Consider the following 55516-nt stretch of genomic DNA (forward strand, 5'->3'; position numbering starts at 1 on the left):
GGCGGGCCCGCGGGGTTCGGCGACTGCGGCCGCGCCGGTGGCGGCGACTGCCGGAACCTGATCTCCGGCACCAGGTGCACCACCGGCCCGGTGACCCCGTCACCGAGCCGGACCAGCATCGGCCGATCGACCGGCACCGGTTTCGTGAGCCGCTGCGCGTCCACGAAAACCCCGTTGGTACTGCCGTTGTCGGAGAGCACCCAGGCGCTCCCCTGCCAGACAAGTGTCGCGTGCACACGAGAGACCAGCGGATCATCGACGAAAACCGTCACCTCGGGTGCTCGCCCCAGAGTCACCTGCTGTGTGGTTTCGAAGATCCGATCGGTTCCCTCATGGCGCACGGTGATCTTCTGCGCCCCCGGTAATGACATGTGCCGGATACTATGCGATGGCCGCGACATCGGTGGGGGGCGAGCGCCCGGGCCGCCGACCGCACCGGCAACCGACCGAAAACCTGCCCGGGGAGGAATGGGGACATGGCGAAACGCCCGGTGGCGGCGCTTGCCGCGCTGGTGCTGGCAATCGGTCTGCTCGCCGGATGCGCGATGACCACGAGTGGTCATGCCGTATCCATCTACGACAATCCGTTCCAGGTCGCCGGGCTGCCCAGCACCAGTGGCCCGAGCGGTCCCCGTCCGGGCGCTACCGATGCACAGCTCGCCGCCACCGGTGGTGACAAGGGGCTCGTGGACACCATGGCGCTCAACGCCATTGCCGATATCCAGAGCTTTTGGCGCGAGGAGTACCACACCGAATTCGACGGCGAGTTCAAGCCGGTCACCAAGTTCTACTCCTGGGACGCGAAGGCGCCCCGCTCGCGCGGCACCCGGTTCTGCGACGACACCACCTATCAGCTGGTCAATGCCGCCTACTGCCGGCTGGACAACTCCGTCGGCTGGGATCGCGGCGTGCTGTTGCCCTCCATGCAGGACAGCTTCGGCAAGATGGCGGTGGTCATGGTGCTGGCCCACGAATACGGCCACGCCGTGCAGACCATGTCACACCTCGTATCCGGCGAGGACCCGGTCATCGTCAAGGAGCAACAGGCCGACTGCTTCGCCGGTGCGTTCATGCGCCACGTCGCCGAGGACAAGGCCGAGCATTTCACCATCAACACTTCCGACGGCCTCAACAATGTACTGGCCGCGACCGTCGCGATCCGGGATGCCGACCCCGAGGACCCCGAATCGGTGCACGGCTCGGCATTCGAGCGCGTCACCGCCGTCCAGATCGGCTTCACCGACGGCCCCAAAGGGTGCAAGGCCATCGATATGAAGGACATCGAGTCCCGCCGCAAGAACCTTCCCCAGTCCTTCGGCGACGACGTCAACCGCGGGGAGCTGGCGATCACCAAGGACAGTCTGAAAGAACTGAGCAAGGCGATGGCGGCGATCATGCCGATTCCCTCCGAGCCGAGCTACGACTATCACGGCGCCCTGCTGCACTGCCGCAACGGCGCCGACACCGTTCCGGTCACCTACTGTCCGGCGACCAACACCATCGGGACCGACATCCCCGCGCTGATTCAGCGTGGTGCCGCGAATACCGATGATCAGGAGGGCTTTCCGACCCGGGTCGGTGGGGACTACAACGCGTATGTCGTGTTCGTCTCCCGCTATACGCTCGCGGTCCAACGCGGCGCTCGCCAGCAGCTGACCGGTGCGAAGACCGGGTTGCGGGCCGCCTGTCTGTCCGGAGTCATCACCGCGAAACTCGCGGACCCGAATCGCGGTGCCCAGGACGGCGATATCGCGCTCTCGCCCGGTGATCTCGACAAGGCGGTATCCGGGCTGCTCAGCGACGGATTGGCCGCCAGCGATGTGGAAGGCAAAACGGTGCCCAGCGGATTCTCCCGCGTCGACGCATTCCGCGCCGGGGTCCTCGGTACTCAGCAGACCTGCGAGTCGCGTTACTCCTGACCTGCGGGGCCGAGCGCTCAGCCGAACGGTGGCGGTGCCGCCGGGTCCAACCGCAACACCCGGTTGCCGAGCATGATCTCCGAACCTTGCACCAGCACCATCGGCTGGTTGGGCTGCAGCCGAATCCACTCGCGATATCCCGGAGGCCGGGCCCGGGTGCCATTGGTCGAACCGCGGTCGACCACCGTGATATCCCAGTTCAGCAGCCGAATCTCGGCGTGTGCCCGCGACATTCCGCCCGAGGAATCCTCGATCTTGACCGGGAGCAGACCACGCTGGGCGGCATCGGAATTCTCCGGGTCCCGGCCGATCACGGCATCGGAGGCCAGCAGATAGGTCATACCGTCGTCGAGAACCAGCATGCCCAGTGGCGGCCTGGCGACCTCCGTCGGCGGCTGGGTCTGATCGACCGGCATCCCGCACACCGTGCAGAACGCCGAACGCGGATCGCTGGGATGGGCGCGCGCGCATTTGAATCCCATCACCCGCACCGTCAGCGAGGTCGCGCGAGCAGTCGCCTCCATCCGGCGTTCCAGCTCCGGGTCGGGACCGGGCGCAGGATTGGTTCCGCGCCGCTGGGGCTGCGCGCCGCGCGGATCCGGCGCGGCTTCGGCGGCCGCCGCTTCGGGCGAGGTGGGCGTCCCGCGCAGCTGCGTCTGCGCCCGCCGCGGGTCGGCCATGGCCTCGCTCGGGCGGGCATCGGTGGCCGGGGGCAGCTCCTGGTCGGGCCGAGGCTGCTGCGCCGGCCCGCCGGAACCGGGGGTCGCAGCGCGCAGCTGGGTCTGGGCGAGACGGGGATCGTCCGCTTGTTCGGCCGGGCGTGCGGCATCGGGCGGCTGCTCCCGGTTGCGGCGCGGATCGTCCGCAGGACCCCCGGCGGCCTCGGCGCGACGACCAGCACCGGTATCCGGCGACGGTAGTTGCGGTTCCGGGCGCTGGGCGTCCAACTGCGAGGTCGGCGGTAGCTCCGCGCGCCGATGCGCACCGGCGGGCCCGGTACGCACGGCCCGATTGCGGGCCCGGCTGCGCTCGCCTTCGAACCAGACCACCGCTCCGGCGGCGGCCGCTACCCCCTCCACCAGCGATCCGATACCACGCTCGGGCAGTTCCGGAATTCGCCCACGCTCGTCGTCGATGAAGACGGCCACCGCCCGGGCCGGTGGTTCGGTGAAACGGTCGACGGTGAATGCGGCGTCGACCCCGCGGTAATACTCCACACCGCGGGCGCCCGCCAGCACCGCGGTGACTGCGCCGTGCAGGAAGATCGCGATCCCACCGGTATCCGAGCGCGAGAGAATGCCCAGGTCGATCGGGCTACCGTCGATCTGCTCGGCCTCCTGCATCAGCCATCGTGTGGCCTCGCGGGCGATCATCCGGCCCGGCCCGGTCGGCGTGGTGTCGGCGGCTTCGGACACCAGTTGCGCGACGGCTTCGGCCGCCCGCATCGCCGGTGCGTCCGGACCTACCCGCCCGCGTTCGCGGTGCGCGACCACGACCAATGCCCCCGCTACCCGTACGACGACATGGTTACCCGCGACAACCTCGACCTGCCGATCCATCAACAGAACCGGCCTCCGAGCAGAATCAGCGCCGCGGTAACCACACGGTCAAGGTTAAGGCAATCGTGCCGCATGGGCCCCGGGCGTCGGTGCGGTCCGGTAATTTCGGTATCCGAGGACCGGACGAATCACCGGATCGAAGGGGGTCGGCGATGCGCCGCACATCTCGTATATCTCTGGTTTGTACCTGTGCCGCGCTGATCGGTCTGCTGTCCGGCTGCGGTGTGGAGGGGACTCCGACCGCCGCCGAGATCGATGTACGCACGCTCGACGTCGGCCCCTACCCGGTGGACCGGCACAGCTACGACACCACTGCCGGCGACAAAGGCGCGCTGGTAGAGGGCATGCGAATGTCGGCGGCGGTGGTGCCGAGTGTGGATATCGATCCGTCGCTGACCGTCGGGGCGGGCGGACGCGTCGTCGAGGACAGCGCCGAGGCGACCCGGCGCCTGCTGGCCGGTGTGTCCAAACCCGCGCTCGACGACAACGAGATGATCGTCGGCTACGTCGCGGCCGGCTCGGACCGGCCCACCGACGGCGAGGGTGCCGCGCAGGCCACCACGGTGACCGATCTGGTGATGCGCTTCCCGGACGAGACGAAGGCCGCACGGGCGGCACAGCAACTCGAGGATGTCGACTTCGCGGTGGCGCCGGACCTCAACCGGAAGCTCACCCTGCCCGAACACCCGGAAGCACTCGTCCACTACCGGCCGGGCGTCCCCACCGTCGGCGCCTTCATGCCCTACAAGCAGTTCGTGATCTCACTGTTCATCCAGCGCCCGAAATCCGAGCCGGACGACCTGCTGACCTGGGTACGCAAAACGCTGGATGCCCAGGTTGCCGCGCTGGACACGTTCCAGCCGACCCCACAGCGCGATCTCGGCCGGCTGCCGGTGGATCCCGACGGGCTGCTAGCCCGCGCCGTCGTCCGCGATCGCACGAACCGCGTGCCCGATCAGACCGACTTCGCGACCTACGCCCCGCCGGCATTCGTGCACATCGCGGCCGACGAAGCACAACGCCGCCAACTGGTGGACGAGACCGGCCTGAACTCGCTCGCGATCGCCGACGACAGTTCGGTACTGCGGGTACGCGACAGCGAGGCCGGTGCCCGGCTGATCGACGGCCTGATCACCACCTCCGGTCCGCAGTACGACCCGACCGAGGCGTCGGCACCGGTCCCCGGCGCGAAATGCCTGGCCCGCAATAGTTCCGGAGATACGAACAGCGACAGCAGGTTTCGGTGCTATGTCCCGTATCGCGAGTACGTGCAGGTCGTGAACGCCGATGACCGCGGCGATATGAATCACCGTGTCGCCGCGGCGTATGCGTTGCTGGCCAACATCTTCTGACGCGCGGGCCGGCGCTCCACGCGGCTGGAGTAACATGCCGCGAGATCCAGCCTGGAAGGGGAGGCCGTGCCGTTCACCGTGAAAATCCGGATCCGCGACTGATGTCCACGGTCGATCTGGTCCTGACCGACAGCCGATTGTGGGCCCGAAGCGAATCCACACACTGGGACGGTGCGCCGTCGGTGGTACCCGCCAGCGACGGTTCGAGCCTGATCGCCGGCGAACCACTGCAACCGCCGTATCCCGCGGTCTCGGCGGTGCGACTCGCCGACGCCGACCGTATCGCCTTCGCTCCCGTACTTCCGACCGTCGCCGACGCGTTCGCCGCGATCTTCGGCACTGCCCTGACCTACCTGCGGTTACCCGGCCCGTGCGAGCGGCTCACCGTGGTCGGCCCGTCCGAATGGGGTACGCGCCGCCGGGCCGCACTCGAAGCCGGTGCACGCCGATTGGTCGGCGACATCGTCGTCGAACCGTTGGCGCTACGGGTGGCGAATCTTTCCGCCAGCACATCGCAGCAGCAACGCATCGCCGTGGTCGAACTGAATCCGCTCACCACCACCGTGACCCTCGCCGGCCGCTCGGGCAACCGGACCTGGATCGATTCCTGCGAATACGAGCCCACCCTCGGCACCGCGGATCTGGCCGAGGGGCGTGGGGTCGGCGCCGTCGTCGACGTCATCGATCGACTACTCGGTGGTCGGAAAGCCAGCTATGTGGTGGTTGTCGGCGCACCCGAACCCGCACTCGTCGACGAGATCCGCGCCGAACTGACCCGTCGTCGCACCTTCGGGGTAGACGTGCGGGCGATGTCGGGTGTGGAACTCGTCCAGGGCGGCGCGAACCAGCCGGTCACCGGGCATGCGCTCGATGCTCCCCAGCACCGGTGGACGGGATCACTGCACGAGCACGCGGCCACCGTCCAGCCCCCTCCGCAGCGGCGGACCGCGCGGTATCTCGCGTCCGCCGCACTGATCGCGGTGATCGTCGCGGCGGTGGCGGTGACGGTCGTGCTCACCCGATCCGGCGACCACACCACGACGGCCGAACCCACCGCGGCGCCGTCCTCCCCTACCGCGAGCCCACTCCTCACCGAGACCTTCGGCCGGGTACGAGCCCAGCTCCCCGCCGGCTGGCACGTCACCGACCGGTCCGACTCCCGGGTCGACATCTCCCCGGACAACGGTGCGCGCGAACGCATCTCCCTGGTGCAGAAACCACTGTCCGAAGGCTCCGGCCTCGAGGAAGTCGCCGGCGCGCTGGAGGCACAGATCGCCGCGCACCCGGGCGGCACGGTCGGTGCACTACAGCGCGACGTCGTTTTCGGTGGGCGGCCGGGTCTGTCCTACCAGGAGGTTCCGGGCGACGGCACCGTGGTGCGGTGGCAGGTTCTGGTGGATCCCGGCCTGCAGGTCAGTGTCGGCTGCCAGTACCCGGCCGATAGCTGGGATTCGATGGCGTCCGAATGTGAGCAGTTCGTCGCGGACCTGCGGACCGGAGCATGACACGCCCGCGGCGGTGACGGGTGGTGTTATCTTTCTTCGCAGCGTCGATGGAGTAGGCAAGTGTGCCCACCGGCGCCGAGCCTTCGGGAGGGGAAACATGCGAGGATCCGTGCGTTTGCTGACGGCTGCCATCGCAGCGGTCGCGCTGACCGTGACGGGGTGCGGCGGTTCGGAACCAGCGCCCGCACCGGTGGATGAGCCGACGATCGATCCGGGGGCGTTGGACTTCGGTCCGTACGATCCGACCCCGCGAGATATGGGCAAACCCAAGAATCCGGAACAGGCGGCGATTTTCGAGGCCGAGCGGCTGGGCAACTACATGCCGCTGCCGATGGACATCGACCCGGCCTTCGTCTACAACGGCATGCTCCAAACGCTGACCTTCATCGATCCGAAGGAATCGCTGCTGCGGGACTTCGCCGACCTCGGCCACTTCGCCGAGGATGCCCCGGACCTGATCAGCGGTTTCGTCAACTACGGCAAGAACGACCCGGACAACTACGGGATCGAACTGGTCAATGCCGCGATGATCTTCCCCAGCGAGCAGCGTGCCACCGAGGTCGCCGCGGCGCTGGAGCGACGCGATTTCACCACCGACCCGCAGATGCAGGCCGTAGCCATCCCCAACTATCCCCAGGCCCACGCTCACTGGGTTCCGACCCAGCAGGTGATCGACGTCTGGTACCCGGTGGGCCGGCTGGTGCTCTACACATCGATATACGACCAGGCAAAGAGCTATTTCAACAAGGTCGATCTGCCCGATCTGGTCGCCCGTGCCACCCGCAGCCTGGACAAGGTCGTCCCCGCGGTCACGAAGTTCACCCCCACCCCTCCGGACAAGCTGATGGATCAGCCGGTGGATATCGACGGAATGCTGGGCCGCACCATGGTCCGGCCGCAGGCGGCGCAGGGGGAATGGCTCAACCCGCCGGGGGTGTACACGGGGTTGCAGGGCCTCGCCTTCGATTCGGATCCGGCGGATACCCGCAAATGGTGGGAGGCCGTCGGGGTGGACAGGTTCGCCGACTACGGCAACCTGGTCATCCGCACCAGAGATGCCGCGGCAGCGAAGGATGCGGTCGAGGAACTGGCCGGTTCCGCCAAGAAGTTCAAACCCGCTGCGGCGCCGAAAAACCTGCCGATCGCGCAGTGCCGGGAATACACCGGACCGGTACAGCAGGCCATCCGCTTCTATTGCGCCGTGAACCAGGGCAGATATGTCGGACAATCCGCTGCTGAACAGCTACTCGATGCGCAACAACGCATTTCGGCTCAGTACGCCATCTTCGTGAAGGCGGACAAGGAATGAGGACTCGACTGTTTCGCACCGGGTCGGCTGCCGCCTGCCTGACCGCCCTGTTCGCGCTCACCGGCTGCGCGTCGACGCTCGGTGGCTGGGCCGGACCCGCCGAAGTCGATGTACGCACCCTCGATGTGGGGCCGTACGAGGTCCGACCGCTCGATATCCATGTCGATCAGAGGCCGGGATTCACCTATGCCCCCTACGCGGCGGGCATGCGGATGGCGGATTACGTGATCACCCCGGACCAGGTAGACCCGCACCTGACCAAGTATGCGAAATCAGGGTCGTTCACCCCCGGCAGCCCGCCGGACGCCCTCGGCGGCGCCACGGCGATGGGTGAGACCCTCAAACGCAACCACACGGTGTACGGATTCACGACGGCGGGAAGTACTGCCGACGCCGGCTGGAAGAACAGCGGCTGGCCCGAACCCTCGACAACCTCGAAATCCGATGCCACCACCCTCGCGATCACCGTGCTCGCATACAACGACGCCGACAGCGCGACCCGCGCGGCAGGCGACATCTACACCACCGACTTCGACACCTTCAAGGACAAGAACAAGGCCGTCGAACTCACGAAACACACTTCGGCACAAGCCCATTGGCAGCCCGGCGGTCACGCGTTGCGTTCCTTTCTCGCGCACGGTTCCTATGTCGTGTCGATACTGGCCATCACCCCCGGCACCGACCTGGATGCGCTGACCACCCTGACCGAGCAGGCCTTCGACAAGGAACTCCCGGTCCTCGACGGGCTCGAGACCGTCACCGACGAGCAAACCGTCCAGTTGCCCTGGGACCCCGATTATCTGCTGAGCCGCGCGCTGAACACGATGCAAACCGGTCGTCCACAGTACGAAGACGACAACGGCATCTTCGGTGCCCGCGGCTTCCTCCACTATCTGCCCGACCGCAAGATCGGCGCGAAGAATGTGGCAGATCTGCAGGGCGAAGGATTCGCCAAAACCTCCGATGCGCTGGTCGTGCGCACCGCCGACGCCGCTGCGGCGAAGCGGGCGGTAACCGGCCGCATCCTGCTGCGCGGCGCCGCGGGCGCACCCGCAGACAGCGTCCCGAAGGTGCCGGACTCGGCGTGCGTCGAGAACACGGCCAAGGATCCCATCTATTACCACGAGGCTCCGAAGCGGTACGTCTGTCTCGTCTCCTACCGCAACTACGTCGGCTATGTGACGTCGAATCAGCTGGTCGACGTGCATCAACGGGCGGCAGCGCAGTACGCACTTTTCGCCAACAGCCAGTGGTTGCCGTGAGTCGACCCACTACCGAACCGTCCAGTAAGCTCCGCGGCAGTACGCGGCCCCCCGAACAATCAGGAGTTAGTTACTGATGGTGATGAGTCCCGGCACCATCGTCGGTGGGTACCGCATCGTCCGCGTGCTCGGCGCCGGCGGCATGGGCACCGTTTACCTCGGTAAACACCCGAGCCTGCCGCGTATGGATGCCATCAAGGTGCTCAGCAGCGAGCTGTCCTCCAACGCGGAATTCCGCGGGCGCTTCGAGCGCGAGGCGAATCTGGTAGCAGGCCTGGACCATCCGAACATCGTGTCGGTCTATAACCGCGGCGAAGAGAACGGCCAGCTGTGGATCGCCATGCAGTACGTCGACGGCACCGACGCCTCGGCGGAACTGGCCCGCGACCGCCACGCGATGACACCGCTGCGCGCCCTGCGCATCATCACCGAGGTCGGTAAGGGCCTGGACTACGCGCACCGCCGCGGCCTGTTGCACCGCGACATCAAACCGGCGAACTTCCTGATGTCGACCCAGGACAAGGGCGACGACGAAGAACGCGTCCTGCTCGCCGACTTCGGCGTGGCCAAATCCGACGACGACGCCACCGAACTCACCCAGACCGGCAGTTTCGTCGCCACCATCGCCTACGCACCCCCCGAACAGCTCCAAGGCCTGTCGGTCGACAATCGCGGCGATATCTACAGCCTGGGCTGTGCCCTCTACAAACTGATCACCGGCCAAAACCCCTACCCCGCAACCCAACCGGCCATGGTGATGATGGGCCACCTCTACGAGCCCCCACCCCGCGCCACCGCCGCGAACCCCGGCCTCCCCCCGGCGATCGATCATGTCTTCGCCCGAGTTCTGGCCAAGAACCCCGCCGAACGCTTCGCCAGCTGCCGCGAGTTCACCGACGCCGCAGCAAACGCCCTCACCCCGGGCCACAACCCCATCCGTACCAACACCTCCCCGACCTACCCGGTTCAGGTATTCAACCCCAGCCCCCAGTCCGACCCCCGCGCAACAGGCGAATACCGCCCCACCACCGACCCCCGCAACCAGATCCCCCGCCCCACCTCCTCCGACGCCGACATCTCCCGGCTTCTCGAGTCGAAACCCAAGAGCCGCAAGCCATTCGTCCTGGGTGGGGTCGGAGTGGTGGTTGCCGTTGCACTCGCGGTCGGTGTGGGCGTCTGGGCCACCAGCGGGGGAGGTACCCCACAGGCACCCCCGTCGACCACTGCGGCAGCAGCCGGAACGTCCGCTGCTCCCGCGGCTTACACGTCCGCGGCGCAGGCGCGGGAGGCGAATCCGCAGTTCGCGGGCAAGACCATCACGATGCTCAATGTCACCGACGAGCGAACCTACGGAATCTTCCTGAGCGGTACACCTCAGACGAAGTTCTTGGAAGATCTCGGATTCGTCTACAACCTCAGCTATCCCAGGAACGGTGACGAGCCCTCGCCTCGGCCTGTCACCGATCGATTCCAAGATCTGAACGTGTCTTCTGACGGCTACATTCTCGCAATGCGAAGCGACCCGGAAGCAGGTGGCGGGGGTCTTCTCGGGCTGCCATACGGCATCACCGGTTCACGAGCCACCGTCATTCCGGTCGACGACCCGAGCACGGTTTCCGCGATGCGGAACTGGTCGGGAGGGTCGGAGAAGACGCTACTGGAAAAAATTGTGCCAATTCTCCGTAATCAGGTGAAGTAACCTTGAGACTTCGACGGAGAGTCTCCCGGCACAGAAACTGAAGCGAGAATAACGAGGGGGGACATTGAGCCCGATAATAACGGCAACCAAGATCGTCGCTGCAGTGGGCCTGATCGCCGTAACTGCTGCTTGCGGGGCCGATCCCGCAGGTTCCGCCGTGGCGGCCGAACCTGTTGTCGAGCTGTCTGAACTCGATGTCGGCGCCTACCGCACCGAACCGGTCGATATGGGCCTGCCCAAGAACATGCCTGCCGCACGCTTCATGGAAGCCAACCGCTTGGCGAGCGCAATGCCGTTGCCATACGAGGTGGATCCAATGCTCACCGTCGGCGAAGCCGGCACCACCCATTCTTTCCTCGAAGTGGGTCAATTCCACCTCAGTCCAATCTTTCACTGGCTACACGAGGAAACTTTCAATGATGCAGCCAAAGACTTTATCGCAGGGTTCTCGACGATCGGCCGGTCTGACGAGGAGAGAATATTTTCGTATGAACTCGTCAATTCGACACTGATATTTCCCGACAATGAATCGGCCGAGCATGCTGCGGCAGCGCTGTCGAAGGCAGAACTGTACGGCGCCGGACCGACCGAGGGTTCGTCCTTACCGGAATACCCTGACGCTTATGCGAAATGGCAGCCGGAGACTCAGTCATTGATCAGCTGGAAGGCCAGCGGTCAGTACGTGTTGATCACAATAGTGGAGCACAACGAAAACGCAGAACTCGGGATTTCAGACCTACCTTTTCTCACGACACTGTCTCAAAAATCTATAGCCGCGACGGTCGAATCATTGCAGGAATTCACACCTACACCTGTCGACCGACTGATGGCGACTCCGGTAGACCCGGACAACATCAGAGGGTTATCCCTCGAACGCCCACTCGGGGACTCGTTCGAAAATATACCAGGAGGCTTCGACCTCCACGGTGCACTTCATCTTGCCGACAATCCGAAGGAAATTGCCCAACTGTACAGAGCCAACGGAGTAGATCGGGTCGTACTCGGCGCCGGAAAACTTGTCCGAGCCACAGACTCCGGAGCTGCGCAGCGTATCTTCCAGGCCGAGAGACGCTCCGACAAGTTCTGGCACAGTGTCGATCCTCCGACGAATCTTCCGAACGCCAAGTGTTTACAGTACAAGGGTCCACGCGACCGGATCAGATTCTACTGTCACGTACAGTTCGAACGATACGTGGCAAGCGAATGGTCCGGGCAGATTCGAGACGCACATCAACGCATCTCAGCGCAGTACTCGATATTGGCAAACAGCAAGTAGGGGGCGGCAATGCAGACTGTCAGAATGATCGGATGTGCTTCGATCGCGCTCGTTGCAACGTTTACATTATCGTCCTGTGGTTCCTCGATTACTGGATCGCCGACAGCAGCAGAAATCGATGTACGTAAGCTCGACACTGGAGGATACTCGTCGGATCCGGCGTACATGCACTTTGATCCGACACCGAGTCTTGAAATAACGAAACAATTGGCGGCAATGCGGCTTCTGAACCACGTTGCCAACGGCACCGAGATCGACCCGAGCTTGACCTACAACACCGCATCAGAAATTACGGATCCGTACGACAAATTCGAGTCCGAAGGTCTACCGACAAATTTCAGAGATATCCTGAAGAACAACGAAATGCTATACGGCGTCGAAGCCGGCAAGAAGCAAAACGAGTCGTCAGACCCTCAGGACGGCGACAAATTTGTTGGATTAACCATATACCAGTTTCCGACGCCCGACGCTGCACAAACAGCCAATTCCGCGCTGGAAGCGGCCGACTTCTCGATCGCCGGAGACCAGAACGAAAAGGTGCAACTCGAGAAGTACCCGGAGGCATTGACGCATTGGCGCCCCGGAATCAGAACCATCGGTTCCAGATTGACGGTAGGCAGCTACGTTTTACGAGTTTTCACCCGAGCGCCGAAAGCGAACCTGCCGGATTTGAAGGCACAGTTGCAGCGCATATTCGACGTCCAGGTACCGATGTTGGAGAAACTGCCAGCTTTGTCGAAGCGAGAAATCCTTCACCTACCACACGATCCCGAGGGCGTGCATCGCATCGCCTTTGCGCCGGATTACCTCCTCGATGGGCCTTCCCTCTCGGTTGACGCCTCACTGACCGGGCACGGTGCAATCAATATGACTGGACCGTTCGGGGAGAAATTGATCGAAGAAGGCCATGTCGATGCCGTCGGCACACGGGTGGTCGATGGGACGACCCTATGGAGGTCGAGCGATAACGCAGGCGCCGACGCAGTCGTCGAAAAATTTCGACAGCAGGTCAAGCAACCGATAGCGCCTCCGAAGGGTGTTCCTGATTCGTTCTGCGACGAAGCAGACATGAGCAAAGAAATATTCACTGACCACCGCTACCGTTGCGTAGTACGCTACCGTCAGTATGTAGCGCGCGTATCAGGCCCTCAAATTGCAGATGCACAACAAAGGGCCGCCGCGCAGTACGCAATACTGGCCAACAGCTGGTAATTTGCAGAGCTGTCTCACGCAAAATATCCGGGCCGTGTATCCGAATTTCGGATACACGGCCCAGATCTCGCTTGCCGAAAAACGGGTGGATCAGCCGCCCGCGATCAGCTTGGCAGCGAGGACATCGGCGCCCTTCATTTCATCGCCGGCGCCAACAGTATGGGCACCGAGCTGCGCCAGCGAAGCGCTGAGCTCATCCGACTGCTGTCGCCAGTTCTGCTGAACGCTGTTGAAGGCATCGGCCGCGTCACTGCCCGTCCAGTGCGTCGTAATGAAGTTCTGGAAATTCCTCTCCATATCCTCGAGCGCGGAAGTGATCTGCATGGCCTCGGACTTGATACCGGTGCCTGCATCGTTGATCGCACCGAAGTCGTAGGAAATTTCACCGAAATCGCTCATTGCGTGTCTCCTCTGAGTCTTTCGAAGGCAAGATGCTGGAATTGAGCTGTCAGGCCCAGTTCAAAGTGTCGGCGGTCTTCTGCAGGGTGGACAGGTTGCCCTCTTCCATCTGCGCATACTGATCGCCGGCACTCTTGAGATTCTCGGAGTTCTTCATAAGCGCCTCGTTCATCTTGTTCGCCGAGGTCAGGAACTGTTCGAATGTGCTCTGGAACGCTTTGCCTGCGCCACCCTGAAAGGTCGGCCCCTGAAGGCTCTGCGCATGCATATGCGCCTTCTGGATCCGGTCACCGATAATGTCGTGCTGGGTTTTCATATCGTTGACGAACTTCACGAGCTCCGCATGTTCGGCGTGAAAGGGCATCTGGGCTCCTTCTCTCGGTCGCCGCGGCCTGCGGCGAGGAATGTTCCTGCTATCTGTTTGGACGCACGAAATGCGTCCACGGTTCCATAGTCATTTCCCGCGCATCGGCGCAGATCGACAGCGATCGCATGGCGCACTCGCCTGCGGTGTGAATGTCTTGCACCTCCCCCTCTCATCGCGCACATACCGCGTGCACCGGCGGCCGCTTCCGCTCAACGGTGAGCTTCGTGCCCCCAAGCACCGCGTTCCGGCCGGCCGGTGACGACCCCAGGAAGCATCCTTACGAATGGTACGCGGCAGGTCGGCATGTTGTCCGGTTTCCGAGCCTGCCATCTTCTGCCCGGAATTGCCAGCGCCTTTCGGCTTTTCACGGTGATCGGCGGTGATGACCTGAGCCACACCGTATGCCGATTCCGCGCCGCGACCCGTCATACCGGTGGCGCGGCCCAGGCCGTCTGTACCAGGCTGTTCCCAGCGCGTGAGACGAGCGTTCCTCGCCCGGGCGGCATTTCGCTGAGCCGCACGTTGCCGAGCAACGCGCCCTCATCGCGACTGCCACTCATCATCAGGCCGATGGTTCCGATGTCCTTCATACGGCCGATCAGCGGCTCGTACAACGCCCGCGACGCGCCTCCTGAACGTCGAGCGATGATCAGGTGGAAGCCGATGTCCTTGGCCTGCGCCAGATATTCGGTGAGTATGGACAGCGGGTTACCCGACGGCGTAGATACCAGGTCGTAGTCGTCGACGATGACATAGACCTCGGGACCGGACCACCACGATCGATCGCGCAACTGTTGCTGCGTGATGTCGGGACCGGGCATACGCCCCTTCAGCACACCGGTCAGGTCGCGCATCATGGCCTCGAGCATCTCGGCGGATGGAGCATAACCCGCCACATGTCGACCTTCGACTACCCCCAGCAAGGTACGGCGGTAGTCGCCGATAATCAGTTTGGCATTCTCGGGAGTATTGGCGGCAACGATGTTGTGAATGATGTTGCGCAGCACGTTGGTCTTACCGCATTCGGTGTCGCCGAAGATCAACACATGCGGTTGCTCGGCCAGGTTGAGGAATACCGGCGCAAGCTCGGCTTCGTTCAGGCCGATCGGGATCTGGATATTCTTCGTGTACTGATCCACCTGCCCGGGCCAACCACCCAGAACGTTATGCAACAGATCGTCGCGATGCAGAATTTCCGGCAGCATACGCACCTGTGGCGCAGGACGGCCGGGAGTCGCGGCGGCAATGCGTTGCACCGCGTCCGCCACACCTGCACCCAATGTTTCCGGATTCGAATTTCCGTCCGTGCGTGGCAATGCCGTGAGCATATGTTTCGCGTCCGACGTCATACCGCGGCCGGGGCGGCCCTGCGGTACCAACGCGGCAACCTTGCGCCCCAGGTCGGAGTCCATGGGGTCACCGAGGCAGAGTTCGATACGGGAACGGATCTGGTCCTTGAGCGCGGGACGCGCTTCACGCCAAGCATTCAGGGCGATCATCACATGCACGCCGTAGGACAAACCTTGGTTGGCGAGATTCATGATCGGCTGTTCGAGGGCATCGAAATCCTGGCGGATGGAACCGAACCCATCGACCACGAGAAAGACGTCGCCGAACGGATCCTCGTGGGCTCCGGCCGCCGCGGGACTACTGGCCGGGTCGGTTCCGCGCAGTCGACGGAAGTCCGCCATCGATTCGACACCGAGTTGCCGGAAGCGCAGTTCACGCTGGCGCACGATGGTGCTGACCTCGGAGACGGTGCGACGCACCTTGTCCACGTCCAGACGGCCGGCCACCGAACCGACGTGCGGCAGGCCCTCCAGCGCCGTCAGGGTGCCACCACCGAAATCGAGGCAGTAGAACTGCACCTGCTCGGCGGTGTGCATCATGGACAGGCCCATGATCAACGAGCGCAGTGCAGTGGATTTACCCGACTGCGGGCCACCGACTATCGCGACATTGCCGTGTGCGCCCGACAAATCGACGACCATCGGATCGCGACGCTGTTCGCGGGGACGGTCGACGGTGCCGAAGATCGCACGCAGGCTCGCCACCGGGCCGTAGTCACCGGTAAGGACCGAGCGCTGGATGAGCTGGTCGAGAGTCGGCGCCTCGGAGAGTGGCGGCAACCAGATCTGGTGGGCGTCGCGTCCGTGCCCCTCGATGCGGGTGACCAGCATGTCCAGGTTGGAGACCTTCTCCGCGCTCTCGTCGGATTTCTCTTCCTCCAGCACGATGCTCGGCTCGGGAGGGAGTGGGATGCGGTCGCTGTCGCGGAATTCCACGTGGTCGGCCTTGAAGAGGCGGGCGTTGATGTCGATCTCGCCGCCGACGATGCCGGCCTGGGTGACCTCGCGCTGGGGACCGCCGCCGACGTAGGCGCCGGATACGTAGGAGGCTTGGAAGCGCTGGATCTCGCCGGAGTTGGTCTTCAGATAGCCGCCGCCGGGTGAGCTCGGCAGGTTGTAGGCGTCGGGGACGCCGAGGACCTGGCGGGACTCGTTGGCGGAGAAGGTTTTCAGGCCGATGCGATAGGACAGATGTGATTCCAGGCCCTTGAGCTTGCCCTCTTCGAGGCGCTGTGATGCCAGCAGCAGATGAACCTGCAGTGAGCGGCCCAGGCGGCCGATCATCACGAACAGTTCCGCGAAATCCGGATGCTTGGCCAGCAGTTCGGAGAACTCGTCGAGCACCACGAACAGCGCCGGCAGCGGGTCCAGATCGGCGCCCGCGGCGCGGGCCTTCTCGTATTCGAGGACATTGGCGAAATTGCCCTTGTCGCGCAGGACTTCCTGGCGGCGATTCATCTCGCCTTCCAGCGCGTCCTTCATACGATCGACGAGGTCGGCCTCTTCCTCCAGGTTGGTGATGACGGCCGCGACATGCGGTGCGCTGTCCAGACCGAGGAAGGTCGCACCACCCTTGAAGTCGACCAGAACCAGATTCAGCTGATCCGGCGAATGCGTGGCCAGCATCGAAAGCACCAGGGTGCGAAGGAATTCCGATTTACCGGAACCGGTCGCACCGATGCACAGGCCGTGCGGGCCGGTACCGCCCTCGGCGGCCTCCTTGATATCCAGGTAGACCGGCAACCCGTCGGCACCGACACCGAACGGGACCCGCAGCCGCTCGCGGCCGTAGCGCGGCTTCCAGCCGGTTTCCGGGTTGAAGGTGCCGATGTCGCCCAAGCCCATGAGCTGCGCCCAGGAATTGATGACCTCGACGTTCTCTTCGATGACGGCCTCGCCGCCACGCTGCACCGGCGCGACCCGGAACGGGGCCAAACGGCGGGCGACCTGTTCGCCCTGACGCGCGCTGATCCGGTCGATGAGGGCGAAGCGCTCCATATTGCCGGTCGCACCACGGCCGACGCATTCGCCGTTCTCGACCACCATCTGAATACCCCGCGACACCGCCAAGCGCGGCGCGTAGCTGCACAGGTCGATGATGGTGACACCTTCGTAGCCGGATTCCCGCAGCGAATCCTCTTCGGCTTCGAGCAGACCGCCGTCGACGACGATGACGACGTGCACCAGGTTCTGATTCGCGGGCTGATTGCGTGAGTAACGAACCCGGTTGTGCAGCAATGGGTTCAGGCCGTCGGCCAGTTCACGGATGGATCCGTAGACCATCCGCTCGGTGCCGATGCCGTCCTGGGACTCGGGATGCTGGGTGTGTGGCAGCCACTTGGTCCATTCCCACTCCGCGGCGGTGTCCGCCCCACAGACGACGGCCGCCAGTACTTGATCGGGGGCCTGAAACATGCACAGCTGCAACAACATCGCGCGCGCCATATCGCGGGCCTGGGCACGATCACCGTTGAGCTGGATGGTGGCGAAACCCTTGACCGCAATGGCGGTCGGCAGATCCGGCACCGTGGAATGGGTGCGCACGAACCGGCGCAGCGATACCGCCGCGATGGGTTCGAGTTCCTCCACCGGCCCGGTCTCCGGGGACACGAGACGGGTGGCAAGGCGCTGACCCCCCAAGCCGATTCGCGCGTGGCAGAAGTCCTTGTCACCGGGCCGCCGTTCCCACATCCGGCTGGTGCCGGCCAGCATCCAGATCAGGCCCGGCTCGGGATGGCTCCACTCCACCGCGGAACGCTGCTGCGTCGCGGTCTCGTCGACGTCCTTGCGCACCTGGTCGAGGTAACGCAGGTAGTCCTTACGGTCCTCGTTCGCTTCCGCGGACTTCTGACCTTTACCGCCCTGACCGGCGAACATGCCGACCATGGAGAAGATCATCATCATTGGGAACATCATGCTCATCGGGTTGGAGGCGATACCGCCACCACGCGTGAACATCAGGGCCATCATGCCGCCCATACCGACGATCATGACCACAGGCATCAGCTTGCTCAGCAGACTGCCCGGGACGGCGCGGGGGATCTCGGGCGGCGGCTGCAGGGTGACTTCGCCACCGGGTGACCGCGGAACCTCCCGGCGCGCACGCCGCTGGAACCTGACTGTGCTCATCCTCGGAAGATCCCCCTTCGGCGGCTGTACTGCGGACTCAGTGTAGAGGCAGCGGCCGACATGTCGTACAGTTCGAGCAGCATTCTGCACGGAGGCCCTGCGCGACCGCAAACCGGAGCGTATGCGGAAACACGAGGTAGAGACGGAGTTGGGGGAAGCGTGACGCACGCGCGACTGGACCACATCGAAGAGGATTCGAGCCGCGGAATCGTCCGGGCACCCGATCTGGCACGGGTGACAATTCTGGCCAAGCACACGCAGGTCGATATGGCTATTCCGGTCGACGTGCCGGTAGCGCTGGTAATCCCCAGTGTCGTCGACATGGTGGCTCAGCACAGCCGCACCAACGATTTCGACAACAGCGGTGAACAGTTCCAGCCCGCCGAATGGGTGCTGGCCCGGATCGGCCAGCCGCCGTTCTCCAACTCGCTGAGCCTCGGCGAGCAAGGAGTGCGCGACGGCGAACTGCTGATGCTGGAGAGCGCCGATCATGTGGCGCCCAGTCCGCTGTTCGACGACATCATGTACAACGTCGCGATCGCCGACACCGACCACTTCCGTAGCTGGTCACCACGGCTCGCGCGCATCACGGGCTCGATCATCGCCGTCTTGACCATGCTCGCCGGATGCGTGGGCCTGCTGGCCGCACCGGATGCGATGCCCGGCTGGATCACCGGCTCCGTCGCCGCAGTCCTCACCATCCTGCTGGTCGTGGCAGGCACCGTGATGAGCCGGATGTACGGCGATACCGCCTCCGCACTGATCTTCGGCGGCTGCGCGCTACCCAGCGCATTCGCCGCCGGGATGCTGCTGGTCCCGGACCATTACGGCTGGGCGAATCTGCTGCTCGGTTCGGTTCTCCTCGGCGCCACCGCAGTGCTCGCGTGGCGGGTCAGTGGCGTGGGGCTGACGCTGTTCATCGGCGCCACAACGCTTTCCGTTTTCGCGGTACCGGCCGCGCTGGTCGGATTGGTCACCGACCAGCCGGTCAAGGCGATCGGCGGTGTGGCCGGTGCGCTGGCGCTGGCAGCGCTGTCGATGGCGCCGCGCGTATCGATGCTGCTGTCGAAACTTCCGTTGCCGCCGGTGCCCTCCCCCGGCACTCCGATCGATCCGACCGAGGAAGACCCCGACGACCACCGCGCGCTGCCCACCATGGATGCGCTGCGCACGAAATCCGAACGCGCACGGATGTATCTGGCCGGATTGGTCGGTGCGACCACCCTCGTGACCGTCGTCGGCATGCTGACCGCCACCGACCCGTCGGCCGACAGCCCGTACTGGCCCGGCATCGCTCTGGCCTTGGTCGCCGCAGCGGTACTGATGTTCCGCAGCCGCACCTACGTCAGCGCCGAACTGGCCGTGACCCTGGTGTCGGGTGGCGCCGCGATCCTGCTGCTGATGATGATCGGCGCCGCCTTCACGGTCGAACAGCCACTCGCGATCTTCGGTGCCGCGATGGTGATGCTGATCGCCGCGCTGATCCTGGGCATCATCGTGCCGAACCAGTCGGCGACACCGCCGATGCGCCGCGCGGTCGAACTGCTGGAGTACGCCTTCGTGGCCGCCGTGGTGCCGCTGGTGTTCTGGGTTGCCGAGCTGTACACGCTCGTCCGAGCACTCTGAGCCCGGCATGAAGCCGAATACATTCGGGCGCAAGGCGGTTCGAATCGCAGCTGTCGCCGCGGTGCTGGGATTGAGCGTGTCGACCGGCGCGGGTGCCGCAGTGGCGGACAAGCCGGTCGTGAATCCGGGAGTGTTGCCGGCCGACGGCACTCCCGCACCACCCGACCAGACGGAGCAACCCCCGAATTCACCCTGCGCCAGCACCAGTACGGGCGGCGACGGGCCCACGGTTCCCACCGCCCAGCGCAGTCTCGAACTCGACAAGGCATGGCACTTCGCGCGCGGCGCAGGCCAGTTGGTTGCCGTGATCGATACCGGCGTGGCACCCCATCCGCGTCTTCCGGGCCTGATCGCCGGGGGCGACTATGTGTCGTCTTCCGACGGGACGAGCGACTGCGATGCCCACGGAACCTTCGTCGCGGGCATCATCGGCGCGACCGAGGTCCCCGGGCAGGGCTTTGCGGGTGTTGCGCCACAAGCGCGCATCCTCAGCATCCGTCAGACTTCGAGCTACTTCCAGAAGAAGGGCGCCGGACGCGACAAACCGCCGGACGCCATGCCCGACGGATACGGCACCACGACCACACTCGCGCAGGCCGTGCGCCACGCCGCAGATATGGGCGCCACGGTCATCAACATGTCCGAGGTCGCGTGCAAGTCGGGAGACCTTCCCGACGCCGCCCTCGGCGCCGCGGTGCGATACGCAGCAGTCGAGAAGAATGTCGTCGTCGTGACCGCCGCGGGGAACAACGACAAATGCAAGGGCACCAATCCGGTCATCGACCCCCTGGATCCGACCGCCGATCCGTGGTCCAAGGTCAATATGAATGTCTCTCCGGCCCGATGGGACGACTTCGTCCTTTCGGTGGGCTCGGTCGACGACAACGGTCAGCCCTCGTCGTTCACGGTTCCCGGCCCGTGGGTCGGAGTCGCGGCACCCGGTGAGCAACTGACCTCGCTCGATCCGCATTGGGACGATCCGAAAAGCAAGGGCACTGCGGTCGGAAAGGTGGACCAGCAGGGCAAAGTCGAACCCATCTCCGGGACCAGTTTCGCCGCACCCTATGTCGCCGGTGTGGCGGCACTGGTACGCGAGCGCTTCCCGCAGCTGAGCGCCATCGATGTCATCAAACGCATCGAGGCGACCGCGCATGCTCCCGCCGAGGGGTGGAATCCGTTCGTCGGTTACGGCGCCGTCGATCCGGTCGCCGCTTTGAGCGCACAGGTCCCGAACCAGCTTCCGCCCAAGCAACCCGCAGCCGCGGTGAGCTTGCAGATGCCGGTACCCGCTCCAGCTCCCGCCGCCGACAACACCTCTCGGAATGTGGCGTTGATCGGCACCGGCGTCATCGCCGTCCTCGCGGTCCTGGGTTACCTCGCCTCCTTCCCCATCCGCCGTCACTTCGGTGAGCGTGGCGACGGGTAACTACTCGGCTGGTTCGTCGAAGTGCCAGCGGGTGGCGCCGCCCGGTTCGACCGTGGACAGGGCGGTCGCGGCGCGAGGGACGATGCGGTAGACGTGCCACGGTGGCGGGCCGGCGGAGGGGGCGCTGAATTCTGCGGTGAGGGCGGTGCCCGAGGTGTCGACACGGCAGGGCCAGCCTTCGGCGGCCCACAGTGCGGCCATTTCGGCGACCGTGGCCGGGTCGGTGACATGTTCGGCGTGCCCGTCGACGCTGAGGTCGATGGTGTCCAACGCGACGCTCAGGGTGCAGCGCGGGTCCCGGGCGACGTTGCGGGCTTTGCGGGTTCGCGGTCCGGTTTCGAACCAGAACGCTCCGTCGGCCCACAGCGCCCCGACGGCCGTGACGTGCGGGGTGCCGTCCGGGTTCAGGGTGGCCAGCCAGCAGGTGTGCCGGTCGGGACCCCCGGCCCCCGGGGCCTGCGGGAATCCGGCGTCCAGGCCGTCGACGACAGCGGACCAGTTCATCGGGTCGAGCTCGTACAGTTCGGCAAGGTTCGTCGTCTTCATACTGTCGGGACGATATACAGACACCGAATTCATCGCCGTTCCACCGCGACCTACAGCTCGCCCGATTTGCCGTAGATGACGTATATGACCTGGTTAGCGGTAGGAAATGTCTTCAAGATCGAGACACGTCCGGCCCGCATCCCGCACTATCGTCGGCAGCGGAGGACATATCTGCCCGGGTCCTGCGCGCGAGATCGCACGAAGGAGCGGGAAACCTCTATGCCAGTCGCCGGTAGGCAGCGTCTCACCCCCGATCAACGCAATTCCTTCATCGCCGCACAGCTGGGCTGGACGATGGATGCGTTCGACTACTTCCTGGTGGTCTTCGTCTACGCCGAAATCGCGGCGGACTTCGACATGTCCAAAGCGGACGTCGCGTTCATCACCACCGCGACGCTGATCATGCGGCCGGTCGGTGCGATGCTGTTCGGACTCTGGGCCGACCGGATCGGCCGGCGCCTCCCGCTGATGGTGAATGTCGCGTTCTATTCACTGGTCGGGTTCCTGTGCGCGTTCGCGCCGAATTTCACTGTGCTGCTGATTCTTCGGATGCTCTACGGGATCGGCATGGGCGGCGAATGGGGTCTCGGGGCGGCACTGGCGATGGAGAAGATCCCGGCCGAGCGCCGCGGGTTCTTCTCCGGGCTGCTGCAGGAGGGGTACTCGTTCGGATATCTGCTCGCCTCGCTGGCATCGCTGCTGGTCACGAACTGGCTCGGACTGTCGTGGCGGTGGCTGTTCGCACTGTCGGTCATTCCGGCGCTGATCATCCTGGCAATCCGGACCCGCGTCGGTGAATCGGAGGCGTGGCGGGAGAGCCGCGAACGGATGCGCGTCACCCGGACCTCGCTGCGCGACGTGCTCCTGAATCCCATGGTGATTCGCCGCTTCGTCTATCTGATCCTGCTGATGACCGCGTTCAACTGGATGAGCCACGGCACCCAGGACATCTATCCGACCTTCCTGTCCGCGGTCGACAACGGGGGCGCGGGACTGTCCTCGGCGACCGCGAAATGGATTGCGGTGGTGTACAACATCGGCGCGATCATCGGCGGCCTGGTGTTCGGCAGCCTGTCACAGAAGTACGGCCGCCGGTACACCATCGTCTTCTGCGCACTGCTCGCCTTGCCGATCGTCCCGCTGTTCGCGTATTCGACGGCCGCCGCGATGCTGTGTCTGGGCTCGTTCCTGATGCAACTGATGGTCCAGGGCGCCTGGGGCGTGATCCCGGCGCACCTCACCGAGCTGTCCCCGGACGCGATTCGCGGGTTCTATCCCGGAGTGACCTATCAGCTCGGCAACCTGCTGGCCGCGCTCAACCTGCCCATCCAGGAGCGACTGGCCGAAAGCCACGGCTATCCGTTCGCGCTCACCGTGACCATCGTTCCGGTGCTGATCATCGTCGCATTCCTCACCCTGATCGGTAAGGAGGCCAAGGGGGTTCGGTTCGGCTCGCAGGCTTCCGAGCCCGCGAGCCGAACCGCGTCGACTTAGTTGGCCGGCTGCTGGGCCGACTGATCCTGCTTGGACCGCACCAGCGTGTCGGCCGGTTCCGGGTCCGGTGCTACACCGTCGTGGGCGACCATGGCGGCTTCGCGGCCAAGCGTCGGGCCCGCGGCCAGCAGGCCGACGATCTGGTACGGGGCGAGCTCGGGTGTGGCCTTCTCCGCATCCATACCGAGTGCCTTCTGCGCCTCGCCGTCCTTGATGCCGTAGCGCACTCCGGTATCGGCGACAAAGAACATGCTGTCGCGACGCTGACTGTCGGTCTCGATTCCGGTGGTCTGCACGAAGTATCCGTGACCCGGGGTCGAGTAGAACGCGTCCACATTCGAGGCGGACCCGTCGGCCTGTGCGAGCGGTGTGGTCTGTTTGTTGTCCGGGATGGGCAGCGCACTTCCGGCCAGCACAGACAGTTCCGCGCGCTTACTGCCGTCGGACTTGTCGGAGGCACCGGCCAGCGGCTTCCACGACAGGCAGCCGACCGGCCGGTCCTTCGGATTCACGATGGTCGGCGCCTTCGTCGGATACTGCTGCACCGCAAGCTCGTTCGACACCGCCGCCTGGGTGCTGTCGAACTGACTGATCTCCGGATTCTGGGACGCGGTGGGGTTGGAGTTGCGGATGATATCCGCGGTCAGCGGTGAGATCGGCTGCAGACCGTCGCGCAACACCACGTAGTACTGGTCCTTGGTGTCGACGTGCACCACGTCACCGATGCGGTGATTGTTCAGTGAATAGGTCGGAGTACCACCGGGATCGGTGATCCGTGGCGGCACGATCGGCAGCACCTCCGGAATGGAGTTGAGCAGCCCGGCGCTGATCGGTCGTGGCGTCATCCCGCGAATACCGAGCGCCTCGGTGACCTTCGGATCGTCCATGTCGACGCGGGCCCGCTGGTTGTCGTAGATCAGGTAGGCCGCATCGCGTCCCTGAACCAGCAGGGCGTCGTTCCCCGGCATCTCGGCCGCCTTGGTGCCCAGCACCGGATCACCGGCGATCACCGTGGTGGTCATCTCGCTGCTGCCGTCGTTGGTCAGCTCGTCGCAGATCGTCCAGGCACGACCGTTACCACCGCCGTCGAAATTCAGCGACGAGGGCGCACCCGGAATACCGATCAGCGCGCCGCGCGGCTTCTTCGACAGCTCGGATTCCTTGATGGACACCGCTTTCGCGGGTTCACCGACCGCCAGCCGCGCCGAGGCCAGGTTCAGCGTCGGATGCACCACACCGTCGATCACGGCGTATACCGCGCCGGTGTCCTTGCCGAGCAGAATCTTGTTGTCGCCGATGGACCCCTGTGGCTTCAGCAGTGCCAGCACTCCGCAACCGGCGAGCGCGACGATCCCCAGGACCAGGCCCGCGGCATAGGCCCGCGACTGTGAGCGCATCGGATCGTGCAGCATTCGCACGTCCCGGCGCACCAGGGCGTGCTCCATTCGCCGGACCAGGAAGCGATAACCGCTCACCTGCCAGCGCGTAGTGGGTTTTGAAGGCATGAGTCCTCCCCCGAACAGTGCTCGCGTTCGCACAACACAGTACAGTTCAGCAGGACTGTAGTTCAGCTCGGCCATCCGCATATGGGCCGACACCGCGTACTTGGGGGACGACGATGGCCGAATCCAGCGGGACCGACAGCCGCCCGCTTCTCGGGCGAATCTCGCTGCCGAACCTGCTGGCCGCACAGGCGTTGGGGCTGGTAGTCGGCATAATCGTGCTGGTGGTCGGTGTACCGGGCTGGTATGCGCTCGCGGCCGCGATCGTGGCCGGATTGCTGCTGCTGATCCCGATCGGCAAGCGCACCGTCGCCTCGTGGCTCGCCACCCTGTGGCGCTATTTCACCCGGCAGCAGTACGACCTCGGCGACACCGTCGACTTCCGCGGCCCGGACGACAAGTCTCTGGGGTTGTACTGGGAGGGCAGCCGAGTCGTCGCGGTCGTCGAGGTACTGCCCCCGAAGGGCGGTCTGACCCGTATCGACCGCAATACCGTGCACGCATCGCATCTGCTGCCGCTCCCCGAGCTGGCGCAATGCCTGACCCAGCACGACATCCAGCTCTCCGGCATCGACATCATCAGCCACGGTCACCGCAGTCGTTCCGGCACGCCCGCCGGGCCGATCTACGAATCACTACTCGGCCCGCTGCCCGCCACTGCGCACCGAACCGTATGGCTCGCAATCAGTTTCGACACACTGGCCTGCCCGGAAGCAGCCGCCCGGCGCGGCGGTGGCACCGAGGGCGCCGGCCGCGCAGTGACCATCGCGACCCAGCGCATCGTGCGGGCGCTCGAGGATGCCGATTGCGCGTCCCGCGTGCTCACCGCACCGGAGATTCGCAAGGCGGTCTGGCAGATCAGCGGCGGCACCGACCCACGTGAACTGACCCATCGCTGGCGCTACACCGAGCTCGCGAACAGCGTGAACGTCGGTGCCGCAGTGGATCCCAAGCAATTGGGTTCGGATCTGCTGGCACAGTTGTGGGTGGCCCCGTCACGCGGCACCACGGTGGCAGTCCGGCTGCGGCCGGGCAGTACCGCCGACACCGTGAATATCGGGGCCGCATGGCGGTTGACCGCGCGTGAGCTGCCGGAGAAGATCACCCGCAAGGGCATGGTCTCGCTGAACGGCCGCCATCGGCAGAGCCTGCTGGCCCATCTGCCGATCGCCGTGCCCGGCGTGGACCACACCGTCCCGATGAGCCAGTATCCGATCGATGTGGTCGGCGTACTCCACCTGCCGTCCTCGGGCTGCGGTCAGCTGATCGGTTCCGACGAGGAAGGCAACGGTGTCGCCATCCGGCTTGTCGGCCAGGGTATTTCGTCGGTCTACGTGGCCGGTGAGCTGTACCTGGCTCAGCAGCTGGTGTTCCGCGCGCTGGCCGTGGGTGAACGCATTCTGATCCGTACCGACCGGCCGCAGGCCTGGGAGCAGCTGGTCTCCACCATCGGCAATCCCGAGCGGCTGGCCGTCGCCGCCGAAACGCATCAAAGCGATGCCGGCTTCACCGCCGCAGTGGTAGACGGCGTGCTCGCCCCCGCCCCACATGCCGGCGTAACCACCATCTACATGGCTGGTGATCCGAGGAGTCTGCCGGCGGCCAAGCCGGATCTGTCCATCCATCAGCCCGGCGCGATCGGCAATCACGTGGTGCTGCGAACCGGCACCACGCAGGTCGAACTGACGCTCGTCTCGATTCCACGGGAAACGACCTATATCGGCGATCCGCGTTCGCGACGTCCGGCACCGCAGCAGCAACCCCGTCCGCCTCAGCAGCAGCACCCACCCCAGCAGCGCCCGCCGCAACAGCGGCACCCGCAGCAGCCACGACCACCACAGCAGCGCCCGCCCCAGCAGCATCCCCCGCTTCCCCACGGACGCAGGTAGATCCGGGCCGGCACGGCACCGGCACAGTAGGGTGCGGCCACCTCTGCATCGTGCGCGGTGGACAAGCCGGTACGGTGCGGCCGACTCGGCACCGGGGCCGCGGGACGGTGCCACGACGAGCTCAGCCCTCGACCGGGCAGGCGGTCTCGCCAGCGGTTCGGATCGGTGCCCTCAGCCCGGGTAGGGATCGGCGGCGCGGGCTGCGCGCAGATGCCGCGCCCACCAGGCCCACTGCCGTAGCAGCCGCTGGGCGGCATCGATAGCCGCACCGTCGGCGGTGTTTCCGTCGGCGTCGAACTTGCGCTTGGCCTCGTGGAAGCTGACGGTGTCGCGAATCGACACCATGTGGATCTCAGCGACTACCTGGCGCAACTGCTCGATGGCACGCAGCCCGCCGGAGAGACCGCCGTAGCCGACGAATCCGATGGGTTTCGCACGCCATTCGCGCTTCACACTGTCGAGTGCGGTCTTCAGCGCGGCAGGATAGCCGTGGTTGTATTCTGAGGTGACGACCACGAAGCCGTCCGCGGCACCGACGCGGTTTCGGAACGCCTCGACCTCGGGAGTGGAGGTCAGGTCGGTGGGCAGCGAGGTATGCGCCAGATCGATGACCCCGATATCCAGCTCGTCCTCGGACCGGGCCGTGCGCAGGAACCATTCGGCCACGACCGGTGCGAAGCGTTCGGGTCGCACACTGGCGACAATGACTTCCAGCCGCAGTCGGTCTTCCATGCAACCAGCCTAGTTCGCAGGGCCGCTGCGCCGGGCCGTCGGACGTGCAGAATAATCGACCGCGATATTCGACCGCTATGGCCGAGGGCCGCTACGGAACGAAACGGGAGGGGACGCGCTCGTGATCGTCGGGCACTGGTTGCTGATCGAAACACTCGACGTTCCCACCACGTGGTCTGTGCTCGGTGTGGACACCGCACCACGGCACTGGAAGTCACTGGCACGCACCGTTCCCCCGCGGCTGATGCCGATTCTCACCGCCGCCGCGGCGCACGGGAAGACGGTCGAACGCCGGTTGCCGAAATCCCGTCATCCCTGGTCGGAATGCTTCGCCCGCGCCGTTACACTGCCGGGCCCCGATGAGCGGGTGCATGCGGTGCAGATGTGGGTGGGTCACGACGACCCGCCTGCGCCACCGCCGGTCGCCACCCATTTGTTGGATGCCCGCACCCGGCGCAACGAGATTCGCCCGGCGGGCCTGGGCGCGGCCTTCGACCGCAACCGCACGGTGTGGGTCGGGGCGGAATCGTTCGAGCACGTGGAGCGTTTCGACGAGGCATTGGATCTGGCGGTGGTGGTGTCTCGCGCCGTGCCGGGATCTCGATGGTCCGGTGAGCTGTGTGTACGCACACCCGCCGGCCTGCGCACGCTCATGATGAGTACCCGCAACTCGGTCGCCGCGCCGTATCTGTGGCGCAGCGTATTCGCCGATGTCACCGAAAGTGTGGCGCCGCAGGAGAAATCGTTCGAGGCGGCCTCCGTCGATACGCTGGTGAGCCGCAATCCGCGCATGTATCTGGCGGTGCTCGAAACCGACCGAGGGCGGCTGATCCGCTGGGTCAGCCGGCCGGTGCCGGGACTGAACTGGACCGGCGACACCGATGAACGCACCCTGCCGCATCCAGATGATCTACCTCGAATTATGGAGGCGCGCCGGGCAATTCGTGAAGGTGCGCCGTCGTGGTCGCTACCGGAGGTACGGCTCGCGGCCGTCGACGGTGGCTGGATCACCGTCGATGCCGAGATATCCCCGCTCCCCTACGGGCCGGGCAGCGCCACCCCACACTTCGCCCTGGCCCGGCTCGACCTGCGAGACCCCTGACAACCCCGCCGGGTCAGGGCAGTTCGAACGGCAGCGCCACGCCGGCATGCGCGGTGCAGTCCGGGCAGGTCTGCTCGCTGTCCACAGCGGCGACAGCGCGACGCACCAATGTCTTGAACGGCACCATGTTCCGTTCGAATTCGGCGAATACCGCGGCAGTGCTCACCCCGTCGCCCGATTCCAGCCCCGCATCCAGATCTGTCACCAAAGCGATTGCCGCATAGCACATTTCCAATTCACGGGCGAGTACCGATTCGGGATAACCGGTCATATTCACAAGTTCCCACCCCTGCCCGGCGAACCAGCGGCTCTCGGCCCGGGTGGAGAAGCGCGGTCCCTGCACGACCACCATGGTGGCGGTGTCGTGCAGCGGCAGTTCGGGCACCGCCGACGCGGCGGCCGCGGCCCGCAACTCGGCACAGTAGGGGTCGGCGAACGACACGTGGATGCCGCCGTTGTCGAAGTAGGTCTGCTCCCGGCCGGAAGTACGGTCGACCAGCTGATCGGGCACTGCCACGGTGCCGGGTCCCCAGTCGGCTCGCAGGCTGCCGACCGCACACGGCGCGAAGATCCGGCGCACGCCGATCGAACGCAACGCCCACATGTTCGCCCGGTACGGCACGGTGTGCGGTGAGTACTCGTGTTTGCGTCCATGCCTCGGCAGGAAGGCGACCCGGCGCCCCTCGACCGTTCCGACGGTGATCGGCGCAGCCGGCATGCCGTACGGGGTCTCGATCTCGAGGGTCGTCGCGTCGTCACCAAAGAAGTCGTAGAAGCCGCTACCGCCGATGATGGCCAGCGCGGGACCGGGAACCGAACTCATGGTCCCGATTCTCTCGTACGGGGTGCAGACGTGCGGAATCGGCTGGTCCGGCGCTGACAATCCCGCAACTTTCCTGTACCCTAGGGGGGTATTAGACCGAAGGCGGGCGTGAGTGGACGTGCATGCAGAGACGGGCAGCAGTGAGGAAGAGCCGGTGACCGAGGACCAGAACAACACCCAGCATCACACGCACGGCTACATCACCGCCAAGGACGATTACCTCAAGCGCCTGCGCCGCATCGAAGGACAGTCGCGTGGCCTGCAGCGCATGGTCGAAGAGGAAAAGTACTGCATCGACATTCTCACCCAGGTCTCGGCCATGACCAAGGCGCTACAGGCCGTCGCGATGGGGTTGCTCGAGGATCACATCAGCCACTGTGTGGTCGATGCCGCGGTGCAGGGCGGGCCGGAGGCGGAGGCCAAGATCAAGGAGGCCACCGACGCCATCGCCCGGATGGTCCGCTCCTGATCCGCCCGCACTCTCACACCCGAGCGGTCACAACCGGCGCGAGTGCACGCAGCACGCCCATATGGTCCTTGTCGGTGACCTGAATGGCGATCTGATCGGCGCCGACGCGCAGATGTTCGACCAGCCCGTCGGCGATTCGGTCGGCGGTCCCGTGCAGCACCAGCGCATCGATCAGACGGTCGCTGCCGGGCGGGGCCACATCCTCTTCCGCGAAACCGAGCCGACGCAGATTCGACACGTAGTTGCGCAGGCTCAGATAGAACTCGGCGCGTGGCCGGGCGGTTGCGCGCGCCTGTACCGGATCGGTACTGAACGAGATCTTGTGTTCGGGAACCAGTAGCGCGTCCGGTCCGAGGATCTCGCGGGCCTGCCGGGTGTGTTCGGCGGTGATCAGATAGGGCAGAGCTCCGGCGGTGCGATCGGCCGCCAACTTCAGCACTCGTGGCCCCAGGGCTGCCAGCGCGAGCTGCTGCTTCGGCACACCGTGGGCGATGAGGACGTCGGCGTAATCGATCAGCGCGTCGTAGGGCTTGCGGAAGTCGGAATCAGCTTCGGGATGTCCCGCGCCGAAGCCGAGGATGAACCGGCCCGGAAACTGCCGATCGATCCGGTGAAAGGATTCCGCGACCTGTTCGGCCGGTGCGGACCAGATGTTCACGATGCTGGTCCCCACCGTCAGGGTGCTGGTCTCACCCAGCAGCGCTTCCACCTCCGGCAGGTCGGCGGGCGGCGAGCCACCCAGCCACAGCGTGCTGTAGCCGAGCCCTTCCAGTTCACTGGCCTCACCCGGCTCGAAGCCCGTGTAGTAGCGCCAGACGCCGAACGATCCGATTCTGTTGCGTAGAGCTTCAGTCATAGTCCGTGCGAACCGAGCTACGCGGGCGAGTATTCCGGGCCCGGCCGCACCGCCACGGAACGCCCCGGTGTCAGTCTCCGCAACAACCGCCCGACGGGGGGAGCGTGCGCAGCTCCCGGGTTTCGACATTCCGGGCGGCGAGATCGGCATCGGCCGGGTAGTCCACCGCGATCAGACTCAGGCCGTGCGCGGGGGCGACGGTAACCGAACTGGACCGTTGACGTTCCGCGAGCAGCCCTTGCACCCACTCCGGGTCGCGGCGTCCCTCCCCCACTGCCAGCACCGCACCCACCAGGCTGCGCACCATCGACCAGCAGAAGGCATCAGCACTGACATAGGCGGTCAGCATTCGCGCGGATGCCGTTGCCTCCGCAGCAGCTACCTGTCCGCCGGCAATCGGTCCGGCCCCCGGATCGGCGTGGGCTCCGCCGAACTCGGACGCCCCGATCGGAGTACTCACCCACTCGAACCGCTGCAATTCACGCACCGTGGTGGCCCCCTCGCGCCGACGGCAGAATGCGGCGAAGTCGTGCAGTCCCAGCAGCTTTCGCGACGCCTCCCGCATGGCCTCGACATCGACCGCCGGACGGCAGGCGACCACACTACGGGTCAGCAGCGGTGGGGCACCGTACGGCGCCGTGGTGAGGCGATAGGCGTAGTGGCGGCGGATCGCAGAGAAACGAGCATCGAATTCCGCTGGTGCCGTGCGTATTCCGGTAACGCGCACATCTCTGGGCAGGAAACGCGCCAGCCGGTGCAGTAACTTGCCGTAATCCAATTCCGCGGTCGTGTCGAAGTGAGCGACCTGCCCCTCGGCATGGACCCCAGCATCGGTACGGCCGGCCACGGTGAGCTGAATCGGTTCGCGCAGGACCTTACTCAGCGACTCTTCGAGTACTCCCTGGACCGTGCGGAGTCCGGGCTGCCGTGCCCAACCGGTGAAGTCCGTACCGTCGTAGGCGATATCGAGCCGTACTCGAACCGCAACCGCCGTTCGCTCCGGATCGACCACGATCACAGCAATCTCCTGGCTAATATGAAGAGAGCCCGCCGACCCGGAGGGGACGGCGGGCTCACTCGTGAAATCCCGACGTAAGTCGAGCGGTCCCCGCGCACGGCGGGGACCAACTCATTCCGCCTTGTTCTCGGCGGGCGCCTCAGCGGCTTCCTCGGCCTTGTCCTCGGCAGGAGCCTCGGTGGCGGCCTCTTCGGCCTTCTCCTCGGCAGCCTCGGTCTTGGCCTGCTGGGCGGCGACCCGGCGAGCGCGATCGGCCTCGTTGGTCACGGTCTGCTCCCGGACCAGCTCGATGATCGCCATCGGCGCGTTGTCACCCTTGCGGGGGACGGTCTTGATGATCCGGGTGTAGCCACCCTCACGGCCCTCGAACGACGGTCCGATGGTCGCGAAGAGTTCGTGCACCACATCCTTGTTGCGGATCACCTTGAGCACCTCGCGGCGGTCGGCCAGCGTGCCGCCCTTGGCCTTGGTGACCAGCTTCTCGGCGTAGGGGCGCAGCGCCTTGGCCTTGGCCTCGGTGGTCGTGATCCGACCGTGCTCGAAGAGCGCCGTGGCCAGATTGGCGAAGATCGCCTTCTGGTGCGACGCCGACCCGCCGAAGCGAGCACCCTTCTTGGGCTTGGGCATTGGTTGTTCTCCTTTGGGAAGGCCCTCGGTCAGGACACAGCGCTGCGTCCTTCGAAGGCCTAGAGCTGTTCGGTCTCGGCGTAGTCCTGCTCGCCGTTGTCGGTATCGCCGAAGGAGCCGCTGTCACTCCAGGTTCCGGTGGCGGCGTCGTAGCCGACGACGCTGGACGGATCGAAGGAGGCCGGGCTGTCCTTCAACGACAGGCCGAGCGAATGCAGCTTGACCTTCACCTCGTCGATGGACTTCTGGCCGAAGTTACGGATATCCAGCAGATCCGACTCGGTCCGCGCAACCAGCTCGCCGACGGTGTGCACACCCTCGCGCTTGAGGCAGTTGTACGAACGCACGGTGAGGTCCAGATCCTCGATCGGCAGCGCGAACGAGGCGATGTGATCCGCCTCGGCCGGGCTGGGCCCGATCTCGATACCCTCGGCCTCCACGTTCAGCTCACGCGCCAGGCCGAACAGCTCGACCAGGGTCTTACCGGCCGAAGCCAGCGCATCCCGCGGGGAAATCGAGTTCTTGGTCTCGACATCCAGGATGAGCCGGTCGAAGTCGGTGCGCTGCTCGACACGGGTGGCCTCGACCTTGTAGGTCACCTTCAGCACCGGCGAGTAGATCGAGTCCACCGGAATCCGGCCGATCTCCGCGCCCGTCGCCTTGTTCTGGACGGCGGGGACGTAACCGCGACCGCGCTCGACGACGAGCTCGATCTCCAGCTTGCCCTTGTCGTTCAGGGTGGCGATGTGCATATCCGGGTTGTGCACGGTCACGCCGGCCGGCGGAACGATGTCACCGGCGGTGACGGCGCCCGGGCCCTGCTTACGCACGTACATGGTGACCGGCTCGTCCTCTTCGGACGACACGACCAGGCCCTTGAGGTTCAGGATGATGTCGGTGACATCTTCCTTCACACCCGGGACGGTGGTGAACTCGTGCAGCACGCCGTCGATACGGATGCTGGTCACCGCGGCCCCCGGAATCGAGGACAGCAGAGTACGGCGCAGCGAATTGCCGAGGGTGTAACCGAAGCCCGGCTCGAGGGGTTCGATGGTGAACTTCGAGCGGTTCTCGGCCAGGACCTCTTCGGCCAGTGTCGGTCGCTGTGAAATCAGCATGAGGATCTCCTCCTTCAGGGGCGCCCGCTATTTGACGCCCACGTACTGGGGTGTGGGTGAGCCTCCAACAAGGTGGCTCACCCACCAGCAGCACGAACGGCTTACTTCGAGTAGTACTCGACGATGAGCTGTTCGTTCAGCGGCACATCGATCTGCGCGCGTTCCGGAAGCTGGTGGACCAGGATCCGCAGCCGGTTCGGAACAACCTGCAGCCAGCCCGGGATCGGGCGATCGCCCTGGGTCTCACGGGCGACCTGGAACGGCAGGGTCGGCAGCGACTTTTCCTTGACATCGATGATGTCGTACTGCGAGACCTGGAAGCTGGGGACGTTCACCTTGCGGTTGTTCACCGTGAAGTGACCGTGCGAGACCAGCTGGCGAGCCTGCCGGCGGGTACGCGCCAGACCGGCGCGGTACACGACGTTGTCCAGCCGCGACTCGAGCAGACGCAGCAGGTTGTCGCCGGTCTTGCCCTTCTGCCGGTTGGCTTCCTTGTAGTACCGGCTGAACTGCTTCTCCATGATGCCGTAGGTGAAGCGGGCCTTCTGCTTCTCCTGCAGCTGGAGCAGGTACTCGCTCTCCTTGATCCGCGCGCGGCCGTGCTGGCCGGGCGGGTAGGGACGACGCTCGAACGCCTGGTCGCCTCCGACGAGGTCGACGCGAAGACGACGCGACTTGCGGGTGATGGGGCCTGTATAACGAGCCATTTTTCGCTATTCCTTTCCCGCTAGACGCGACGCCGCTTGGGCGGACGGCAGCCGTTGTGCGGCTGCGGGGTGACGTCGGAGATCGTGCCCACCTCGAGGCCGGCGGCCTGCAGCGAGCGGATCGCGGTCTCACGGCCCGAACCCGGGCCCTTGACGAACACGTCGACCTTCTTGACGCCGTTCTCCTGCGCCTTGCGGGCGGCGTTCTCGGCGGCGAGCTGCGCGGCGAACGGGGTCGACTTACGCGAGCCCTTGAAACCGACGTGGCCCGACGAGGCCCACGAGAGCACATTGCCCTCGGGGTCGGTGATCGAGACGATCGTGTTGTTGAACGTGGACTTGATGTGCGCGTGGCCGTGCGGAACGTTCTTCTTGTCCCTGCGACGCGCCTTCTGGGACTTCTTGGGGCCGGAGGCCCGACTCTTCGGAGGCATCGGTTATCCCTACTTCTTCTTGCCGGCGACGGTCTTCTTCGGACCCTTGCGCGTGCGCGCATTGGTCTTGGTCCGCTGTCCGCGCACCGGCAGGTGGCGGCGATGGCGGATGCCCTGGTAGCAGCCGATCTCGATCTTGCGACGGATGTCGGCCTGCACCTCGCGGCGCAGGTCACCTTCGACCTTGAGATCCGACGCCTCGATGTAATCGCGCAACCGGGTGACGTCGTCGTCGCTGAGATCCTTCGAGCGCAGATCCGGGCTGACGCCGGTGGCGGCCAGGATCTCGTGAGAGCGGGTACGACCGATTCCGAAAATGTAGGTCAGCGCGATCTCCATGCGCTTTTCGCGCGGGAGATCTACGCCCATCAGACGTGCCATGTGGCAGCTTCCTTAACTGTTGCGGAGGTCTACTCCCTGTCCGTCCCCGCCGCTGCGAGCAGCGAATTCTGCTACAGCTGGGGCCCCGGCCTCCGTTCCGGGGGTAGGTCACCTGTCCGCCTGCTGCTCGTTTCCGAGGCAGCGGGCTCGCCGACGGGCGACTGGCGCTGGGAGGTCTTCTTTGCTGTGCCAATCCGAAACTGCGTTCGGTGCTTGGCTGGTGAGCTACTGCGGTGGACGCAGTTCAGGTATCAGCCCTGACGCTGCTTGTGCCGCAGGTTGTCGCAGATCACCATGACCCGGCCGTTACGGCGGATCACCTTGCACTTCTCGCAGATCTTCTTGACGCTCGGCTGAACCTTCACGTCCGTCCAATCTGGTTGTGGTTCACACGACAGGTGTGAACACAGCTTTTCCCCAGCCGTGTGACCGGGGAAATCTCTTGCGAGTCCGGAAACCGGAACTCCTCCCGGGGACCACTCCCCGGAAACTCATTTGTAGCGGTAGACGATGCGACCGCGGGAAAGGTCGTACGGAGACAGCTCCACGACGACACGATCCTCGGGCAGGATGCGGATGTAGTGCTGACGCATCTTGCCGCTGATGTGCGCGAGAACCTTGTGACCGTTCTCCAGCTCGATGCGGAACATCGCATTCGGCAGCGGCTCGATAACTCGACCCTCGACCTCGATGGCCCCGTCCTTCTTCGCCATATCCTCCGCGATCCCGCTTACGCTGAAACCCTGTGTGGTCCCAACTCCTCGGCCAGCTTTGTCACTGCAGTTATCGGTGCACTCCAGTCGACCGGTGCGTACGCTCGGCGTCGCACACCTTGCAGACCAGGGTAGATCACAAGCAGACATGCGCGAACGCCGGGTGGATGCACCGCCGGTCAAGCCTACCCGCGCGCCCCTGATCCGGCCAAATACCGCCGGGTTCCCCTCCGTCGTGGCTGCGTTGGTCACCGGCTGGTCACCGGAGGATGCCCGCGTCGCGCCCGCCGATACGGCACCGAATGCAGGCGACGGCCGCCCGTCACCGCAGATCGCTCTCGCGTAAACTACCGCTGTCCAGAATCCGGTCGAGCAGATCCCAGGGGGACGCCCGTGAGCGTGCGCAGCGAGCGAGATATGGACGCCGCGCCCTCGAATCCGATCACCACGATTCCCGGTGAGGCGACGCCGTGAGTCGTGACAACAACGATCTGCCCATGTTGCCGCCGTGGCTGTCGGAGAACGACGTCACCCACACCGGCTACGAGGCACCCGTCCAGAACCTGCCGCACGAGGACTACATCCCCGAGGACAGTGGTCCACGACGGCGATTCTCCCGGAAATCCGACGATCAGCCGGAACCGGAGAAGAAGAAGCGCAAGCCGTGGCGCAAGGAGAAGGCCACCGAACAGCCGCGCACTCGCGAATCGTCCTGGGAGCCGCCCGCAGCGCGTTCGCAGCAGCACGCCCCGGCACCCGACCGGAGCAGCACCCACGACTCCGATTCCATGCCGTGGCAGCAGCATTCCCCCGAACCGGAGGCGGCGCAGGGGTACGCCCGACAGGGTTACGAACAAGCCTCCGCCTATGAGCCGGCTCCCCCTCGGCCCACCGACCCGAGATCCGGCCAGGACCTGCCCGCGGCGCCGGATTCCGCGCCGCAACCCATGGTTCCACCTGCCCCGCAACAGTTTTCCAGCGCTCCCGGACCGCTGGCCGCTACTCCGGACGCGTTGGACGCGGAGGCTACGACACGGGTAACCCGCACACCCCCGGAGCAGGCTGCACCGCCCGCGCGGCCGACTGCGGCACCGCAGGCCCCGCCGCAGCACCCCACGCCGGGGACGCCGTCCGCACCCACTCCGCCGCCGTATCCGAACTGGGCTGCAGCAAGTGCGGCCCCGGTCGAGCAGGCCGGCCCGCCACCGCGCCTCGGAGTTCCGGAAGGACACGAATCCGCGGCGCCGGCAGTCGGCGGTACCGCGGCCGAGGCGAGCAGTCCCCCGCGGGAGGGCGCGGGTTCGAGCGGTTGGCAGTTGCCGGCCACCACTGTCGAGGAATCGAACAGCGCACCAGCTGCCACCGAAACAAGCTCTGCCGCACCTGCACAGAGATCGACAGTCGACGAGACAGCACCGGCCTGGGTGAGTGGTCCGATGCCGGCCCAGCCGGACGGCATTCCACGGACCGGGCCGGGCACGAGCGAACCGGCACCGGTATCGGATGCTGTCCCGGTCACGGGGCACGGTGTCGAACCGCAGGCGAACACAGCGCACCCCGCCACGTTGGGCCACGACGCACTGGGCTCCCAGACCCCGGACGCGGGCGCGGCGTCGCCGCCGTCGGCGAGCGGAGCAGCCGCCGGTAGCACAGCACCGAATACCGACATACCCCGCGAGACACACTCGGGCAGTGCCGATTCCGCGGCCTCGCCGTACTGGAGCGGGCGCCACCGGCTTGTGGTTCCGGAACAACTGCGCCCGGCTCCCGCGCAGCCGCACCCTGCGCCGGCTTACGACCCTGCTGCCCCGGTGCAAGCACCTGGACCGGATCCGGTACACGGTGGCGGATCAGCGCAAGCCCCTGTGCCGCAGTCGGATCCGGCCCTGGCACAGCAGGCTTACGCTGCCGACAACCAGCAGTCGGCGCACGATGCTCGCACTGCGGGGCAGTATGCACCCACTGCGGCCCCGCACAGCACACCCGCGGCCCCTGCCCCGGAGTCGGCACCCACGCCGTATGAATCGGGCGCGGGTGCGCAGGCTCCCGGTCCGTACGACAGCCCGCCGGCACCGCAGGGTGTTTCACAGCCACGTATCCCGCAGCAGCGCCCGCCGACGGGGGAACTGCCCGTAGCGGATCAGCACGCACCGGTCGCGAACGCCGGCGGCTATCCGGGAGAGTCGCAGCAGAGCCCCGCGAACGGACCGGATCAGTACGCGCAGCCGCAGCAGTACGCGCAGCCCGATCCGTATACGCAGGGACAGCCCCCGGCGCAAGGGCAGCAATACGGTCCGGCCGAGCAGTACCAGCAGGTTCAGGGGTATCCCCAGGGCCCGCAGTACCAGCAGGGCCCCCAGTATCAGCAAGGCCCGTCCCATCAGCAGGGCCAGGCACCACAAGGCGCGCAGTATCAGCAGGGGCAGCAGGGTCCGCCACCGCAGTACGGACCGAACGGGCCCGGCCCGTCGCTGGAAGATGTGCCGATGCGGCGGGCCAAGAAGTCGCCCGGGTCGGGCTGGCGGCGCGCGGTGCACCATATGTCGGGCGGTGCCATCAACCCGGGTATGTCCGCCGAAGAACTGCGCCTGCAGGAACTGGTGGCGCGAATCCGGCAGCCGGTGCGCGGTGACTACCGCATCGCGACGTTGTCGTTGAAGGGCGGTGTCGGCAAGACCACCACGACCATGGGCATCGGCTCGATCTTCGCCTCGATTCGTGGTGACCGGGTCATCGCGGTGGACGCCAACCCCGACTTCGGCACTCTGTCGCAGCGGGTTCCGCTGCAAACTCGTTCCTCGGTGCGAGATCTGCTGCTGGACAGGTCCATCGGCAGTTACGGCGACGTGCGGCGGCACACCTCACAGGCGACCAGCCGTTTGGAAGTTCTCGCCAGTGAGCGCGATCCCGCGGCGTCCGAATCGTTCAGCGAGGACGAGTACCGCCAGGTGCTGCGGGTCCTGCAGCGGTTCTACAACATCATTCTCACCGACTGCGGCACCGGCCTGATGCATTCGGCGATGGCGGGTGTGCTGGATCTGGCCCATTCGCTGGTGCTGATCTCCTCGTCCGCGATCGATGGTGCGCGTAGCGCGGCGGCCACGCTGGACTGGCTGTCGTTGCACGGTCACGATCATCTGGTCCGCAATGCGGTCGTGGTGATCAACCTCCCGCGGGAAGGCTCGCCGAACGTGGCGATTCAGCATCTGCGGGAGTACTTCCTGGCCCGCTGCCGCGCCGTACACATCATCCCGTACGACCCGCACCTGGCCGAGGGCGCGGAGATCGACCTCGCCCGGCTGCACAAGAACACCAAGCGGGCCCTGGTCGAACTGGCCGCGACGGTCGCCGACGATTTCGCGACCGAACACCGGCACTTCGGCGGTTACTGAGCGGATTCACCAGGCCGGCAGGCGGCGCCTGCCGGCCAGCACGTCGCGCACCAGATCGTCGTAGCCGTCGGCCAATTCGACCAGGTGGTGCCAGGCACCGTGCAGCACATCGTCATCGGCGTTCAGGGTCATGAGGGCGTGATGCGCGTGCACTGCCGCTTCCGCCAGCCGGTCCATGACCGCGCCGACGGTCTCGGTGTGCAGGGGGGCACCGACCCGGTGCTGCGGCACCGTACGCGCCACCCAGTCGTCGATCGCCATGACCAGTTCTGTTCGACGCCTGTCGGTTTCGACCATCACCGCCGAATCCGGGTCCGGCGTGGAACCGCCCCGGCCGAGCTGACGTTCGTAGAGGACCGCCAGATCACGCGCGAACCACAGCAGCGGCCCACCCATGACGCGGTGCCCCCGGCATGCGCGTAACAGCCGGTCCGAATTGGGGAGCAGCTCGGCCGCCGGGAACTCGGCGAGCAGTGGTATCTGCGGTGCGTCGGGCAGCGCCACGATCACCGTCGGTGCTGTTTCCAAACCAGCCATTGCCTCGCCCGTCGTTGCCGTACAACCAATGGTCAGGACGTTCATTACAATAAACCTCTAAAAAAGTGTGTCAAGGGTCACACTCCGTAGCGAGGTGGCGGCGTAGAATTTTCTTTCTTGAAGTGACAACCGAGGAGCGAGATGGCCGCCGGTCCGAGGTATCAACGGATCGCCGATCTGCTGCGGGAAGCAATCCGCAACGGCACGTACGCACCGGGCGATCGGCTTCCCAGCCACAGCGAGCTGGCCGATCAGATGCAGGTCTCGATCACCACCGCCCGTAACGCCATTCAGGTGCTCGTCGCCGAGAATCTCCTGTTCACCGCCACTTCCCGGGGCACGATCGTGCGCAGCCGGGAAGTCCTGGAATCGGTGGTCACCAACCACATTCGCCGCGATCGCCCGAAGTCCGCGCACGATATCTTCTCCGAAATCGCGCGGGCCGCCGGACGCACTCCGGACAAGCAGTTCAGCGCACGGATGGAACCGGCCGGCGCGGATGTCGCGCATTGGCTCGGCGTGCCGAAGGATTCCTGGGTGGTCGCTCGCACCGTCGTGCAGTACCTGGACCACGAACCGTGGTCGTGGGAAGTCAGTTACTACCCCCGCGACCTGGCCGAATCCACCGGAATCGACTCACCGCACGACATTCCGGAGGGCACCACCCGGCGCTTGGCCGAACGCGGCTTCCCGGAGACCGCGCATCGCGACACGGTGGTGGCCCGCCCGGCCGACCCCGACGAGGCCGCCGTGCTGGGTGTGGCGGCGGGCACCGTACTGCTCGATCATCTACGCATCGGTGCCAGTGCCTCCCGGGTCATGCGGGTCTCTCGGCAGCGGTCACCGGCCGCCCGTAACAGGCTCGCCTACGAACTGGGCGACGACGAGGGCACCGCTCTGATCCGCAAAACCCTGGGGGCGCCGCATCCTCCGGGCAACTCCCATTCCTTCGGTCATTCACTGGTACCCGGTTCGCCATGACACTCCGCATTCGCAAGGCCCGCCCGGCCGACCTCGGCACCATCTGCCGACTACGGCTCCAGCGCACGGCCTGGCTTGCGGCAAAAGGATCGGAGCAGTGGCAGCGGCAGCACCACGGCCTGCCCATCGACCGGTTCGCCGATGCGGTGGCCGATTCGGTCGCGGCCGGCGAAACCTGGATGGTGGAGGTCGACGGCAAATCCGCGGGAACCATCACCGTCAACGATCGCGCCGATCCCGGCCTGTGGTCTGCGGGCGAACTCGCCGATGCGGTCTTCGTGCACTACATGATCGTCGATCGCCGGTTCGCCGGGCATCGGGTGGGCCGGGTCCTGCTCGCGCATGCGGCCGCGCTGGCCCGGTCCCACCACCGCACCTGGGTCCGGCTGGATGCCTGGACGACGAATGCCGAGCTGCATCGCTACTACCGCCGCGGTGGATTTCGGCTGGCCCGCATCGCGGACCCGGCCTCCAGCGGTCCGTCGGCGGCGCTGTTCGAGCGCCGCGCCGACAGTTGGCCCCCGGCGGACCATCTCCTGCGCGCGCATCGGCAGGCCGGTTGCGCCGATGCGGTGCACTGCTGCGGTCAGACCGGCGGCAGGTAGCTCACCTGCACCATCTCGTTGTCACGGGACCGGGAAACCAGGGTGCCTCGGCCCGGGGAAAGCTTTGTCGAGCGCACGTCACCGATGAGTTTGCCCTCGTCCTTGGGCGCCGACATGAGCAGTGTGTCCACCGACAGATCCTTCATCATCCCCAGCACCTTGTCGTAGAGCGCCCGCGACGCACCACCGGAACGGCGGGCCACGACCAGGTGCATACCGATGTCGCGAGCCTGCGGAATGAACTCCAGCAGCGGTTCCAGCGGATTTCCGGCACCGGTGGCGACCATGTCGTAGTCGTCGACGACGATGTAGATCTCCGGGCCGGTCCACCAGCTGCGGTCCCGCAGCTGCTTCGGGGTGATGTCCGACCCCGGAATTCGTTGCCGCAGATAGGCGGCGACCTCTCGGAGCATGTCGAAGGAGGTCTGAGCGGAGGTCGAGTAACCCGCCAGCTGCTGGCCTTCGAGCACCCCGAGCATGGTGCGCCGATAGTCGATGAGAATGATCCGTGCCTGGTCGGCGGTGGAGTTCTCGGTGACACCGAGAACGATATTGCGCAGCAGTGTGGTCTTGCCGCTCTCCACGTCGGCGAATGCCATCAGATGTGGCTGTGCGTCGAAATCCAGGACTGCGGGTGCCAATTCGTTCTCGCCCAGGCCGATGACAACCCGGGTGGCGCCTTGTTCGATACCGCGCTTGCCGACCTCGGCCAGCACCTGTTCGCGCGACAAGCGCAGCGGCAGCATGCGTACGGCCGGAGCGCGACGATCACCGTAGAGTTCGGCGAACTGGCTGCGAGCCAGGGCGATGCCGTCGGGCAGGGTGCCGGCGTCGGAGACCGAGTCCAGCCGCGGCAGTGCGACCAGCATATGGAGTTTGTCCGGGGTGAGACCTCTACCGGGGCGGCCCATCGGCACCGATACGGCCGTGCGGCGATCCATCTCGGAGTCGCTGGGATCACCGAGGCGCAGTTCGAGTCTGGTGCCGATGAGATCCTTGACCGCGGGCCGGATCTCACCCCACCGGGTGGCCGCGATCATCAGGTGGATGCCGTAGGACAGTCCCTGCGCGGCGATGGCGTTGAATGCCTGTTCCAGAGCATCGAATTCGGACCGGATGGTCGCCCAGCCGTCCACGACGAGAAAGACGTCGCCGAACAGATCCTGCGACAACGGATCGGCGGCCTGCTCGGCCGGACTCCGGGCCGCCAGTTCCGCTTTCCGGCGACGGAACTCGTGGATCGACTCGATTCCCAGCGCACGGAAACGCTCTTCGCGCTGATGCAGCAGGGTCAGAATCTCCGCGACCGTGCGACGGACCCGGTCGATATCCATCCGCCCGGCGACCGAACCGACGTGCGGGACATCGGCCAGGCCGGCCAGGGTGCCACCACCGAAGTCCAGGCAGTAGAACTGCACCTGCTCCGGAGTATGGGTGGCCGCGGCGGCCATGATGATCGAGCGCACCGTGGTGGATTTCCCCGACTGCGGCCCGCCGACGACGGCCAGATTCCCCTGTCCCGCGGACAGATCCACGGTGAGCACGTCGCGCCGCTGCTCGTAGGGCTTGTCGATGACTCCGATCGGCCACCACAACCGGCCGTGCCGGTTCGCCGGCGAACGCCAATCCGGATCGGGCAGCAACATATCCACCGACGGTGACTCGTCCAGGGGTGGCAACCACACCTCGTGCGCCGGGCGGCCATGACCTCGGAGCCGATCCACCACCACCCCGAGCAAGGTCTTCGGCACTGCGTCGGCCGGCGCACCCGGTGGTGGTGCGAGCTCCGATTCGGCCTCGGGCGAGCCGGGCGGTGGCGGCAGATCGGGCAGGCCAGGAGGTCCAGGCACCGGCGCCGCCACCGGGGTGCGGACCTCGACCGGTCCCGCGGTGAACACCACCGGATCCTGACCGATCCCCCGCCGGGTGCTGCCGGTCCGGCCCGGCGTGCTGGGGACCGGTGATTCGTAGGATCCGGAGACGTAACAAGCGTTGAACCGCAACGGATCGTCGGCATCGCTCTTGAGGTAGCCCGACCCCGGAACGCTGGGCAGGTGGTAGGCGTCGGTGATGCCGAGGACCGCGCGGGATTCGTTGGCGGAGAAGGTACGCAGGCCGATGCGGTAGGACAGGTGTGAGTCCAGGCCGCGCAGCTTGTTCTCCTCGAGGCGCTGCGAAGCCAGTAGTAGATGTACTCGCAACGAGCGCCCCAGGCGCCCGATCATTACGAACAGGTCGGCGAAATCCGGTTTCTGCGACAGCAGTTCGGAGAACTCGTCGACGACGATGAACAGTGCGGGCAGCGGATCCAGGGCGGCACCGGCGGCACGCGCCCGCTCGTATTCGGTCACATTGGCGAAGTTGCCGGCGGAGCGCAGCAGTTCCTGGCGCCTGGTCATCTCGCCCGACAGCGCGTCCTTCATGCGATCGACCAGGGCGATCTCCTCTTCGAGGTTGGTGATCACCGCGGCGACGTGCGCCAAGGAATCCAGCCCGAGGAAGGTGGCGCCGCCCTTGAAGTCGACCAGCACCATATTCAGCTGATCCGGCGAATGGGTGCTCACCATCGACAGCACCAGGGTCCGCAGGAATTCCGACTTGCCCGACCCCGTCGCGCCGATGCACAGCCCGTGCGGGCCCATCCCGTTCTCGGCGGACTCCTTGATGTCGATCTCGACCGGGGTGCCGTCGGGGGTGATGCCGATCGGCACCCGCAGCCGTTCCCGGTCGTTGCGGTGGCGCCACACCGTACCGGCGTCGATCTGCGCGGCATCGGGGATCTTCAGCAGTTCCATCAGCCCGGGAACAGCCCGTGACTCGTCACCGAGGCTGACGATCTGGGCGGCGGTGGCCACCCGGTAGCGGGCCAGGGCCCGGACCAGCGTCTGCGCCTCGGCGATCGTCACCCGGTCCGCGGTGGCGAACTGCTCCACGCCCGCTGCCGATTTCGCGGCGACGGTGCCGTCGCCGACCACGAGTTGCAGGCCGCGGCGTACCGCCAGGCCGGTTTGCGGTGCGGTCAGGTCGAGCACTGTCACCGAGTCCAGGCCCGCATCGCTGACAATGCGTTCGGTGCCACTGACATAGCCGTCGTCGATGATCACCAGCAGGTGGATCCGGCCGGCGGTGGGCTGGGCATTGCGCATGAACCGGCCGCGTTCGAGTAGTTCGGCCGCCATCGCTGTTTCCAGTTCGGCCAGCGACCGGTACATCATCCGGACCGGACCCATGCCGTCGCGCTCGACTGGATGCTGCAGGTGCGGAATCCATTTCGCCCACGACCAGGCGTCGGCGTCGGGATCGGCACAGATGATCGCGACCGCGGCGTGATCGGGGCCGTGGAAGGTCACATACTCCATCAGCATGGCGCGAACCAGCATGCGGGCATCGTCGGTGGCGCCCTCGACATTGATCGCCGGGAAGGCGCGCAGCGACAACGCCGTGGGCAGTCCGTGCACGACCGAGTGGGTGCGTACGAACCGCCGCAACGCCACGGTCGACACCGGCTCCAGATCCTCGAGCGGACCGGTTTCGGGCCGGGCGAGCTTGGTGGCGAGCCGGTGACTTCCGATACCGACTCGGATGTGACCGAAATCCGGGTCGTTGGGGCGGCGTTCCCACATCCGGCGAGTACCGGCCAGCGTCCGCAGGTCGGCCGGCTCGGGGTGACTCCAGGTCAGCGATTGCAGTTGTGCTCCACCGGTTTTGCGTACATCGCGACGCACCTGGTCGAGATAGCGGAAGTAGTCCTTGCGCTCCTCGTTGAGCTCGGCGGCACGTTTGGGGCCACCGGAGCCCCGCATCCCGGCCATCATGCCGACCATCGACATCAGCATCATCATCGGGAACATCAGCATGAAGGGGTTGGCGAGCAGGTTGCGCCCCATCATCACCATCATCGCGATCATGCCGACCACCGCCACGACCATGACCACGGGCATGAGCCGCATCAGCAGTGCGGGCGGGACCGGTCGTGGGATCTCCGGTGGGGCGGTCAGGGCGACTTCGCCGCCCGGTGCGCGCGGCGGGGCGATGCGCGGGCGGCGCACGAAACCGTCGGTGGACATGGTCCTACGCTCCTCGGGACGACTCGGGACCGTTCGGGTCCGAGGTGGTGGAAAGGATTCCGGCTGCCGGATCGTCGATGATCCGCTCGGGTCGCGCGCGGCGGTACGGCGCGGCGGCGGCCCATCCGATGGCCAGCAGCACCGGCAGCGCGATGGAACCGATGATCGCCACCCGACGTGGTACCGGGTCGGGCCCGGGGTCTGGTGTCGGCGCAGCGATCGCTCGGGGAATCCCGACAGCCTGCTCCGCCGGTGGCGGTAGTGGGGCAGTGAGAGCGGCGACCGGATCGATCAGCCCGTAGCCGACCCGATCGTCGCGCCCGGCGCCCGGATTGTGCGCAGTACGTTCGATCCGATCGATCACCTGTGCTGCGGTCAGATCCGGAAATCTGCTGCGTACCAGGGCTGCCAGCCCGGAGACGAACGCGGCCGAGAAGCTGGTGCCGTCGATGGTCAGCGGTCCGTCGTCACCGTGTTCGGTGTCGACCAGGCCGGTGCCGCCCGGTGTGCTGTCGAGCGAGGTGATCGCGCGCCCGGGTGCGGCGACACCCACCCACGGCCCGTTGAGCGAGAACGGGGAGGTGGCGCCGTCCGGGTCGGTGGAGGCGACCGACAGCACATACGGCGTGAACCAGGCCGGGCTGACGACGGTGCGCAGCCCGTTCCAGCCGCTGGTGTCGTTCTGCACCGCGCAGGCCGCCCGGTCGAGATTGCCGGCCGCCGCGACCACCACCACATTGCGGTCGGCCGCATACTTCACCGCCGCACCGAGCGCACCGTCCGCGGTATCCGAACCCGCGGGGCTGCAGGAGACCTCGGAGATGTTGATGACTGTCGCACCCAGGTCGACCGCGCGCACGACGGCCGCCGCCATCGTCAGCACATCTCCGTAACCGCCCGCGGCGACCTTGCCCGCAGCGTCGTGACTGCGATTCTTCGCCTCGTACTGCAGACTCAATTGCCGGATGGCCAGGATCTGGGCCTGCGGCGCCACGCCGACGAAGGCATCCGCCGGGCTGGGCCGTGCGGCGATCAAACCGGCGACCAGGGTGCCGTGCCCGTCGCAGTCCTCGGTGCCGTCGCCGGCGCTGACGAAATCGCCACCCGGTTGCAGCTCCGGCAGCCGGGGATGGCGGTTGACCCCGGTGTCGACGACGGCGACCTTCTGACCGGCACCACGACTGAACTTCCAGGCCCGCTCGAGATCGAGGATCCGTTGCGGCAGCGGCGGATCGTGCGGCACCGCGCCGGCCAGATACGGCTGGGCGCATACCGCGCGTTTCTCGGTCTCGTCCGGCGGCCCGTTCTTCGCGTTCACTGCCAGCGCAGGCCCGAGCGCACCCACATCGATCGTCGGTGGGGCAACGGCCGACGCGAGACCCACACCGGACGGCAGTGCCGGCACAGCACCGAACAGTGCCGAGCCGAGTATCGCCGCGGCGGCCAGTATTCGGAGCCCGCGCCCCGTCCTTGCACAGCACACCACAGTCGTCGTCCGTTCAGATGTTGCGGGCCGCGGAGTAGACGTCCATCAACCACAGTGACAGCGGCACGATCACGATGATCAGCAGGTACTCGACGATCTCGATGATCCGTCGCACCACCGGTGAGACGTCCGCCCGTGGGCCGAGCACACCGAAGCCGACCACGGCGGCGGCCGTGACCAGCAGGACGCCCGCGCCGCCGCTGCGCCAATCCGGTTGGGACACCGCTAGACCCGTCATGGTCACCAGTGCCACCACGGCGCCGCCGGCTATGAGGGTCGAGGCCTGGATCAGGTCGGCGTAGGCACGTCCGCGCAGGCACAGCACCACCGCGGTGACCACGGCCAGGGCCGGCCCCTGCCAGCGCGGCTCGCCCAGTGGGTCGGCCGCCAGAATCGCACCGAATCCGGCTGCGAGCGTGCACCCGGCGAGAATTCCGGACTGGTACCGGTTCGCGGCGCGGGCCCGATGTTCCAGCCCGGCCGCCGACGGGAGCGCAGTGGCGCCGATGACCCCGATATCGGCGATCGTGGGTCGCGGTTCGTGGTCGGCCGGGTCGATGGCCGCACCGGCGGTCGGCACCGGAGGCACCGGCAGCCGGGCCGCGGCCACGGCCAGCCGCGGTGCCAGCGTGATCAGCACCAGGCCCGCGATGACCGCGCCCACGGCGATCTTCGGAATGTCGAAGTCCCACAGCATGCGCACGGCCGCAGTCACGGCGAGGATCGCTGCGGTGGTGACCACTGCGGCGACCATCAGTTCACCGACCCTGGTCGCCGAGTACAACCCCGCTGCGACAACCAGTGCGGCCACCGCCGCGAACAGCAGATGTGGTGATCCCGCGGCCCCCGGTGTGAGCAGGCCGGCACCGGCACCCAGAAGCATAACGGCGCAGAGCGACACCACGATTGCGGTGCTCTGCTCGGACGGGTACCGGCGGGCGACGATCACCGCCGCACCCGCGGCGAGCAGACCGGCGCCGAGCGCGATGAACCCGTTCAGAATTCCGGTCCCCTTGCCCGCCAGCAGAACCGCGGTCGCGAAGACCACCGCGACCGCACCGGCGGTCAGTCCCATGACACGCGCGGCCGTCGCAGACCAGGCGTTGGCGGACTCGGAGGTGAGCCGCGAGACCGCGTCGATCACATCGTCGAACAGCGCGGGCGCCTCCTGGGTGGTCACCGAGCGCAATACCAGCAACTCACCGTCGAACACCTCTGCGTCGGTGAGAGTTTGATGCGGCGGGATCGGCTCCCGGCCGACGCGGGCGAGCGTCCAGTGCTGGGCACGGACCGGGGCACCCTCGTCGTGTTCGGTCAGGTCGGGATTGCGGGAATCGATCAGCTCGACCAGGTCGGCGATGTATGCGACGACCGGCACGGTCGCCGGCAACCCGACATCGAGTTGCGTATTTCCGCCGATCACCGATACTCGGCACAATTCCGGGTCAGCGGCAGACATGCCGCTGCTCGACGACTCGGTCACGGATTACAGAACTCCCTACGATTTCCGTCGCTGTATTGCGACGGTACAAACTTAACCGACATCGACCGTAACGGCAGCCGCTATGCTGAGCGACAATTGGCACATTCTCGCGTTTAGGGGACCTTCCGTATGACCGGCAACCGTCAAGCACAACGCGCCTTCGATGCCGGCGTCCTGTCATTGGGCATCGCCATCGACGGCCAGGAATCCACGCCCGATCCGGAATACGCGAAACTCGCTTTCCAGCGCGCCACCGAATGGGACCCGGATATGTGTGACGGCTGGCTGGGCCGGGCCGCGGCCGGGGAGACGACACCCGAGGTGGTGTTCAACCTGTACCGGACCAGCGGTTCGACCCTGTTCCGCGAACAGCGCCGGCTCGGCCTGCCACCGCGGCAGCTGGCCGGGCGGTTCGTGGTGGGTCAGTACATCGACTATCCGCTGGCCGGATACACCGAGATCTGGCTCGCCTATGCCACGCAGCTCATCGCCGCGGGCGACTACGACGACGCGGAGCGGGTGCTCGACGAGCTGGCCCGGCACCGCGCCGGCCTGCTGTCCCAGCCGGATCGCGAACTCGACGACCGGATCTGCGGGTACGTGCGCGGTCTGCTGCATTTCAGCACCCAGCGCTGGCCCGATGTGATGACGGTGCTGGCCGGGTCCGCGCAGTGGCAGGACACATATCTGGCCGCGGGTGCGCACGTCATGGTCGGTACCGCCTGCGCACAACTGGGCCTGTTCGGGGAGGCGATCCAGCGGATGGAGGCCGCCGAGAGCGGCCCGATTCCGGCCGCGGCCACCACCGCCCGGTTCTGCCGAGGCCTGTGCCTGCGCGAGATGGGACGCGAGGAGGAGGCGCAGGCCCTGTTCGAGAAGGTGTTCTCCGAGGCGCCGGACTTCGAGGCCAATACCCAGGCCATGCGCGATCGCAAGTTCCGCTTGACGGTCACCACCAGGGAACTCATCGACGCCCGCACCGACCGCTGGGACCCTGCCTCGGCACCGACCGCCGAGCAGGTCGAGAACGCCGAGCGTGACGACCGGGCGAAACATCTGCTCGAGGTCGCCCGCGCGGAGCTGGACGAGCAGATCGGCCTGGCGGCGGTGAAAACTCAGGTGGCGAAACTTCAGGCCACCGCACAATTGGCGAAGATTCGTGCCGAGAAAGGAATGTCGAGCGCACCGCGCGGACAACACCTGGCGTTCACCGGCCCGCCGGGAACCGGTAAGACAACCGTTGCCCGAGTGGTGGCAAAAATTTACTGCGGATTGGGTTTGTTGAAAACCGATCGACTCGTCGAGGTAAAGCGTTCCGATTTCGTAGGTGAACATTTGGGAAGCACCGCGATAAAAACGAACAAACTCATTGATTCCGCAATGGACGGTGTGCTGTTCGTCGACGAGGCGTACACCCTCATTCAGGCCGGCCTGTCCGGTGGTGACGCGTTCGGCCGCGAGGCGGTGGACACCCTGCTGGCCCGGATGGAGAACGATCGCGATCGGCTGATCGTGATCATCGCCGGCTACGACGGCGAGATCGACCGCTTCCTCGCCTCCAACGACGGGCTGGCATCCCGCTTCGCGAAGCGGGTGAAGTTCGATTCCTACACCCCGGAGGAGCTCGGACAGATCGGTCAGTTCATTGCCGGCAAACGCGATTCGATGATCGCCACGGAGGCGCTGGGGCTGCTGCAGGCCGCATGCACCGAACTGTACGAGGGACGCGTGGCCGACGGCGGCGGTGAGCAACGGCGCGCGATCGACCTGGCCGGGAACGGCCGCTTCATCCGGAACGTGGTCGAGGCGGCGGAGGAGGAACGCGAGTTCCGGTTGGCCACCGATGATTCCATCGATCTGTCGGCGGTGGACGAGGCGGTCCTGATGCGGATCGACGGGGCGGACATGGCCGCGGCACTCGACGGAGTACTGGGCGGATTACGCTGACACTGCGGGATTTACGAGCGCCGGCCGCGTCGTGACGGTCGGCACCGCGCTGAGCTCAGTTGTTTCTGCCGGGCGGCGGAACGGGGCGGGCACAGGCGGTGGCGGCGGCCTCCGAGTCCGGGCACTGCGGGAGACTGTCGTGGCTCATCAGCGCATCCTGCCGGGACAGTTGGGGCCCCGCCGGTAATGCCTCCACGATGGGCTTCGGTGCCGGCTTCACGACCTTCGGCATGCCGAGCATCGCCGCGGTGCCGGTGTCCGGGATTCCGTACCGTATCCCGTTGTCGCCCACGAAGAACAGCGTTCCGTTGTCGACCGCCCCCGGTTCGGTACCGACCGATCGGACGAATTCTCCGGTGCCGGGACGGACGTAGACCGCGTCGATCCGGTCGCCGCCACCGTCGGCGGTCGCCGGGACCACCGGCACCGCATCCTCGGGCAGCGGCAGGGCGGGACCGGCCGACAGGTGCACTGCCGCCTCGGCATCATGGCTGCCGCGACTCCAGGACAGGCAGATCACCGGATCCGTGTCGGGCGCCCGCACGAGCGGTACCTGCTGCGGAAAGTCGTCGACCGGCAGGGTGTCGCGCACCGGGATGCCCGCCAAGCGGTCCGGCGGGACGGTCGTGATGTCGGCCATCCCCTGTGAGTTCGCGTCACGGATGATCCCGGCCGTGAACGGGGTGATCCGCTGCACGCCGTCGGCCAGCACGACATACAGTTCGTCGCTGTCCACGCCGTGTACGCGGACCACACCGCCGACCGGGATATCGCTCAGCGCACCAGGGCCCGGCTCCCCGTGCCGTGCGATCTCCGGGACCGCCAGGGGCGGTACGGGTTCGGTGGCGGCGAGCAGTGCACTGCCGATCGGACGCGGACGCTGATCGCCGAGCCCCAGCGAACGCCCGAGTACCGCGTCGCCCGGATCGATGCGAGCGCGCTTACCGTCGTAGATCAGGAAGGTCTCGTCACCGGACGTCGCCAGCAGTGCCTGATCGGCCGGCATCGGCGCGGCACGGGTGCCGCCGGGTGAATCGTCCAGGGGGCCGGCGATGATCGTCGTCGACGGTCCGGGCGCCGCCGCGGACGGCAGCAGGTTGTCGCAGATCGTCCAGATGGATCGCTCGGCGTCACCGGGGCCGGGTAGTGCGCCCGGGGCGCCCGGTATCCCCAGCAGCGGTCCGCGCGGCTGAGTCAGCTTGCTGTCCTTCACCGACGCCGGCGAGGCGGCGGAGCCCGTGACGAGCCGAGCCGAAGCGAGGTTCAGCACCGGATGCAGGGTGTCGTCCACCATCACGTAGAGCGCGCCGGACTCCTTGCCCACCAGGATCTTCGAGTCACCGACTGCCCCCTGAGGACGCAGGAAGGCGAGGATCGCGGCACCGGCCACGACGAGCACGCCCAGGACAGCGCCGATGACCAGCGAGCGGAACTGAGTACGCATGGGATCGTGCAGCATCCGCACGTCGTGGCGCACCAGCGCATGTTCGTAACGCTTCAGCAGGAAACGGTAGCCGTTGACTTGGGCACGGGTGGTCAACTGCGCCGGCACAACTGCCTCCGAGAACTCCGAATTCCAACAACACATTTCGACCGCGCCGGCACCGATATTGCCGAACGCTCCGACAGACTAGCGAATATCGATGCACTCGGTCCATGATGTGCTCATGAACTCCACCACGCGCGGAGAAATAGACACACCGCTCGAGAATCAGGGCGACAGCGCTTCCGAGATTGCCGTCGACACACCCGAATTGCGCTCCGACGAGTACTGGCTGTTCTACCTGTTTCCGCTGCACCTGACGCTTCTGGTGCTGGTCACAGCTGCTACGAGCGCCTTCGTGGCAAGGATTTTCACCGCCGTATGGTGGTTTCCCGTCCTAGTCGCAGTCATTATCGTAATAGTCACACTCACCCCCGTTCGCCGAGTATCTCTCGCGCACTATCTGAACCGCGCAATATCATTTCGTGGCCGATTGTTCGGAAAGCGTTCTGCTGCCGTTCAACATTCGCCGTTCGATGTTCCACTACCCGACGGCGGTAGTTACGGTATGCGCTGGGACGGTGATCGGCTGATCACCATGTTGCGTATCGACGCGCAGCCGCGAACGGTGACCAGGCTGAGTCCCAGCGGCCTGCTCGGTGAGGATGTGTTGCCGCTGGCGGAACTCGCGCGCTGCCTCGATCAGTTCGATATCCGGCTCGCCGCGATCGATGTTATCGGCACCGGCTCGCGCAGCGCGGGTACCGGGCCGGTGGCACGGGCTTACGAGAGCATCCTCGGTCCGTTACCGGCGGTGGCGCACCGGACCGTCTGGGTGGTACTGCGATTGGATCCGCTCGCCAATGCCGCGGCGGTGGATCGGCGCGGCGGTGGCGGCGAAGGCACCCTCCGCGCGGCAACGGTAGCGACCCGGCGAGTAGCCAATCGACTGGCAGCGCGCGGACTTTCGGCGATCGCACTGTCGGCGACGGAAATGAGCGAGGCCGTTGCCCAGCTCACCCTCGGCGCCGCACCGGCGGAGTTCCACGAATCTGCCGACAGTCTGTCACACAACGGTTTTCACCATGTCAGCTACCGGATGACTCCGGAAGCGCTGGGACCACGCGGGATCGCAGGGGTGTGGTCCACGCCGACGGTCGCCTCCACTATCACGGTGCGACTGCAGCGAGTGCCGGACTCCGTGCGGGACACCGGCTCGATCGCGGTCACCGCCCTCGCCCGTTTCACCACCCGCGATACTCCGTGCCGGGTTCGGCCTTCCGGATTGGTGCCACTTCCCGGAAATCAGCGCCGTGCCATGCTTTTCAGCCTGCCCCTGGGCAGCGGCGTGCCCGCGCTCCCACTGGACAGCTACCTCGGGCCGCCGGATGCCCTCGACCGGGTTCCGCTGCCCATCGCCGGCTGCGGACAGCTGGTCGGTGCCGACAGCTCCGGGCAGGGGGTAGCGCTGCCGCTGGTGAGTAGGCAGGTGCGCCGCGTCGAGGTGATCGGCTCGGCACTGGTCGCCAAACAGGTCGTCCTGCGTGCCGTCGCGCTCGGTGCGAGCGTCGTCGTGCACACGAATCGGCACGACGAATGGCGGCCGATGGTCGGCCGTGTCGGCATGCCGCAGGCACTGTCCCTCGCGACCTGGTCGGCAGGTTCGCAGCAGGCCAGTTCGTACCGCTTCGCGACCATGGTGGTGTTCGACGGCATCGCACCGAGCGGTCAGCATTCCGACGCGACGGTACTGCTGCTGCACCGGCACGGGCAGATGGCCGACGGATTCGCCCCCGATGTGACCCTGCTCGAAGATCCGGCCACCGCCAACCTCGTCACGGTGCGCACCGAGTCCGGCGAGACCCGCGTACGTATGGTGGCCACCCCCGACGAACTGCGCTATGTCGGTGCACCACCACCGGCGGTTCCGGCCTGACCAGCCACCACTGTGCCCGGCCGGTCGGCACCACGGGCCGGGTCTCGGAACGGCGAAGGCCCGCCCGGACACGAGTTCCGGGCGGGCCTTCGTGGTCTCCGTTTGCGTCCGATCAGCCGCCGAATCCCTGCGACACGACCTTGTCGGCCGCCGACGCATTGTTCATCGCCTGCTGGACCGCCTTGGACAGGGCCGAGATCTTTCCCATCGTGGTGTTGGGGTCGGCCTCGTTGTTCACATCGCCGAACTCCTGGTCCCACTTACGCTTCGAGGTCTGAAACGCTTCGAGGCCGGCGTTGCCCTCCCAGGACTGCGCGAGGTTGGCCGCGCAGCTCTGCAGGTTCTCGGACTCGGTCCGCAGGTTCTTGTGGAAGTCCTCCAGCAGCTCGGAGAGCTCTTGCAGAACTGTTCTCTCGTACAGCATGGCGCTACCTTTCGTGTGGTGGTGGTCGGACTCAGGCGCCCAGGTTCGTCATTCCGCCGGTCTGCGAGATGAGGGTGCGGAACTCGTTCTCGTTGTCCTGCTCGAGGCCGGTGTAGGTCTTGTTGCCGTGGCCGACCTGCCCGGTCATCTCGTCGAGGATCTTGTTCAGCCGCGCGGCTTCCTGATCCCAGTCGTCACCGGCCTTCTTGCAGGCGTCGAAGGCCGAGCCCTGCCAGCCGCGCTTGGCGGAGTCCACCGCCTCGGTCACGCGGGCGATGGTGGCGCGAATCTGATCTACCGAGTTGCCCATATCGGTCTCGGCCTTGCTGGTTGTGGCTGCTTCGTTACTGACTCTCTGCTGATCGGACATCGAAGTCCCTTTCTGTGTCGTCGAACTGATTCCGGTGCTCTACAGGTGGTCTCGGTCGCGGCGGTCGATTCAGGGCAGCCACCTTCCGCCGGGCAGGGTGGCGATCAGCGCCGTGACCGCCTGCGCCACGCGATGTGCGGAGCCCGGCGTGAAGGTGGACCACAGACGCAGGTCCGCGGCGAGACCCGGACTGGCCACGATCCGGCCCCGCTCGGTGTCGTACACCGCCACGGCGCCGGAGGATCTGGTGATACAACCCTCGTCATGGGCATAGGCGACGATCTCGGTGCGAGCACGGCAGCACGACAGGGCCATCCCGAATTCGATCGCCGCCCGTTCGTCCACGGCCACGCCGTGCAGGGCTTCCGCGAATTCGGACGGGCGCGCGACGTCGTCCAGGCGCCGGGACAATTCGTCGGTGGGACAGCCGAATCCGGTGATGTCCGCCGGCTCGGCCGGGCCGAGCACGTCCAGTATCGGCCGAGCCAGGGACGCGCCGTCCTCGTCGGCCCAGAGAGTGCACACCTCGATGTCGTCACCGCTGCGGACCGCCACCGCGTGCTCGACACCACGCCGCGCCACACACACACGGCGCACGCCGGACTCGGTACAGACCCGTGCCGCCAGCTGTCGTTCGGGACGAGCCAGAATCATCAGCGCCGCACCGATATCGAGGTCGATGTCGTCGTAGCTGTCCACGAGTCCGGTGTCACGTAGTTCGCGTAGGGCAGCCGCCCGCGCGGCGGTGAACGCAGCACGGGAATCCTGACGCGGCCCGACCGCGAGTACGGTCGGCAGGGTTTGCACACCGAGCAGTTCGGCGACGGCGAGCACCGCATCGTTGGTCAAGGTCGCCACGGCTGTCCTCGCTCGGGTTCGGCAATGCCGCGGGGGGACGGCTCGGCCGTGCCGGGCGCCGCCTCGATACCACCGAGAACTGCCGGCACGACGGCGGATCCGGCGTCGGCCTCGAAGGTCGCCACCGCCGACGTGCTCGCGGCGCCG

At 66.2% G+C, this 55516-nt stretch carries 45 protein-coding genes; 19 read left to right on the top strand and 26 right to left on the bottom strand.

Translation table 11 applies throughout. The features are described 5' to 3' along the window. Positions 1-371 (bottom strand): FHA domain-containing protein (locus NV2_RS27675; RefSeq protein WP_157103125.1); only part of this gene is annotated, 371 nt, incomplete at its 3' end. A 105-nt stretch (positions 372-476) separates the two neighbouring features. Between NV2_RS27675 and NV2_RS27680 the strand changes: the two genes are divergently transcribed. Continuing rightward, complete coding sequence (locus NV2_RS27680) at positions 477-1919, top strand: neutral zinc metallopeptidase (RefSeq protein ID WP_067880854.1); 1443 nt, start codon at positions 477-479, stop codon at positions 1917-1919. A gap of 17 nt (positions 1920-1936) precedes the next feature. On the opposite strand, the gene NV2_RS27685 is transcribed toward NV2_RS27680, so the two are convergent. Beyond that, a complete protein-coding gene (locus NV2_RS27685) occupies positions 1937-3478 on the bottom strand; it encodes an FHA domain-containing protein (RefSeq protein ID WP_067880857.1) in 1542 nt (513 codons plus the stop codon). 152 nt (positions 3479-3630) lie between these two features. On the opposite strand from NV2_RS27685, the gene NV2_RS27690 reads away from it, so the two are divergent. The 7 genes from NV2_RS27690 (at position 3631) to NV2_RS27720 (ending at position 13093) form a co-directional block, all read left to right on the top strand. Next, entirely contained in the window at positions 3631-4830 is a 1200-nt protein-coding gene (locus tag NV2_RS27690; protein WP_067880860.1) for a DUF7373 family lipoprotein, read from the top strand. 101 nt (positions 4831-4931) lie between these two features. Continuing rightward, positions 4932-6335, top strand: a complete 1404-nt coding sequence (locus NV2_RS27695) for a type VII secretion-associated protein (protein ID WP_067880863.1) — start codon at positions 4932-4934, stop codon at positions 6333-6335. Positions 6336-6444: 109 nt separating this feature from the next. Beyond that, on the top strand, positions 6445-7644 hold the full coding sequence (locus NV2_RS27700; RefSeq protein WP_157103126.1) for a DUF7373 family lipoprotein: 1200 nt from the start codon (positions 6445-6447) through the stop codon (positions 7642-7644). Beyond that, positions 7641-8906 (top strand): DUF7373 family lipoprotein, encoded by a 1266-nt coding sequence (locus tag NV2_RS27705; protein ID WP_067880869.1) that lies wholly within the window; start codon positions 7641-7643, stop codon positions 8904-8906. The genes NV2_RS27700 and NV2_RS27705 overlap by 4 nt, the downstream gene beginning before the upstream one ends. A gap of 76 nt (positions 8907-8982) precedes the next feature. Continuing rightward, positions 8983-10605: a serine/threonine-protein kinase gene (locus NV2_RS27710; protein WP_067880872.1), complete on the top strand. Its 1623-nt coding sequence runs from the start codon at positions 8983-8985 to the stop codon at positions 10603-10605. A 103-nt stretch (positions 10606-10708) separates the two neighbouring features. Next, complete coding sequence (locus tag NV2_RS27715; protein WP_157103127.1) at positions 10709-11881, top strand: DUF7373 family lipoprotein; 1173 nt, start codon at positions 10709-10711, stop codon at positions 11879-11881. A 9-nt stretch (positions 11882-11890) separates the two neighbouring features. Continuing rightward, positions 11891-13093 (top strand): DUF7373 family lipoprotein, encoded by a 1203-nt coding sequence (locus tag NV2_RS27720; protein ID WP_157103128.1) that lies wholly within the window; start codon positions 11891-11893, stop codon positions 13091-13093. Between the two features lie 90 nt (positions 13094-13183). On the opposite strand, the gene NV2_RS27725 is transcribed toward NV2_RS27720, so the two are convergent. The 3 genes from NV2_RS27725 to eccCa (NV2_RS27735) form a co-directional block, all read right to left on the bottom strand. Then, positions 13184-13492: a WXG100 family type VII secretion target gene (locus tag NV2_RS27725; RefSeq protein ID WP_067880881.1), complete on the bottom strand. Its 309-nt coding sequence runs from the start codon at positions 13490-13492 to the stop codon at positions 13184-13186. A gap of 49 nt (positions 13493-13541) precedes the next feature. Continuing rightward, positions 13542-13856, bottom strand: coding sequence for a WXG100 family type VII secretion target (locus tag NV2_RS27730; RefSeq protein ID WP_067880884.1), 315 nt, complete (start codon positions 13854-13856; stop codon positions 13542-13544). A 428-nt stretch (positions 13857-14284) separates the two neighbouring features. Beyond that, positions 14285-18337 (bottom strand): type VII secretion protein EccCa, encoded by a 4053-nt coding sequence (gene eccCa / locus NV2_RS27735; RefSeq protein ID WP_067880887.1) that lies wholly within the window; start codon positions 18335-18337, stop codon positions 14285-14287. A 159-nt stretch (positions 18338-18496) separates the two neighbouring features. Between eccCa (NV2_RS27735) and eccD (NV2_RS27740) the strand changes: the two genes are divergently transcribed. Together eccD (NV2_RS27740) and mycP (NV2_RS27745) are read left to right on the top strand one after the other, a co-directional pair. Beyond that, the gene (gene eccD / locus NV2_RS27740; RefSeq protein WP_067880890.1) at positions 18497-19963 is read left to right on the top strand and encodes a type VII secretion integral membrane protein EccD; all 1467 of its coding nucleotides are present in this window, start codon (positions 18497-18499) and stop codon (positions 19961-19963) included. Between the two features lie 7 nt (positions 19964-19970). Then, a complete protein-coding gene (gene mycP, locus NV2_RS27745) occupies positions 19971-21389 on the top strand; it encodes a type VII secretion-associated serine protease mycosin (RefSeq protein WP_067880892.1) in 1419 nt (472 codons plus the stop codon). Here mycP (NV2_RS27745) and NV2_RS27750 read toward each other — a convergent pair whose 3' ends face one another. Beyond that, complete coding sequence (locus NV2_RS27750; protein ID WP_067880895.1) at positions 21390-21935, bottom strand: pyridoxamine 5'-phosphate oxidase family protein; 546 nt, start codon at positions 21933-21935, stop codon at positions 21390-21392. Between the two features lie 219 nt (positions 21936-22154). Here NV2_RS27750 and NV2_RS27755 point away from each other — a divergent pair, with 219 nt between their 5' ends. Beyond that, complete coding sequence (locus NV2_RS27755; protein ID WP_067880898.1) at positions 22155-23429, top strand: MFS transporter; 1275 nt, start codon at positions 22155-22157, stop codon at positions 23427-23429. Here NV2_RS27755 and eccB (NV2_RS27760) read toward each other — a convergent pair. Further along, positions 23426-24934 (bottom strand): type VII secretion protein EccB, encoded by a 1509-nt coding sequence (eccB, locus tag NV2_RS27760; protein ID WP_067880963.1) that lies wholly within the window; start codon positions 24932-24934, stop codon positions 23426-23428. The two genes, NV2_RS27755 and eccB (NV2_RS27760), sit on opposite strands and share 4 nt — an antisense overlap. Before the next feature lie 113 nt (positions 24935-25047). Between eccB (NV2_RS27760) and eccE (NV2_RS27765) the strand changes: the two genes are divergently transcribed. Beyond that, a complete protein-coding gene (gene eccE, locus NV2_RS27765) occupies positions 25048-26820 on the top strand; it encodes a type VII secretion protein EccE (RefSeq protein ID WP_084475595.1) in 1773 nt (590 codons plus the stop codon). Between the two features lie 171 nt (positions 26821-26991). On the opposite strand, the gene NV2_RS27770 is transcribed toward eccE (NV2_RS27765), so the two are convergent. Then, on the bottom strand, positions 26992-27552 hold the full coding sequence (locus NV2_RS27770; protein WP_067880901.1) for an NADPH-dependent FMN reductase: 561 nt from the start codon (positions 27550-27552) through the stop codon (positions 26992-26994). A gap of 121 nt (positions 27553-27673) precedes the next feature. On the opposite strand from NV2_RS27770, the gene NV2_RS27775 reads away from it, so the two are divergent. Further along, entirely contained in the window at positions 27674-28654 is a 981-nt protein-coding gene (locus NV2_RS27775; protein WP_067880904.1) for a GAF domain-containing protein, read from the top strand. A gap of 13 nt (positions 28655-28667) precedes the next feature. On the opposite strand, the gene NV2_RS27780 is transcribed toward NV2_RS27775, so the two are convergent. Continuing rightward, positions 28668-29477 carry an S-methyl-5'-thioadenosine phosphorylase gene (locus NV2_RS27780; protein ID WP_067880907.1) on the bottom strand — a complete coding sequence of 270 codons (810 nt, stop codon included), beginning with the start codon at positions 29475-29477 and terminating at the stop codon, positions 28668-28670. Positions 29478-29631: 154 nt separating this feature from the next. Between NV2_RS27780 and NV2_RS27785 the strand changes: the two genes are divergently transcribed. Beyond that, on the top strand, positions 29632-29946 hold the full coding sequence (locus NV2_RS27785; protein ID WP_067880966.1) for a metal-sensitive transcriptional regulator: 315 nt from the start codon (positions 29632-29634) through the stop codon (positions 29944-29946). Positions 29947-29959: 13 nt separating this feature from the next. Here NV2_RS27785 and NV2_RS27790 read toward each other — a convergent pair whose 3' ends face one another. From NV2_RS27790 to infA, 9 genes are all read right to left on the bottom strand, one after another. Beyond that, on the bottom strand, positions 29960-30802 hold the full coding sequence (locus NV2_RS27790; protein ID WP_067880910.1) for an LLM class F420-dependent oxidoreductase: 843 nt from the start codon (positions 30800-30802) through the stop codon (positions 29960-29962). Between the two features lie 70 nt (positions 30803-30872). After that, entirely contained in the window at positions 30873-31826 is a 954-nt protein-coding gene (gene truA / locus NV2_RS27795; protein ID WP_174550641.1) for a tRNA pseudouridine(38-40) synthase TruA, read from the bottom strand. 105 nt (positions 31827-31931) lie between these two features. After that, positions 31932-32447: a 50S ribosomal protein L17 gene (gene rplQ / locus NV2_RS27800; RefSeq protein ID WP_067880916.1), complete on the bottom strand. Its 516-nt coding sequence runs from the start codon at positions 32445-32447 to the stop codon at positions 31932-31934. 59 nt (positions 32448-32506) lie between these two features. Beyond that, positions 32507-33565 (bottom strand): DNA-directed RNA polymerase subunit alpha, encoded by a 1059-nt coding sequence (locus NV2_RS27805; protein WP_067880919.1) that lies wholly within the window; start codon positions 33563-33565, stop codon positions 32507-32509. A gap of 101 nt (positions 33566-33666) precedes the next feature. Further along, positions 33667-34272 (bottom strand): 30S ribosomal protein S4, encoded by a 606-nt coding sequence (gene rpsD, locus NV2_RS27810; RefSeq protein ID WP_067880922.1) that lies wholly within the window; start codon positions 34270-34272, stop codon positions 33667-33669. 20 nt (positions 34273-34292) lie between these two features. Continuing rightward, positions 34293-34706 carry a 30S ribosomal protein S11 gene (rpsK, locus tag NV2_RS27815; RefSeq protein WP_067880926.1) on the bottom strand — a complete coding sequence of 138 codons (414 nt, stop codon included), beginning with the start codon at positions 34704-34706 and terminating at the stop codon, positions 34293-34295. A 9-nt stretch (positions 34707-34715) separates the two neighbouring features. Then, on the bottom strand, positions 34716-35087 hold the full coding sequence (gene rpsM / locus NV2_RS27820) for a 30S ribosomal protein S13 (protein ID WP_067880929.1): 372 nt from the start codon (positions 35085-35087) through the stop codon (positions 34716-34718). 251 nt (positions 35088-35338) lie between these two features. Next, positions 35339-35452, bottom strand: coding sequence for a 50S ribosomal protein L36 (rpmJ, locus tag NV2_RS27825; protein WP_025347279.1), 114 nt, complete (start codon positions 35450-35452; stop codon positions 35339-35341). A 126-nt stretch (positions 35453-35578) separates the two neighbouring features. Next, positions 35579-35800, bottom strand: a complete 222-nt coding sequence (gene infA / locus NV2_RS27830; RefSeq protein WP_003886926.1) for a translation initiation factor IF-1 — start codon at positions 35798-35800, stop codon at positions 35579-35581. 470 nt (positions 35801-36270) lie between these two features. On the opposite strand from infA, the gene NV2_RS32500 reads away from it, so the two are divergent. Beyond that, complete coding sequence (locus tag NV2_RS32500; protein WP_245662808.1) at positions 36271-39192, top strand: MinD/ParA family ATP-binding protein; 2922 nt, start codon at positions 36271-36273, stop codon at positions 39190-39192. 6 nt (positions 39193-39198) lie between these two features. Here the strand turns inward: NV2_RS32500 and NV2_RS27845 are convergent, their stop codons facing one another. Beyond that, entirely contained in the window at positions 39199-39729 is a 531-nt protein-coding gene (locus NV2_RS27845; protein WP_084475597.1) for a DUF4254 domain-containing protein, read from the bottom strand. Between the two features lie 141 nt (positions 39730-39870). Between NV2_RS27845 and NV2_RS27850 the strand changes: the two genes are divergently transcribed. Together NV2_RS27850 and NV2_RS27855 are read left to right on the top strand one after the other, a co-directional pair. Continuing rightward, entirely contained in the window at positions 39871-40710 is an 840-nt protein-coding gene (locus NV2_RS27850) for a GntR family transcriptional regulator (RefSeq protein WP_067880935.1), read from the top strand. Next, the gene (locus NV2_RS27855; protein ID WP_084475599.1) at positions 40707-41315 is read left to right on the top strand and encodes a GNAT family N-acetyltransferase; all 609 of its coding nucleotides are present in this window, start codon (positions 40707-40709) and stop codon (positions 41313-41315) included. Before NV2_RS27850 ends, NV2_RS27855 begins: the two co-directional genes overlap by 4 nt. Here NV2_RS27855 and eccCa (NV2_RS27860) read toward each other — a convergent pair. From eccCa (NV2_RS27860) to eccD (NV2_RS27870), 3 genes are all read right to left on the bottom strand, one after another. Next, on the bottom strand, positions 41297-45382 hold the full coding sequence (gene eccCa / locus NV2_RS27860; protein WP_067880938.1) for a type VII secretion protein EccCa: 4086 nt from the start codon (positions 45380-45382) through the stop codon (positions 41297-41299). The two genes, NV2_RS27855 and eccCa (NV2_RS27860), sit on opposite strands and share 19 nt — an antisense overlap. 4 nt (positions 45383-45386) lie before the next feature. Then, positions 45387-46787 (bottom strand): type VII secretion-associated serine protease mycosin, encoded by a 1401-nt coding sequence (gene mycP, locus NV2_RS27865; RefSeq protein ID WP_245662809.1) that lies wholly within the window; start codon positions 46785-46787, stop codon positions 45387-45389. Between the two features lie 94 nt (positions 46788-46881). Next, positions 46882-48327: a type VII secretion integral membrane protein EccD gene (gene eccD / locus NV2_RS27870; RefSeq protein WP_168436103.1), complete on the bottom strand. Its 1446-nt coding sequence runs from the start codon at positions 48325-48327 to the stop codon at positions 46882-46884. A 153-nt stretch (positions 48328-48480) separates the two neighbouring features. Here eccD (NV2_RS27870) and eccA point away from each other — a divergent pair, with 153 nt between their 5' ends. Next, positions 48481-50298: a type VII secretion AAA-ATPase EccA gene (eccA, locus tag NV2_RS27875; protein ID WP_067880944.1), complete on the top strand. Its 1818-nt coding sequence runs from the start codon at positions 48481-48483 to the stop codon at positions 50296-50298. A gap of 55 nt (positions 50299-50353) precedes the next feature. Here the strand turns inward: eccA and eccB (NV2_RS27880) are convergent, their stop codons facing one another. Beyond that, a complete protein-coding gene (gene eccB / locus NV2_RS27880) occupies positions 50354-51850 on the bottom strand; it encodes a type VII secretion protein EccB (protein ID WP_067880947.1) in 1497 nt (498 codons plus the stop codon). Between the two features lie 115 nt (positions 51851-51965). Between eccB (NV2_RS27880) and eccE (NV2_RS27885) the strand changes: the two genes are divergently transcribed. Continuing rightward, entirely contained in the window at positions 51966-53717 is a 1752-nt protein-coding gene (eccE, locus tag NV2_RS27885) for a type VII secretion protein EccE (RefSeq protein WP_067880950.1), read from the top strand. 112 nt (positions 53718-53829) lie between these two features. On the opposite strand, the gene NV2_RS27890 is transcribed toward eccE (NV2_RS27885), so the two are convergent. The 3 genes from NV2_RS27890 to NV2_RS27900 form a co-directional block, all read right to left on the bottom strand. Next, positions 53830-54141 carry a WXG100 family type VII secretion target gene (locus tag NV2_RS27890; protein ID WP_067880953.1) on the bottom strand — a complete coding sequence of 104 codons (312 nt, stop codon included), beginning with the start codon at positions 54139-54141 and terminating at the stop codon, positions 53830-53832. A 31-nt stretch (positions 54142-54172) separates the two neighbouring features. Beyond that, positions 54173-54511, bottom strand: a complete 339-nt coding sequence (locus tag NV2_RS27895) for a WXG100 family type VII secretion target (protein ID WP_067880956.1) — start codon at positions 54509-54511, stop codon at positions 54173-54175. Positions 54512-54580: 69 nt separating this feature from the next. Beyond that, positions 54581-55369 carry an ESX secretion-associated protein EspG gene (locus tag NV2_RS27900; protein ID WP_067880960.1) on the bottom strand — a complete coding sequence of 263 codons (789 nt, stop codon included), beginning with the start codon at positions 55367-55369 and terminating at the stop codon, positions 54581-54583. Between the last annotated feature and the right edge of the window lie 147 nt (positions 55370-55516).

The sequence above is a fragment of the Nocardia vermiculata NBRC 100427 genome, assembly GCF_001613265.1.
Lineage (GTDB): Bacteria > Actinomycetota > Actinomycetes > Mycobacteriales > Mycobacteriaceae > Nocardia > Nocardia vermiculata.

Coding starts and splice junctions, on each gene's coding strand:
- NV2_RS27680 (WP_067880854.1), top strand. CDS start 477: ATGGCGAAACGCCCGGTGGCGGCGCTTGCCGCGCTGGTGCTGGCAATC.
- NV2_RS27685 (WP_067880857.1), bottom strand. CDS start 3,478: ATGGATCGGCAGGTCGAGGTTGTCGCGGGTAACCATGTCGTCGTACGG.
- NV2_RS27690 (WP_067880860.1), top strand. CDS start 3,631: ATGCGCCGCACATCTCGTATATCTCTGGTTTGTACCTGTGCCGCGCTG.
- NV2_RS27695 (WP_067880863.1), top strand. CDS start 4,932: ATGTCCACGGTCGATCTGGTCCTGACCGACAGCCGATTGTGGGCCCGA.
- NV2_RS27705 (WP_067880869.1), top strand. CDS start 7,641: ATGAGGACTCGACTGTTTCGCACCGGGTCGGCTGCCGCCTGCCTGACC.
- NV2_RS27710 (WP_067880872.1), top strand. CDS start 8,983: ATGGTGATGAGTCCCGGCACCATCGTCGGTGGGTACCGCATCGTCCGC.
- NV2_RS27720 (WP_157103128.1), top strand. CDS start 11,891: ATGCAGACTGTCAGAATGATCGGATGTGCTTCGATCGCGCTCGTTGCA.
- NV2_RS27725 (WP_067880881.1), bottom strand. CDS start 13,492: ATGAGCGATTTCGGTGAAATTTCCTACGACTTCGGTGCGATCAACGAT.
- NV2_RS27730 (WP_067880884.1), bottom strand. CDS start 13,856: ATGCCCTTTCACGCCGAACATGCGGAGCTCGTGAAGTTCGTCAACGAT.
- eccCa (WP_067880887.1), bottom strand. CDS start 18,337: ATGAGCACAGTCAGGTTCCAGCGGCGTGCGCGCCGGGAGGTTCCGCGG.
- mycP (WP_067880892.1), top strand. CDS start 19,971: ATGAAGCCGAATACATTCGGGCGCAAGGCGGTTCGAATCGCAGCTGTC.
- NV2_RS27750 (WP_067880895.1), bottom strand. CDS start 21,935: ATGAAGACGACGAACCTTGCCGAACTGTACGAGCTCGACCCGATGAAC.
- NV2_RS27755 (WP_067880898.1), top strand. CDS start 22,155: ATGCCAGTCGCCGGTAGGCAGCGTCTCACCCCCGATCAACGCAATTCC.
- eccB (WP_067880963.1), bottom strand. CDS start 24,934: ATGCCTTCAAAACCCACTACGCGCTGGCAGGTGAGCGGTTATCGCTTC.
- eccE (WP_084475595.1), top strand. CDS start 25,048: ATGGCCGAATCCAGCGGGACCGACAGCCGCCCGCTTCTCGGGCGAATC.
- NV2_RS27770 (WP_067880901.1), bottom strand. CDS start 27,552: ATGGAAGACCGACTGCGGCTGGAAGTCATTGTCGCCAGTGTGCGACCC.
- NV2_RS27780 (WP_067880907.1), bottom strand. CDS start 29,477: ATGAGTTCGGTTCCCGGTCCCGCGCTGGCCATCATCGGCGGTAGCGGC.
- NV2_RS27790 (WP_067880910.1), bottom strand. CDS start 30,802: ATGACTGAAGCTCTACGCAACAGAATCGGATCGTTCGGCGTCTGGCGC.
- rplQ (WP_067880916.1), bottom strand. CDS start 32,447: ATGCCCAAGCCCAAGAAGGGTGCTCGCTTCGGCGGGTCGGCGTCGCAC.
- NV2_RS27805 (WP_067880919.1), bottom strand. CDS start 33,565: ATGCTGATTTCACAGCGACCGACACTGGCCGAAGAGGTCCTGGCCGAG.
- rpsD (WP_067880922.1), bottom strand. CDS start 34,272: ATGGCTCGTTATACAGGCCCCATCACCCGCAAGTCGCGTCGTCTTCGC.
- rpsK (WP_067880926.1), bottom strand. CDS start 34,706: ATGCCTCCGAAGAGTCGGGCCTCCGGCCCCAAGAAGTCCCAGAAGGCG.
- rpsM (WP_067880929.1), bottom strand. CDS start 35,087: ATGGCACGTCTGATGGGCGTAGATCTCCCGCGCGAAAAGCGCATGGAG.
- infA (WP_003886926.1), bottom strand. CDS start 35,800: ATGGCGAAGAAGGACGGGGCCATCGAGGTCGAGGGTCGAGTTATCGAG.
- NV2_RS27845 (WP_084475597.1), bottom strand. CDS start 39,729: ATGGCTGGTTTGGAAACAGCACCGACGGTGATCGTGGCGCTGCCCGAC.
- NV2_RS27850 (WP_067880935.1), top strand. CDS start 39,871: ATGGCCGCCGGTCCGAGGTATCAACGGATCGCCGATCTGCTGCGGGAA.
- NV2_RS27855 (WP_084475599.1), top strand. CDS start 40,707: ATGACACTCCGCATTCGCAAGGCCCGCCCGGCCGACCTCGGCACCATC.
- eccCa (WP_067880938.1), bottom strand. CDS start 45,382: ATGTCCACCGACGGTTTCGTGCGCCGCCCGCGCATCGCCCCGCCGCGC.
- eccD (WP_168436103.1), bottom strand. CDS start 48,327: ATGTCTGCCGCTGACCCGGAATTGTGCCGAGTATCGGTGATCGGCGGA.
- eccA (WP_067880944.1), top strand. CDS start 48,481: ATGACCGGCAACCGTCAAGCACAACGCGCCTTCGATGCCGGCGTCCTG.
- eccE (WP_067880950.1), top strand. CDS start 51,966: ATGAACTCCACCACGCGCGGAGAAATAGACACACCGCTCGAGAATCAG.
- NV2_RS27890 (WP_067880953.1), bottom strand. CDS start 54,141: ATGCTGTACGAGAGAACAGTTCTGCAAGAGCTCTCCGAGCTGCTGGAG.
- NV2_RS27895 (WP_067880956.1), bottom strand. CDS start 54,511: ATGTCCGATCAGCAGAGAGTCAGTAACGAAGCAGCCACAACCAGCAAG.